This window comes from Psychromonas arctica (assembly GCF_036697365.1).
Classification (GTDB): domain Bacteria; phylum Pseudomonadota; class Gammaproteobacteria; order Enterobacterales; family Psychromonadaceae; genus Psychromonas; species Psychromonas arctica_A.
In genome coordinates this window covers 1-57,671 of record NZ_JBAHZA010000010.1, presented here as the reverse complement: position 1 = coordinate 57,671, position 57,671 = coordinate 1, and the positions used below count along the sequence as shown (strand labels likewise).

Here is a 57,671-nt window from a genome sequence, read left to right as displayed (position 1 = left end):
GGAAGAATAAATCGATTGTGTTTCATCTGTAATTACCTTATTCATTTTAATAAATTGGTCATATTGTAGTATTTAAAGAAATTAACATATCAACGACCTTAGTGATGAGCGTGAGCGCAAATTTTGGTTATCCAACTTATCTTTTTTAACGGTTTATGACCTAGCGCATTATCTTAAAAACTTGTTGTTATTGCGTAATCAGTTATGCTCAAAACTCTTTAAGATATTCATAAAGGAAAGATTATGCGAATTACCGCTAATTTCGATTCAGGGAACATCGAAGTCATTAATTTGGAAGATAAAAAAGATGTTCAACTCGCTATTCGCCCAGATGTTGGTAACGAGTTTTTTCAATGGTTTAACTTTCGTGTAGAAGGAGAAGTAGGCGAGCAATATGTGATGAATATTGTTAATGCTGGTGAGGCTTCTTATTTAGAAGGTTGGGAAAATTATCAAGCTGTGGCTTCTTATGATCGCCAACATTGGTTCCGCTTACCCACTTTCTACAAAGATGGAAAGTTAAGTATTGTGGTTAATATGGACTGTGAAAGCATACAAATTGCTTATTTCGCACCTTATAGTTACGAACGCCATCAAGATTTATTAGCCGCAGTACAAATGCATCCACTTGTTAGTTTGTCTCACTTGGGAGAAACCCTAGATCAGCGTGATTTAACATTGGTTAAAGTAGGTGATGATGATCCTAACAAGCGTAATATTTGGATCACTGCTCGTCAGCATCCTGGTGAAACCATGGCAGAATGGTTAGTGGATGGCTTATTGCACAGTTTATTAGACAGTGATAATGCAACGGCTAAATTATTATTAGATAAAGCGAATTTTTACATTGTGCCAAATATGAACCCTGATGGTAGTGTTCGTGGACATCTTCGTACTAATGCTGCTGGGGTTAATTTAAACCGCGAATGGCTCAATCCAAGCTTAGAGAAAAGCCCTGAAGTATTCCATGTTATAAATAAAATGAAAGAGACAGGTGTTGATCTATTTTATGATGTACATGGTGATGAAGCTTTACCTTTTGTATTTTTAGCTGGTTCACAGGGTACACCAAGTTACAGCGATAGACTTGCTAAGCTACGTGATAGATTCTCTGAAGTATTCAAGTTGGCGAGTGCAGATTTTCAATCTGAATTTGGCTATGAAATTGATGCGCCAGGCGAAGCCAATATGACGGTCGCAACAAACTGGGTAGCTGAAGAGTTTGATTGTTTAGCCAATACATTAGAGATGCCTTTTAAAGATAATGATAATGTACCTGATCCAACGATGGGATGGTCTCCAGAGCGTTCTATTAAGCTCGGTGAAGCGTCTTTAGTGGCAATGTTAGCAGTGGTAGATGATTTGCGTTAATCATCTATTTTAGAAACGAGTAACTTAAATTTTTAAGTTACTCGTTTAATGTTAGTTAGATGCTATTCAGTTAATACTTTTAGCATTTGGTATTCATGGCTGTCTATATCCTCAGCGCGGCACACACTCAATAGGTCGTCAATAAAGTGAATTAATGCACGTTCTTCCATCTCTTTAATAGTGCTTTGAATGACAGGTAGCAATCCTTGATAGTTACTAGCAGCACCAAAATCCCCAAAAATAATATTGCCTTTTTCATCAAACAAGGTGTTGTGAGCATATAAATCGCCATGACAAACTTGATTGTCGTGTAAGTATTCAAAGACGGTTTGCATCTGTTCAATTATTTTCTTAATAGTGGAAATCGGTAACTCAAAACCTGACTCAAAGGTGTCGCGAGTACAAGTATCAAAGTTAGGTGGTAAACCTAGATTTTTAAAGTGTAGTGGGATCAGTTCCATCACTAAAGCGAGTTGGTCTGGCTGAGCAACCTGAGCGATAGGTTTAACTAAGTTACGATGAGTTCCCACCCTTAGACATGCATCTAGTTCATCTTCAGGATAACCATCACTGGTAACTTCGCCCTTAAATACTTTAACCGCTATATTTTCAGGGAAGTGTTTTTCTGGATTACCTGTGGCACTCCATTTAGCTTTATAGATAACACCTGAAGCACCTTGTCCAAGCACTTCCTGTAATTCATATTGTGTTGCATCAATCTCAGGTATTTTGTGATCACTTTTCTCATTATCGCAAAATGGGTTACCGGAAAAAGCAAACCAAGCGAGTTTAGGTAAATTGAGCACCTGTATTGGAAATGCTAATAATTGATTAGCCGAAATTCTTAATAGCTCTAGGTTTATCAGTTGATCAGTACTTTTAGGTAAACGCTTTAGTTGGTTGCCGGCTAAAGCTAGTTTCTGCAAGCGTGTTCGATAGCCCAATGTTTCAGGTAACTGAGATATTTTGTTATCGGTTAAAATTAACCAACGCAATTGCTGCGGTAGCGATTCACTGCTGACCGTAGTAATTTGGTTTGATTTAAAACCAACCATTTCTAAATTACGACAATCACCTAAAACATCAGGTAATTCAGTAAAACGGTTATTAGAAGCAAAAATAATTTTTAAATGACTAAGTTGCGCTATCTCTTTCGGCAAACTACTGAGTTGATTGTTTGATAAATCAAGTATTTCTAATGTATCGGCTAACGTTAAAATTTCCATTGGAAACTCCGTTAGTGATTCAACTAATTGTAAACGTTTGATTCCAAGTAGTTTTCCTGACTTTAATTGTGCAAGCGTATGCAAAATAGGCTTCCTAATAACGGTGGGGTTGAATAAGTAAGCACATAATATAATAAATATTAGCTAAGTGCTCGCATCAAGATTAGGTGAAGCCAGTTAAAATGCGGGACTAGCATGGGTAAGAGGTAAAGGGGTAAGAGATAATTTAACGTATTTATATTTTAGCTATAGCGAACATGATCCCGTACATAATTGGTTGGTGGAGAATATAAATAGCCAAGGAGTGTTGTCCTAACCGAGCTAAACTATTGGTTAACTTATTATTTTTTATTTTTAGGTTAAATAATGACTTATGCATTAGATAAATACCAATCAATACCGATGCAATCCACGGGACAAAACTGACTAGATCAATTGTTTTTGTAGGGATATGGAGATGGTGAACAGACCATTCCCAGAGTGGTCGCATACTAATCCATCCTAGTTGATAGGTAATCAAGCAAGTAATGCCAATGATTAGTGCTGTATTTGGAAAACGCGAAAAGAGTGCAGCAATGGGAAGTGCTATTGCGATGAAGTGGATAATGCCGAAGTAGACCCATGCATTAGGGTACATAAATACACTTCCTACCGTAATTAACCAAGCGACAACAATTAATTTTAGCGTTGATTTGGTTAATTTAAGCCAGCGGATTTGTTGTGAATAGACGAGGTAACTGCTCATGCCGACGGCGAGTAAAAAGCCGCTAACAATGATTCTTCTAAATATACGCCATTCTAGTTGTGTATTGGTGTTGATATCCCACCAGTCAAATACTGCGAGGTTATAACAAAAGTGGAAGATAACCATTAATACAATGGCGCTCCCACGTAATAGGTCCACTTCAAAGATACGTTCTTTTAACTTTAGATGTGGAGTATTTTGTTGTTGTATAACCATTTTACGCTTTCTTATTGTGTATTAATTAGTGAATACATAATATAGCAAATAAGTTGCCAATACCCACATCATACAGGCAATTACAAAGTCAATAATCTGCTGACTTTTTGGTTTAGATAAAATAGGTGCGAGCTTTTGACCTAATAGAGATAATCCGAAAAACCAGATAAATGAAGCACTTACCCCACCAAGAACAAACCATGGACGTTGATCTGCTGTTAAGTTCGCGGCAAAACCACCTAAAATGACCACAGTATCAATATACACATGGGGATTAAGAATAGTAAAAGCGCAACACGCTAATAGAATCGCTTTAAAGTTACGGTTTTTATGGTCACTATTAAGCCTATTTTCACCTTGTGCAGCACTGTTGAAAGAGAGAAAGCCGTAGTAATACATAAAAGCAGCGCCCAGAATCCCAATGCCTGTCAATAACCAAGGATTAGCACTAAATACTTTCGCACCTCCCCATACACCAGCAGACATAAATACGGCATCGGCAATTGAGCAAAAACCGGCTACAAATAGGTGATATTGGCGACGAATACCTTGATTAAGTACAAACGCATTTTGCATACCAATTGGCATGATTAAAGTTGCCATTAAAGTGAGGCCGGTAAAGTAGGTTGTGAACATATTATTCCAGTTGGTGATTATTAATTATGGCTACTATAGTGACTTTCTTAGTGTTAGTGTATCTAATAAATTTAATGTTTAATTAGTTTTTCTAATGACTGTGATAAATGGAGAGATAGTTGATGGATTTAAGCCAAATAGATTATAAATTATTGAAAGCATTGGATGCAGTTGTCATGGAGCAAAGCTTCGAGCGTGCTGCTCAACGACTATTTATTACTCAATCTGCTATTTCTCAACGTATTAAAACATTAGAAAAACAATTTGGTGAACCATTATTAATTCGCTCTACACCACCTCAATCTTCGGAGTTAGGCCGCGTTTTATTAGGGCATTATCAACGTGTATTGCAATTGGAGATGGAACTAAATCAGCAGCTTGAGTTACAAACTAATCAAGTTCAAACTTTACCATTAGCAGTGAATGCAGATAGCTTAGCGAGTTGGTTGATTAATGCGTTAAGTCCCATCATTCAGCAAAAAAATGTACAACTTAATCTATTTGTTCAAGATGAATCAACGACTTGGGAGCGTATGCGTAGCGGTGAAGCATTAGCATGTTTAACCAGTAAAGCGAAAGCAATCAGCGGCAGTGACAGTTATTTTCTTGGCTATATGGAATATGTATGTGTAGCTAGCCCTGACTTTATCCAGCGTTTTTTTAAAAATGGTGTCAATAGAGAGAGTTTGCAGCATGCCCCCGCAATGTCCTTTGATCAACACGATGATATGCACTTTGCATTTATGAGGGAACACTTTCAATTACAGATGGGGCATTACCCCTGTCATACTGTTCGTTCTTCGGAAGCATTTATAGATTTAACATTGGCCAGCGGTGCTTATAGCTTCAATACTACTTTTGGTGTCGAGCAACACCTTAAGAGTGGGGCTCTGGTGGATCTATTACCTGAGCAACGAGTACGAGTGCCACTGTATTGGCATTGTTGGCAGTTAGGCGGAGAGTTGATGAAACAACTAACTGAACAGATAATTCAATATTCACATCAGGTGCTTAATCAACAGCACTAACTTGAAAGCGATATTAGTGCTTTATAGGCTTATGATAGTTCGATAGGTTTATCGAGTGTTACTTTCCAAACATCATCGCTCTTAGCTATGCATATATCGGCTAAACTATGTTTTCTTAACTCGTCCAGAAAAGCCTGCATCGCTTTATGAAAAATAGGTTTGACCAAACAAACGCTGTTTAAGCGACAAGGTGGATCTTGGCAGTTAACTGGCGACAAAGTCGTTTCCATTACTTCGATGACGTTACCTAAATTGATTGTATTAGCCGGCTTTGCCAGTTTTATTCCACCACTTTTTCCTCGTACTGTTTGAATAAACCCTGCCTTACCTAAATGATGAATTACTTTTGTTAGGTGATTAAAGGAGATCCCAAATAGTTCTGCAATATCTGTTGCTTTAGATAATGGCGCCTGATCAACTTGCGTATTTAAGTAAATTAATACACGAATGGCGTAATCCGTATGTTTAGTGAGTTGCAATAGATAACCTTTTAACCATGATTAGTATTTGTTGTTTTACTTTATTTTAGTCGTTTAATTTTAATTATGCATTTTAATTGCATCTTTTAAAATAAGTATTTAATATGCATTTTAAATTTAAATATGTATTTTATATGCAACTTAATGAGGTGGCACATGTTAACAGATAATGAAATTAAAATAATTAAAGCGAGTACACCTGCTCTGGCTGAGTATGGCGAGCAGATCACTGGACGTTTTTATCAAATATTGCTGGCTAAAAACCCTGAATTAAAAAATATCTTTAACATGACCAACCAGAAATCGGGCAATCAAAAACAAGCATTAGCGATGGCTGTTTATGCCTTCTCAAAATATGTTGATAATTTGTCAGTAATCTTAGGTGACGTAGAGCGTATTGCTCAAAAACATGCCAGCCTAGGCATTAAAGCTGAGCATTATCCACTAGTAGGAAGTGCATTATTAGAAGCTATTGAAGAGATACTAAATCCTGGTGAAGAAGTCATCGCTGCGTGGGCAAGTGGCTATGGCATATTAGCGAATGTATTTATTGAAAGAGAAAAGGCATTGTACGAAGAGAATGCTCAGAAAGCTGGTGGATGGTCTGATACGCGTGATTTCATTATTGTAAAAATGCATCAAGAGACACCTTTGATCACCTCTTTTTATTTGCAACCTAGTGATCAGGGAGTAGTCTCTGAATACACCGCAGGTCAGTATATTAGTATTTATTTACAACCTGAAGGACAGGCGTATCAGCAGATTAGACAATATAGTTTATCTGGTGCATTTGATAAAAAAGGTTACCGTATTTCTGTTAAAAAAGAGTTGAACGATCAAGGCGAAGGGTTAGTTTCTAATTATTTACATAGTCAATTTAAGGTGGGTGATACCGTTAAAGTAACACCGCCATGTGGTGAGTTTGTATTGCAAAAAACCGATAATCCAGTTGTGCTGATTAGTGGCGGTGTAGGTATTACACCGATGCAAGCGATGCTAGAAACGTTAACTCAACAAACTGAATCGCGTGAAGTACATTTTATCCATGGCGCTCAAGATCGCCAACATCATGCATTTAAAAATGAGCTTGATTTGTTAGTAGAAAAGCAAAAAGTTGATGCTCATTGTTTTTATCAGCAAGTCGATACTCTGTCGTCCGGTGAATACCAAGGTTTGATTGATATTCAAAAAATACACAACTTACTGCCTGCTGGCGCAGAGTATTATATTTGTGGACCGGTAGTGATGATGAAAGCGATTTATCAACAATTAAAAGACTTGAAAGTGAGTGATGAGCAAATTCATTATGAAGTGTTTGGACCTAACAAAAGTCTAGCTTAAGCACTTAGCATATGCCGTTTAACTGTTACTTAATGCGTTAAGCGGCTTAAAGTGTTTTTTGAACGAAGATGTTTGGTGAGCTGATCATTTGATCTACTAAGCTAGCAATCTATTACCTTGTTAATCCATTACCTTATTAAGCTATTACCGTAATAATCTATCAACTTAGTAACTTAACTTGTTTAATTTCCTACCTTTGTAACGTGGTTATCTTTTAAATTGCCGCTTTAACCTTTAACCTTTAACCTTTAACCTTTAACCTTTAACCTTTAACCTTTAACCTTTAACCTTTAATCTTTAACCTTTCAAATTGCACCTTTAATCTTTTTAAGCTCGTGGCGAAGAGCTTGTAAACGTTCTGAATGAACTTCTGGTAGGTGGGTGTTGTTTAATAATGCAGTGGTATTTTGAAACTTCACTATTAAATCACCTTTACTTTTAGGATTCTGTTGCAACATATGAATAAATACTTGTGAGCGATTCAGAATAGCGCCAGAATTTAAAGGCTCTAGTAATAAAGCTTGATCGAAACGTTCTAATGCCTCTTCATATTCACCATTAGTGAAGTGCTCGATACCTGCCTTATTGTGTGCTTTAAAAATATCCATACGTTGTTGTAACGCTTTACCAGTATGTTTTTTAATATTAATTTTAGTCGTTGGATCAATAATATGGCGTTGTTCTAATTCAGCAAGTAGTGGCGTTGCTTCTTCAAATTCACCGATATCCAATAAAGAAAGTGAGCTTTCAATTAAAAAGGTGGTGTCGAAATCCGTTATCTCACTGGTTATATTTTTTAAAGTATTAAAAATACGGCGTTTTGCTTTGAGTGGTTCATTTAACGTAAATAATACGTTGGCTTGGTAAATTTCATCGAAACCATTAAAGTTAAATTCTTTATTTTTACCTTCTTCAAAGCGGCTTTGATATAAGGTTGAAGAAACTCGCTTTAAGATCTGCCGACGCTCATTTAAGTCATGTTCTTGTTTGGCCAGATTAAGAATACTGCGTAAATAGTTCGCAAGATGACATGGATCTGGGTAGAACGAGTTACGGCTGAGAAATAAAATAGATGAGTAACTGTTTACCATTACTAAGTATTCTTCCATCTCATTGGCAAGTAAGGCGACTTCTTGATGGCGCTCGATGCTGTGATGGGTCGCATTTGCAGCTTGGCTTAAAATAGTTAACGCATTACTCAGTTGACCGTCTTGCTTATAGGAGCGAGCTAACCAACGATAAGCCTCCATCTGCAAAGGTGAGCTTTCTATTAAACGTGTTAACACTTCAATCGATTCTTTATACTTTTCTTGTAAAAAAAGAGATCTACCTAAACTAATGCAAGGTCTAACTAAAGGTCTGAGTTCAACCAATGGTTTTAAAATGCGGTCTGCACTCGTAAACTCTTTTGTTTCAATATAGATTTCAGCCAATAAATTTTTACATAAGTTACGGTTTTCTGATGAGGCTTGAATCTTATCTTTACAAAGAGAGATTGCTAATGGGTAATCTTTATCTGAAATCGCTTTATAGATATCTTGAAGTATGGATTTTCGTTTTGTGGCTGCTGTCAGTCGTGTACTTAGTTGTACAGGAGAGAAGGGTTTCATTAGATAATCATCAGGAGACTTTTCCATTGCAGTTAGCACCATGCGCTTGTTGCTGTCGCCAGTGATGATAAAACAAATTGCGTGGTCTGGAATTAACTTATTTTGTTTTAGGTAATCTAAAAGTTGTACACCATTCTTACCTGCGCCTAAATTGTAATCAAACAAGTAAATATCGAATTTAATGAGGCTGGCAACTTTGACTGCTTGCTCGGTTGTTTCAACAAAGGTCATATCTTTAGCACCTTGGTTGATCAGCATCGTCTTCATCATTACATGAAATGGTTTTTGATCATCTACTATTAATATTTTTTTATTATTATAACGATACATAGTTAATACCAATCTAATTCACATTCTGCTTTGTTGATAATACCAAGTACATTAATGGGTAAAAATAAGTAAAGGAGTGTAGGCGGTATTTGTCAAGATATAGCCCTTTTTACATTATGTTTGAATAATTTAAAAGGGATTAGAAGCAGAAAGTGGCGTCTCTGCATAGAATGAAGATGAAATGGTGGAGGGAGGTGGATTCGAACCACCGAAGCTTTCGCGACAGATTTACAATCTGTTCCCTTTGGCCACTCGGGAACCCCTCCGTTATTTCGAGGAGCATAATATCAGAAAATAATTACATGTGAAGATTAAATTCAAAAAAACATTAAATAAAATCAGCTTGTTGCCGATAAAAATAGGAGTGAACATAAAAAAGCAGCAGGAACGCATCTTTCAGTATGAATATTGAACAACTTAAACAGCAAGCGGTGATAAATGAATGGCAGTTAGGGCAGCAGTTGAATACTGCTGTGCATACTGGCGCCCGTGATAAGTTTAATTTATTGCTCAGTTTCTTATCTGATGATGCACGTGACTTTGCGCAATTTGATGTTAAAGCTAACCCTGAGGCTGCGACTAAAAATGAAGATTTACGCGCATATTTTGAGTTGCCAGCAAGCCAACCATTATTAAATGCAGGCCCATCGACCAAATTATTAGCTGAATTAAATGAAGATTTACATCAGGCGAAACTAGCAGATATTCGTCTTAAGCAGTTATTAAGTAATGAAGCTGTACTTTCTAGAAATAAGCAGAGCACTTTACCGCTAGATATCATTGATAATTTACCCCTGCATAAAAAGCTACGAGTAAATACAGGGGAAGAGTTTAAAACGAATGAGCCTGGCTTAGAAAATCAACATTTACCAGGCATTGATGCAAGCCTATTGGATGAATATAAGCATCTAGATTTAGATAATAATCCTTTGAAAATAACTCGTCCAAGATATTGATATGAGTAATACTTTATGACGATTTTACGCCCCGCCTATTAATTAATCCTAGATTATTGAGTAAAGTGACTGAAGGACCTGACAAAACATCCTTGGTTGAACTTCACTTATTGTATGCTGTCATATTCGCAACTTAACTAACATTAGGCTAATACAATCCATTGTTTTTTTATATTGTAAAATAGAAGAAAGTAGCGGAAGTAGTAGGGATTAGTTTTGTTTGTATATATCAAAATAGGAAAGTATTTATGAGAAACAAAATGCCTAAAAGTGCTGTGAAAAAAGTAGCTATGTTTACTGCTGTAGTATCGTTAACGTCAGCTTTGTCTGCTTGTGTTGGTAGTAATGCAGTTACTGATAAAGTAATGCAGTTTAACTTAGAGGTAGTGGACAATCGCTACGCTCGTGGTGGTGTTAATATCTTATTATTACCTGTTTATGCATTAACATTAGCGGTTGATGTCGTTGTCTTTAACTCTTTAGAATTCTGGACAGGAAAAAATCCACTTAACGGTAGCCCACATATTTTCGACTCTGAGGTGAAAACGCAATACCAAATAAACGATGGGTTAGATCCATCATTAAGGAAAGCGCCGCTAAAACCATTAACTAATAAAACAAGCGACGAAAAATCAGTTTACTCTGTGCAAGTAAATCCTGTGAATGAAAATACTATTGATTACGATATTGTTTACACCAACGGTGAAAAAGCAGTGCTACGTGGAGAGAAAGTTGGAGAAGATGTTACGTTCTCATTAAACGGAGAAGTGGTTACAACTGCGTCAATGAATCAATTATCTGAATATATGTCTGAGCAACAACCGCAATCTTAATAACTTAGCTTAGTCTGAAGCTTAGCTTTGTTGATTATCGAATATAAAAAAACCTTAACAAATGTTAAGGTTTTTTTGTTTTACAGCGTTAATTATTTAACTATTTAAATACTACGGTACGATTCGCGTAAACAAACACTTTATCATCTAATACTTGCTGCAAGGCACGACTTAATACTGATTTCTCAACGTCTCGGCCTGCTTTGGCTAATAACTCTGCACTATAAGCGTGGTCTATATGTGCTACATCTTGGGTAATAATTGGACCTTCATCTAGGTCATTATTAACAAAGTGAGCGGTTGCACCGATAATTTTTACACCACGGTCAAAAGCTTGTTGATAGGGTTTTGCCCCAATAAACGCCGGTAAGAACGAGTGATGAATATTGATTAAGCGATTAGCATAAGTTTCTACAAACTTAGGCGTTAAAATACGCATGTACTTCGCTAAAATAACGTAATCAGGCGTATAAGGAGCAATCGTTTCTAATACTTTTTCTTCGTGCTCTTCGCGTGTTAAACCTTCATGACTTACTGTGTGGTAAGGGATGTTAAATTTAGTCACCAGATCTTCTAATACATCATAGTTACCAATAACTGCTGCAATTTCAACATCGATGCCACCATAAGTGCTTTTCATTAAAATATCGCCGATACAGTGTGCTTCTTTAGTTACAAGAATAACGATACGTTTACGTTGTGTTGAGTTGATCAATGAACGTGATGAACCTGCTGGTAGGCTGTAATCTAAGTCTGCTAACAATGTTTCATCGTTAAAAAAGCCTTCAATCTCAGTGCGCATAAAAAAGCGGTTGTATTGATGGTCAACAAACTCATTATTTTTAACAATATTTAATTGGTGTTTTTGACAGATATTAGTAATTTGTGCAATCAAGCCCTTCGAGTCAGGGCAAGTTGTTAATAGTGTTTTCTTTTGCATTATTTTCTCTATTGATTAAAACATGTCGCGCAGAACTGTATTCGCTTAATTATGATGCGTTTAGCCACAACACTTTTTATATTTTTTACCGCTACCACATGGGCAACTATCATTGCGCTGTATCTTACCTGATTTTTGTTCAGGATAAAAAGCTCCATCACAATAAAACCATTGGGCTTGCTGTTTTACAAAGTTTGAGAGTTCATGGTGGCAACGTAATTGACCTTCGGAATGATACCAAGCTTTAAATTCTACAAAGCCTTTATCGATATCGGTTTCAGTACTCACTATTTCCAGGTTTTTCCAATCCAATGATTGCTCTGATAATTGTGCGACGGTTAAGTCACCACGATAGTCAGGGTGATAAGTGGAAAATAAATATTCACCTAGTTGTAAGCAAAATGCACTATAACGAGAACGCATTAGTTGCTCACAGGTACTCGCAGTTTGCTGACCGTCATGCAATGGTTGGCAGCAATCCTGATAGGCTTTACCGCTTTTACATAAACATCCATTCATTTTCTTTGCCCCATAAAAAAAGCGCTCATTGAGCGCTTTAATTGTTTCAGTTTAAGCTGAAATTATTTTTGCGCGTAAGCATCATTATGTATGCCAGCAGCACGGCCAGATGGGTCCGCATTGTTTTGGAAACTTGCGTCCCAAGCTAATGCTTCAACTGTTGAACATGCAACAGATTTACCATGTGGAACACACTCTGCCGCACTGTCTAGTGGGAAGTGCTCTTCAAAGATACTACGGTAGAAGTAAGCTTCTTTTGTATCTGGTGTATTGATAGGGAACTTGAACTCAGCTGTTGCTAGCTGTTGATCTGTCACTAAAGTTTCAACGTGCTCTTTTAGTGTATCAATCCAGTTGTAACCAACACCATCAGAGAATTGCTCTTTTTGACGCCATAGTACTTCTGGTAATAATTGCCCATCAAATGCTTCACGTAGAATATTTTTCTCGATGCGGCCATCTTTGATCATTTTAAGTTCTGGGTTAGTACGCATTGCTACGTCCATGAACTCTTTATCTAAGAATGGTACACGTGCTTCAACACCCCAAGCTGACATCGATTTATTAGCACGTAAACAGTCAAACATGTGTAGTTTGCTTAGTTTACGGTTTAACTCTTCATGGAACTCTTGAGAGTTTGGCGCTTTGTGGAAGTATAAGTAACCACCGAAGATTTCATCAGCACCTTCACCTGACAGTACCATTTTGATACCCATCGCTTTAATCTTACGTGCCATTAGGTACATAGGAGTCGATGCACGGATAGTTGTTACATCGTAAGTTTCTAGGTGGTAGATAACTTCTTTAAGTGCATCAATACCATTTTGAACGGTAAAGATAATAGGGTGGTGAACGGTACCTAATTCGTCAGCTACTTTTTGTGCTGCTGCCAAATCTGGTGAACCTTCTAGGCCAACAGAGAAAGAGTGCAGTTGTGGCCACCATGCGCCACTCTCGTCGTTATCTTCAACACGTTGTTTAGCAAATTTCTGTGTAATTGCAGAGATAACTGAAGAATCTAAACCACCAGACAATAATACACCGTAAGGTACATCACACATTAGTTGGCGTTTAACCGCTTCTTCTAATGCTTGGCCGATTTCTGCAGCGCTACCGCCGTTATCTTTAACTGCATCATATTCCATCCAATCACGAACGTAATATTTAGTTAATTCACCAACTTCACTGTCTAAGTAATGCCCTGGTGGGAACTCAGATACTTTAGAACAGATAGGCGTTAATGCTTTCATTTCTGACGCCACGTAGTAGTTACCGTGCTCATCCCAACCTTGGTATAGTGGAATGATACCCATATGGTCACGACCAATTAGGTATTTGTCTTTTTCTTGATCGTATAAACAGAAAGCAAAGATACCGTTTAGGTCATCTAGGAATGCATTGCCTTTCTCTTCGTATAAACCAAGGATAACTTCACAGTCAGACTTAGTTTTGAATTGGTAACCACAAGTTAGCTCTGCCGCTAGTTCTTTATGATTGTAGATTTCGCCATTAACAGCAAGGATGTGTGTATTATTTTGATTGTATAAAGGCTGTGCACCATTATTCACGTCTACGATAGAAAGACGTTCATGAACAAGGATCGCTTTATCAGAAGAATAAACGCCAGACCAGTCTGGGCCGCGATGACGAAGCAGTTTTGACATTTCAATTGCTTGTTGGCGCAATGCGATAGGATCGCTTTTAATGTCGAGCACACCAAAAATAGAACACATAGGGTTACCTTTTATTATGTAAACGAATAATAAGGTTATTCGTTACTTCTTGAATTACTTTTAAGCACCACTTTATCAAGAGAAGTGCTTCGTGATCAATCTAGATCAACATACTGAGAGAGTTGATTTTTGCAGAATAAACATCAAAAGTCACACGAAATCAGTACAATTTACTAACAAAAAACATCGATAGCGGGATATTTCTTATTATAAGTCCAGTTTATGAGGACTTTTTTCTAAAATTGTTTGGAAATCTGTCCAAACATGTCGTGCGAATCCAGCACCAGCTTCTTCATACATGTTAAACACTAAATTCACACCTAATGCATTTAATTCTTCTTCATCAGTTTTATAATGTGCTAATGCTGCGACTTTAAAGCTACAGTTTTCAATATTATTTAATTGCTCGGCAGCATAGCGATTACCATTATGATCAGGCATTGCTAATAGAATTAATTTAATTTTATCTGTGAGTTGTAGTTTATTCCAAAAATCTGAATCTAATGCATCGCCAGTGATCACGCGTCGTCCAACTTCTCGGTGTTGTAGCGTAGTGAGATGGTTGTAATCAATACCCATTACTTTTTCACCATAAGTGGTTTTCAGCGCATCGTATGCACCGACGCCAATCCGTCCCATTCCCATCACTAAAATTTGTGCGTCACCAACACGTACTGGGCGATCATCTAAATGTAAACGTGTTGCTTGATAGCGTTTTAAAGCCAAACGGTAACGGTCATATATAGCATCTGCATACTTATTTAATAAAGCGGCGATAATAAAACTCAGTGAAACGGCAATTGCAGTGATAATTAACCAGTCACGACTTAACCAGCCTTTGTAAGTTGCTAGAGAAGCCACGATTAATCCAAATTCACTGTAGTTTGCTAAACTAAAAGCAGCAAATAGTGAAGTGCGCGAACGTAGTTTAAATTTACTGAGGGTTAAGAAGTACAGCACAATTTTTCCGGCTAATAAGACTGATAGCACTAGAGCAATCATTAAGTGGTCAAATTGCGGTAAGCCTCCAAAACCTATGTTTAAGAAGAAACAGACCAGGAACAGTTCTTTTAAATTGAATAATGAACGAGCCATCTCTTTTGCACTCGGGTGTCCAGCTAATAACATACCGGCAATCAGCGCACCTAAATCCGCCTTCATACCTAGACTTTCAAATAAACCTGCACCAACAATTAAAGCTAATACAAAGCCGTATAAAACCAGTAACTCTCCGTGGCCAGCTTTATCTAATATCTTATAAAGTAGTGGTCTAATTAATGGCAGTGCAAGCAAACCGATCGCCCAGATAGAAGGAACTTTACCAACTGAAATGGTTAAAAACAGGACAGCAAAAATATCTTGCATGATTAAGATACCAATGGCGATTCGCCCATAAAGTGAATTTGCTTCACTTTTTTCTTCTAAAATCTTAACCGCAAATACAGTACTAGAAAAGCTTAAGGCAAAACCGATAAGGACTAACCCATAGATATCTAGTTCAGAAAATAACGAAACCCCTAACTGTTTAATAATAAATAATATTGCCGTGTAAAATAGAATACTGGCGACAATATGAATACTGGCTCCCGCCCATACTTCAGACTTTAACAGGGTACGAATATTTAATTTTAAGCCGATGGAAAAGAGTAACAAGGTTACCCCTAAATTAGCTAAAGTAACTAATGCATCGGATGACTCAAAACCCATGAAGTTAAGAGTAAAGCCGGCTAACAAGAAACCTACCATTGGCGGTAAACCTGTTAAATTAATGATCATGCCAAAACTGAAGGCCATACCAATGAAGAGTAATATTGTGCTGTCCATGAATTCACTTATTTATATAATTGGGGGATTGATTTTGAAAACGTTATGCCGCGCTATTTTATAGTATTGCGTTTATATTTACTTATTAATTTAGTTCGAGAGGGATTCCTATAGTTAAATGATTGGTAGTCTTTGCCTTTTTGAAAATAAGGCATTAATACTGATAAGTAGTAAACGAAAAGATAATGAACGTATTGCTTACGCTCATTATCTGATATTCAATTATTATAGGCTTTTAATCGAGTATTCGTTTTGTGGTTGAGTAAGCAATTCATATTCAACAAAAGTGGTGGTATCAGGCCAGTGTCGGAATACATTGATAACAATATTATCATCTAACAGCCAATGAAAGCTGGCTTCTCCCTCTGAAGTATCACCTGTAGAGTGAGTTGGTTGACCGTATTTTTTCATTATTTCATTTTTAACTTTTACAATTAATTCAGGCTTATTTCTACCAATATAAGTATAAGTTGCTTTAACAAAGTCAGTTTTGTCAGTGTATTGTATGTTTAGCTCACTAGTCCCTTTAATAGATGCTCCAGTGAAATAAGTGTCCGATAAAGATTGGTTATCTTCTGAGATGACTTTAATAGATTGCTGTTTTATCTTTTTTCTTAATAACTCTCGATTAGCGCAGCTGATCAACTCTCCGAACATTTTGGTAGTAGCCTCTTTCAAACAGAGTTCATGATCAATTAAGTGCTGAAGTCGCTCTTTTGCCCATGTTTGCGATGACTTTTTATAAAGTGTTATTGCAGTCTCTTTATCTTGGTTAATAAAAAGGCCCATTTCATAAAAATAAGCTAATTTTGCATGCGCTAGTGGATAGTTTAGCTCAGAAGCATATTGATAATTTTTTACCGCTTTTTGTAGGTTAGCGCTTATGTTGTGTTGATAATCTATTGTTCCATTTTCATAAATTTGACCCAGTATGTAATATGCTTCTGCATTACCTCTTCTAGATGCTTGGGTATACCAGTCAATCGCTCGTCTTATACTTTTCTCCGTCCCTTTACCAAACTCTGATAAACGCCCTAGTTGGAATTGAGCATTAGTGTTACCTTGTAATGCTGCGCGTCGGTACCAACTCATTGCTTTAGCATTATCTACTTCCCCAACTTCTCCAGATTCAAAAATAGTACCTAACTTAAAGGCAGCTTGAGAGTAATTATTGTTTGCTGACTTTGAATAGAGTTGTATCGCTTTCGAGTAGTCTTGTTTTTTTCCTAATCCATGTTCATACATATAAGCTAGTTGGTATTGTGCTAATGCATTATTTTGGTTGGCTGCAGCTTGATACCATTGCACGGCTTTTTCATAATTAATTTCTAATGCTTCACCGGATTGGTAAATTTTACCTAAGTCTATTTGTGCATTTACATGCCCTTGTTGTGCTGCTTTTTCATACCAATAAATGCTTCTATCGTTATCTTTGCGAGTGCCAATACCATATTGATAATAATTACCCACTTGGAACTGTGAAATTGGATCGCCTTGTTTTGCGGCTAACAGATAGTAATCTAAAGCTATCTCACTATTTTGCTCTACACCAGAGCCTTTTTCGTAAAGTGTACCGAGTACATATTGTGCGGCTTCATATTCTTGTTGTGCAGACTTTTTGTACCAATAAACGGCTTTTTTAAGGTCTTCTTTCACACCCTGTCCACTTTCATACATCCAACCAATAGTGTATTGCGCTGGCGCATCACCTTTCTTTGCTAGTGGTAACCAAATTTTTACTGCTTTTTTATAGTTGCCTGAATGAGCAGCCTCATAACCTTCAGAAAATTTTACTTGAGCTGCTACTTGTCCCGACAAAAGGGGAAGGGCAACCGTCAAAATAACTAATGGGGAAAATATTTTCATAGTATAAACACTAAATTCCATGTGACAAAAATATGATGTAATTGATTATGCCATTAGATTACGATTAAAACAGGTATATATTTCTTATATTTAAATATAAATTTATTTTATGAAAGTGATCTACTTGGTGTTTTTTAAATATTACTTGATGAGGGTTTGATTTTATTGGCTAATATCTATGCGTGTTAAGATAGGGACTTGATTGTAATGTCTTTTTTGCTTTTACTGCAACACAGTAATACCTCACCATCTTTCAGGTAAGCCATTGGGAAAGTGGTGTATGAAACATCACCAGAAACAAGCTGTGAGCGACAGGCGCCACAATGCCCATCTCGGCAATGAAACTCAACAGACACTGCTTGCTTTTCTAAGTTTTCAAGCAGTGTCGCCTCTTCATCTAACGTATATTGTTTGCCATTATAAGTGAGTTTAGAGGACATATTGTTGGCCATTCTTATAGTTCAAAGCTACTTAAGTCTTCACTATCAACAGTACTGTTGATTTGACCTACTAGATAAGAGCTGATTTCAGCTTCTTGTGGTGCTACTTGAACATTGTCACTGACTAACCAGTGGTTAATCCATGGAATTGGATTAGTCTTAACTACAAAAGGTGCTTCATAGCCAATCGCTTGCATACGCTGGTTCGCAATATATTCAACATACTGGCATAAAATTTCTTCGTTAAGACCGATCATTGAACCATCTTTGAATAGGTATTGTGCCCATTCTTTTTCTTGTTCTGCAGCTTTTAAGAAAATATCACGACCTTCAGCGAAGCATTCGATAGCAATTTCAGCCATCTCAGGATCATCTTTACCGTCAGCCCAAAGATTCAGCATTTGCTGAGTTGAGTTAAGGTGTAATGCTTCATCACGAGCAATTAGCTTGATAATCTTTGCATTACCTTCTAATAAGTCACGCTCTGCAAAGGCAAATGAACAAGCGAATGACACATAAAAGCGAATTGCTTCTAATGCATTTATAGAACAAACACATAGGTACAATTTCTTTTTAATATCACGTAATGTTAATTTTTCTGTTTCACCTTCGATATTAACGTAAGGTACTTCGTTTTGCTCTAAACCATGTAGCTGCATAAACTGCACTGCATGGATTAAACCGTCGTAATAAAACGAGATATCAGTAGCACGCTTTTGAATTTCATCGTTATTTACAATATCTTCAAACACTTCGTTTGGATCTGTAAATAAGTTACGAAGAATATGTGTGTAACTACGGCTATGAATTGTTTCAGAAAAAGACCAAGTTTCGATCCAAGTTTCTAATTCAGGTAACGAAACAATAGGCAGTAATGCCATATTAGGACTACGGCCTTGAATTGAATCTAAAAGCGTTTGGTACTTCAAATTTGAAATGAAGATATGCTGTTCGTGATCTGGTAAATTTAAAAAATCAATGCGATCACGGCTTACGTCAATCTCTTCTGGACGCCAGAAGAACGACAACTGTTTTTCAATTAATTTTTCAAATACTTCAAATTTTTGTTGGTCATAACGAGCCACGTTAACCGGGTTACCAAAGAACATAGGTTCTTTCATTGCATCGTTGGAAAGGGTAGAGAAAGTTGTGTAAGCCATGTGACTCTCCGTGGTAAATTATTGATGGGTATACTATACGGATGAGCCTGTATTTTCTATCACTTTAAAGAGAAAAATATTAGTTAAATTATTTCTTCCGTTTAAAAGGCATCACTAATAATCCCCACAAATGCGCATTGTCTTTAGCATCTGGAAATTCTGTGATGCCAATATCAATCTCTAGGTCTGGTTTTGTGGCTTGGGCAGAATAGCTACCAAATAAACGATCCCACCAAATCACACTAAAGCCATAGTTGGAATTACTCTCTTTGAATAGCTGACTGTGATGAATACGATGTAGAATTTGAGTCATTAAAACTAATCGTGTTACCGCTTCTACTTTTGCAGGTAAACGAATATTAGCGTGATTGAATATGGCAAAGCCATTGAGTAATACTTCAAATAAAATTACTGCAAAGGCGGGAATCCCTAATACAAAAATAGCAACGCCTTTAATGACTAAACTCGCAATGATCTCTAAGGGGTGAAAGCGTAACCCGGTGCTACTATCTACATGTGTATCGGCGTGATGCACTTTGTGTAGTTGCCACAATAAAGGTATTTTGTGGAATAGTCTGTGTTGCCAATAAATAAGCATATCTAAAAATAACAAACTAAGGGTTACGACTAACCATCCTGGAAGCTCAATCAGGTTAAATAACCCTATTTTTTGTTCAGTGAAGAATAAAGCTAAGCTCATTAATCCTAATGGGAATATTAACCTCGCTGATAAACCTGATATAAATACGATGCCAAAGTTACCTATTAAACGCATTCTCTTAGAAGGCGCATTAGACTTAGTAGGTAACTGGCGCGCAGGAAATAATCTTTCTACAGTAAACATCACTGCTAAAATGCTAATAAAAATGATTAACCTGAGCTGGGCATCATCAACCATACTTATTCCTTATTTTCTACTTGATGTGATTTTAATGTTTTATAACCACCATGAATGCGTGTAAACACTGTCATCGCACCTAATAAAGCAAACAGATAAGCTAGAGCTGGGAAGTATTGTGGCCAAATACAAAATGCTACAAAAAAGGCGATGGTTTCTGTGCCTTCTGTTAATCCATTAATGAAATAAAAACTCTTGTTTGCAAATTGAGGACGATCTAGATTCAGCTTTTCAGCTGGGATGGCAAAAGCTAAGAAAGTAGAGCCGGTACCAATAAATACCGCTAATAATACCGCAGCAGGTAAAGCATTAAATTCAGGATCTGCCATTGCAAAGCCCAGAGGTATTGCTGCGTAAAATAAGAAGTCCACGCAAATATCTAAAAAACCACCTGCACTGGTACTGTTATCTTGATAACGCGCTAAAGCGCCATCCAAACCATCTAAAATGCGATTAATCACGATCATTACTAATGCAGCTGTCCACATTTTATTCGCCAATAACGGTACCGCAATGATACCGATAAAAAAACCTACTAGCGTGACTTGATCGGGTGTAACACCTCGTTTATCTAATGTTTTTACCACTGGCATTAACAGTGGTTTGATAACTGGTGTGATAAATCTATCTAACATCGATTTCCCGTTTGCTACGATTAAATTAATTTGTCTAAGGTGATTACTTTACCCTGTGCCGCAATTGCATCACTCTCATCATGCGTCACCATCACAGCTGGTAGACTGTGACGTCGAATTTCATCAAAAACAAGCTGACGTGTTTCTTGACGAAGTTGACTATCCAATTTGCTAAAAGGTTCATCGAGTAAAATAGCTTTAGGTTTACTCAACAAAACACGGAGTAGCGCAACACGTGCTTGTTGGCCACCAGATAAGCTATGAGGACAGCGTTTTTCCATCCCCGTTAGACCAACCTGTTTTAATGCGTCGCTTATTTCATCAAGCCTATCCTGTTTGTTACCTTTAGGCATGGCAAACGCAATATTACCCTCTACTGTGAGGTGTGGGAATAGAAGTGGGTCTTGATATAACAATCCAATATGGCGTTGATGGCTAGATATGTTTGAGACATCAGCACCATTTAAGTAGAGTTTACCTGTGGCATCAAAGCTACTCGGTAACATGCCTACTAACCAATTCAATAAGGTAGATTTACCACTGCCCGATGGCCCCATAATAGTGAGTACTTGTCCGCCAATAATCTCTTCATCTAGCGACAGAAGCACTTTATCCTGCTGCTTTAATTGTAATTTTTCGATAACCAGTGACGGTATTGTTATTGATTTCATATACGTTCCTATACACGTGCACGTGAGAAAATTTTCGGTGTTAACCAAGCTAAAATAAAGAATAAAGCAGGCAGTAACATTTGCATTAATGCATAAACTGCACTGGTGCGTCGACTTGCTCCATTGGCTAAGGTAACGGCTTCGGTAGTGATGGTATTAATCCGGCCTGCACCTGCTAATAATGTCGGTAAATATTGGCTAAAACTAATTGCCAGACCTAATGCACTAGCGATTAAAATGGGTGAAATTAATAAAGGTAATTTAAGTTGCCAGAATATCTTAGACGGAGAAGCGCCTAAACTCGCAGCTACAGAACTAAAGCGGGGATCCAATCGACGGTAACTATTCGCTAAGGATAAAAAGACATAAGGCAAAACAAATAGAAGATGAGTGAATACCACATTTAAGTAGGTATGTTGGCTATTCACTTGCTCAAACATCCATACCAGCCCGAATAAGAAAGCAATACTTGGTATTAATAACGGCAGATAGATAATTAATCCACTCACTGCTGAAATCGTTTTATTACTTTGTTGCTCAGACTCTAATGCTAATAACGTTAATACAATAGCAAGTAAGGTACTGCTAAAGGCTATTAATAAGGTATTAAATAAAGGTGTTTGCATTTGGGTTAATGCAGATTGCCAATGCATTGTCATAAACTGATCAGGTAACAGGTTAGGGTAGGACCAGAAACCTGCAAAAGACCAAAAAACCATGCCTAGGAGAGCTAAAGCAATAGTGCTTACCATAATGAAGGTAATAACATCAGTAAAGCGTTTGATGATCATACCACCATGTTCACGCGCTCCATTGGTTAGCCAAGAGGCACTGCATTTCTTTACTAATAACTCAATTCCCCACCAAGTTAATAGCAGTGAAAGAGTCACAAGAATTTGTACAATCGCGCCCGATGAAGCTTTAATACGTAAGCTCAAATCTACATCACTGAACCATTGCATAATCGCAACAGCTAGTGTCGGTGGAGTATTTGGACCCAGAATCAATGGGATCTCTACACTCGCACTTGAATAAGCGAGTACGGCTAAAATAGGTAAACGCATGTAACCGTATAAACTAGGTAGGATGACTTTAAAGAATCCTGTCATAGGGCAGTAACCTAAACTTGAAGCTACCTTATGTTGTTGCTTAAGGACTTTACCTATTTCTGGTTGAGCAAGCACGCCTAGTGCAATTAATAATAAAAATGGTAGCTCTTTTAAAGCTAATCCTAAAATAATGCTTAAACCGTAGGGGTCATGCGGAAATAACCAATCAGGTGGAGTTTCCCAACCTGATAACCACGGTGAGAAAAGCCGTGATAAAAAACCTGAAGGAGCAATTAAAAAGCCAATGGCAATCGCTGCTGCAGCATGTGGAATAACTAAAATAGGGCCCAATAAACGTTGGATGCGTTTTAACCAAGGACTATTGAAATAACTAGCAAGAATTAATATGGTAATAAGAAAGGCTAGTAGGGTACTGACTAAACTGGTGCTGTAACTCAGCAACAACATGCGTTCGATACCGGGTGTTGCAAATAGCTCAGTAAAGCCAAACAATCCAAACTCAGTGGCTCCTAATGCAGGAAACCAACCAAAAGCGGGTAATAATACACCTAAGAGTCCACCTAATACCGGCACAACAAGTAACGCTATCATTACCGTCGGGCTAGTGCGAACAACGCGTGTAAAAAATGTATTAGCAACAATCATTATTGTACTCCATAACGGGCAAGCCATTGCGTAGTGATCACGGCTGACCAGCTAGGGTGTAATTCACTTAACAAGCGAGTGTTATCAACATTGATGATATTTGCACTTAAGTGTTTTTTCTCAGTGGTATCGAAGTAAGCGAGCTGTGTTGGTGTGAGTTGAGATAAATCTAATACACTACTATCACCCCATACTGACGTTTGTTGCTTTTTAGCTTGTGCTTCTGGGCTAAGTAAGAAGTTAGCAACAAGTTTAGCACTGTCTAAATGTGGTGAATTGTAGGGAATAGCAACAAAGTGGATATTACTTAAACTACCATCTAGCATGCGGTAACTGCGAGTACTGTCAGGTAGATCATAGCGTGCAATAGCTGAAGGAATTTCTGCTGCAGAGAAAGTAAAAGAAACTTGTAGTTCTCCATCTCCACTTAATCGACGTAAAGCCAGACCATTAGACACAAAGTGATGGCCTTGACGCCAAAGGTTAGGGTGTAACTCATCTAAAAAAGCCCATAATGCTGGCAATATCTGAGCTTCACTTTCTGCAGTGGCTGCTTGATAAAGTTTATTTTTGATATTATCAGGTTGATCTTCATTTAAAATAATTAGGGCATATTTTAAAAAGCTCATTCCTAAAAATTCAGGTGGTTTAGGGTAAGTGAATCGACCAGGGTGTTGTTTTGTCCAGCTTAGTAATTCTGCTAATGTTTGTGGAGGTTGTTCCACTTTTAGACTGTCATAATAGAAGGTTAAGGCTGCTTGCCCCCAAGGTGCTTCCATTCCTTCGGTTGGTACACCAAAGTCACGCGTCATAGCTGGATTGTTTTCTGGGTTGGTGAGAGCAAAGTTGGGAAGTTTGCCTGCCCAGTCTAAGGCTAATAATTTATGTTTGGCCATAGAAGCAAAATTAGCTCCGTTAATCCAAACTAAATCAACTTGACCGTTGCGGTGGTTGCTGGCTGATTTTTCAGCGAGAACTCGACTTACCGCTTCACTCGTGTCGGTGAGTTTAACGTGGTGTAGATCAATGTCGTATTGCTGCTTTACTTGTTTAGCAACCCATTGAATATAATTATTTATTTGCTGGTCACCACCCCAAGCATGAAAGTAGACACTCTGTTGAGTGCCTCGCATTTCAATATTTTCCCACATCGCCGCAGTATTGGACTGCGACTCCGAGGCAAATAAGGCTTGTTGGGGTAATAATAGAAGTAATAAATAACAAAGTGCTTTATAAAAGCCAGCAAAACTATGCTGGCAAATTTTATTAACGACTTGCATTAAGATTCCAATCATAATCTAAATATTTAACTTTAAACTTTTGATTTTTAAGTGTCGACTGCTGCGCTTCAGTTAATTGCAGTGCATCAACATATAAGTTTATAAAGCCCTGGATAGATTTCGTTCCTCGAAATCCCGTTTCAAAATCTTCGTCATACCATTTAAAAATAGATGACAGGTAGATATTGTTACCTTTGATATAATTGCGGCTTGAATCTGTTAAAAAACGCTCCGTTTGTTGCGTTAATTGTTGCTCCAATTTATCCGCTGTATAAGCCTCTTCACGTAGTGCAGGGCATCCAATACTTGCACAGTTTACTGCAAAATGGATACGTGGGTCGTTATAACGACCACTACCGCGAATCAAACCATGTTCAATATCGTTTAGGCTCAACGTTTTACCCAGTAATGGAACAAACTCTTTATCCCATGGTGAGTTAAATAAGCTACCTAAATCTTTAATTGAATCTAGGTCAGGGTATTTAGTTAAGATAAATTCAACTGTCCATGCATTATAAGCATTAATCAAGAAAGCTAACTGCTTTTCTTTTGACCATCCATCAAACTCTGTTCGTGTGGTTTCAGCTAATGTATCTAAGTAAGTTTGTAATGTATCTTCTTGTTGCTTAAAGCCTGCATAATCAACAGCAGTACTATGGCCTTGATTGATTGGCGTAATATGCTGTGCCAATAAATTTGTCCAAGTGCCGTGTAAATTGCTACTGGTTTCTGCATAAGCAGTGCTAAGCATCGAACCACTTAATATTGCTGCCCCTAAAGTGAAGCGCACTAGGGCGCTTACCTTATTTGTTGTATGTTGGATTGCTGATTTCATTAGCCGCGTCTCCATGTATGGTATTTCTCTAACCAATTTAGGACAGTTTGTGGCGCATGATTTCGTTTCCATTCACCAGCTGCGTATTTATTACCTTCAGCCCATGTTGGGTAACTGTGGATCGTGCCTAATATTTTGTTTAGACCTAAGCCGTGTTTCATCGCTAATACAAACTCAGCAATTAAATCACCAGCATGTTCAGAAACAATTGTTACGCCTAGGATTTTATCTTTACCTTTTGGTGTAATGACTTTGATGAAACCTTTGGTTGCACTGTCTGTGATCGCTCGGTCTAGTTCTTCAAAATCAAAGCGAGTGATTTCGTAATCAATGCCTTTTTGTTTTGCTTCATCTTCGTTAATACCAACACGTGCTACTTCTGGGTCGATAAAGGTCGTCCATGGAATTACTCGGTAATCCACTTTAAATTTCTTTAAGTTACCAAACAAACCATTCACTGCAGCGTACCAACCTTGATGGGCAGCGACATGTGTGAATTGGTAAGGACCAACAATATCACCAGCAGCAAAAATGTTAGGGTAAAGAGTTTCTAAGTACTCGTTGGTAACGATAGTACGGTTAGTTTCGATACCTAGCTCTTCTAAGCCGTAACCAGTTAAACGTGCGCTACGACCTACTGCACATAATAGTTGGTCATATTCAATTTCAATCTCTTCTTCGTTGTGTTTAACAATGATAAATTTCTTACCATCTTTTGTTTCACAGCGTAATGCTTGATGTGACGTTAAGATGTTTACACCGCTTTCTTTTAGTGATTCTGTTGCGAATTCAGATACTTCAAGATCTTCTTTGATCATGATGCGCTCTGCCATCTCAATTTGTGTAACGTTCGATCCTAAGCGAGCGAAGCTTTGTGCTAATTCCGAACCGATTGGACCACCACCTAATACCACTAGTTTCTCTGGTGGAGTATCTAATTTAGCGAATTCAGTCCATAACGTATCACTAGTAACATAACCTGTTTCTTCGATACCTGGTAGTGGTGGAACAAATGGGCGAGCCCCAGTTGCGATAACAATAGTACGCGTCGTTAATTTCTTTTTAGTGCCATCTTCGTAGCTAATTTCTACTGTCCAAGGGTCAAGAATTTTTGCATAACCTTTTTCTACTTCTACACCTAAATCAGTGTAACGTTCAACGCTGTCATGCGGTGCTACGTCAGCAACAACTTGATGTACGCGCTCCATTACTTTCTTGAATGAAAATTGTGGCGTTGTATCTTCTAAACCGTAATGGTGTGCATTTCTAATTTGCTCTGCAATTTTTGCACTTTTGATGATTGCTTTACTTGGTACACAACCATAGTTTAGACAGTCACCACCCATTTCACCGGCTTCAACCAAAGTCACTTTAGCTTTAACAGCTGCTGCGATGTAACTTGTTACTAGACCACCTGCGCCGGCGCCAATAACAACCATGTTACGGTCAAACTTAGCTGGTTTAGTCCAGTTTTTGTAGACTTGACGTTTTTTAATCATATTAACAATACCTTTTGCAATAAGTGGGAATATACCGAGTAAAACAAATGAAACGATTAGGCCAAAAGACAAGATACCTGACAGGCTATCGATTTTAGCTAATTGTGTACCTGCATTAACGAAGATAAATGTACCGGCTAACATACCAACTTGGCTTACCCAGTAGAATGTCCAAGACTTAAGTGCAGTTACACCCATTAATAGGTTGATGAGGAAGAATGGGAAAATGGGTACTAAACGTAAAGTGAATAAGTAAAATGCACCTTCTTTTTTAATTCCTTCATCAATAGCGGCTAAGCGCTCTGGAAAACGTTGTTTCAGTGAATCACGTAATAAGTAGCGTGAAACTAAGAACGAACATAACGCACCAATACTAGAAGCAAATGAAGCAATCACTAAGCCTTCAAATAAACCAAATAGAGCACCTGCAGCTAAGGTTAAAATAGCGGCACCTGGAAGTGCTAATGCGGTGACTAATATATATAAAACTAAGAAACCACCAATCACTAAGACTGGAGATTGTTCACGTAATGAGGTGAACTGATCCATTGAACCTTTTAACCCTTCAAGGGTGAGCAATTGGTGTAGGTTGAAGTGGAAAAACAACCCTATTAATCCGATTGCTAGTATCAAGAGTACGATCTTTTTTAACATAATTTATTAGCCTTTATATAAATGCGCATTAATGCTTTATGTGTGGTCCTTGCTAAGCATCAACAGCGGGTTGTTGTCCGTTATTAGTATGTGTGAGCAATAATTTATGGCGTCATTATTTAAAGCTCCCATACCAAGACCCGAGAAGATTTAATTTAATTGCCTAATTATTCAAATAATTACAATTAATTTTAAAATAGGTGATAAATTTTGTTTATTTATCCTGTATTTAATTGGAGGTATATTTAGTTTAGGTGGAGTTATGGATATTGCAAAAAAATAAATAATTTTTTGATAGGTAACAAAAAAGGATGCCATAAGGCATCCTTTTGATTTTTCAATAATTATTGAAGCTGTTTAGATTAGATTTTACAAGCGCCGCCTGCACAACCATCATCTTCGATGACTTTCTCATCATCTGCACCATCACGAGTGTTATGGTAGTAAAGCGTTTTTAATCCCATCTTGTAAGCCATTAATAGGTCTTTAAGTAAGATTGTCATCGGTACTTTACCGTCATCAAAACGTTTTGGATCATAGTTTGTATTTGCTGAGATAGCTTGGTCAACAAACTTTTGCATGATACCTACTAGCTCTAAATAGCCTTTGTTATCTGGAATACTCCATAATAACTCATATTGATCTTTGTATTTATCAAACTCAGGTACAACCTGTTTCAAAATACCATCTTTACTTGCTTTAACACTAATGAAACCACGTGGAGGCTCAATACCGTTAGTTGCATTAGAAATTTGGCTTGATGTTTCTGAAGGCATCAACGCTGATAATGTTGAATTACGTAAACCATGTTTAACGATGTCTGCACGCAATTCTTCCCAATCTAAGTGGTAGCCTTCATCACAAATAGCATCTATCGATTTTTTGTAGTTATCTAATGGCAAAATACCTTGAGAATAACGAGTTTCATTAAACTTCTCACACGCACCACGTTCTTTAGCTAACTTGTTCGATGCTTTCAATAGGTAATATTGAATTGCTTCAAATGCTTTATGCGTTAAATTATTTGCACTACCGTCTGAGTATTTCGCTCCATTTTTCGCTAAGTAATAAGCGTAGTTGATTACACCTATACCTAGAGTACGGCGGCTCAAGCTACTTTGTTCAGCCGCAAGAATTGGATAATCTTGGTAATCTAATAGATTATCCAGTGCTCTTACTGCTAATTCTGATAACTCTTCAATTTCATCTAGTGACTCAATTGCGCCTAAGTTAATTGCTGATAAAGTACAAAGTGCAATTTCACCTTCTTCATCTTTAATATGTGTTAATGGTTTAGTTGGTAATGCAATCTCTAAACATAAGTTACTTTGGCGTACTGGTGCAACTTTACTGTCAAATGGACTGTGTGTATTACAGTGGTCCACATTTTGAATATAAATACGGCCTGTACTTGCACGCTCTTGCATTAGTAAAGAGAATAACTGTACTGCAGAAATTGAGCTCTTACGAATTGATTCATCAGCTTCGTATAAGTGGTATAAACGCTCAAACTCATCTTGATCCTCAAAGAAAGCATCGTATAACCCTGGTGTATCAGAAGGGCTGAATAGCGTGATCTCTTTTTTGTCGATTAAGCGTTGGTAGAATAAACGACCAAGTTGTACACCGTAATCAAGGTGGCGAACACGGTTTGACTCAATACCACGGTTATTTTTTAGTACCAATAACGACTCAACTTCTAAATGCCATATAGGGTAGAAGACTGTTGCAGCACCACCACGAACACCACCTTGAGAACAAGATTTAACAGCGGTTTGGAAGTGCTTGTAAAATGGGATACAACCTGTGTGGTAAGCTTCACCACCTCGAATGTTACTACCCATCGCACGAATACGGCCCGCATTAATACCAATACCAGCACGTTGTGATACATATTTAACAATGGCACTAGATGTCGCATTGATAGAGTCTAAGCTGTCACCAGTTTCGATTAATACACATGAACTAAATTGACGAGTTGGTGTACGCACACCAGACATAATTGGTGTTGGTAATGAGATTTTAAATTGCGATGTCGCATCATAAAAACGCTTAATATAATCTAAACGTGTTTCTTTATCGTAATCAGAGAATAAACATGCCGCTACCATTAGGTATAAGAACTGCGCGCTTTCGTAGATTTCACCACTTACACGGTTCTGTACTAGATATTTACCTTCAAGCTGTTTTACCGCAGCGTAAGAGAAGTTTAAATCACGAGAATGGTCAATAAATTGGTCCATCTCTTCAAACTCTTGCTTAGTGTAATCTTCTAATAAATGCTCATCATATTTACCTTTAGAAACCATCTTGCTGACATGTTCAAATACGCTTGGTGGAGTAAAGCGTTGGTAAGCACGTTTACGTAAATGAAATACTGCTAAATGTGCCGCAAGGTATTGGTAATCAGGAGATTCTTCTGAGATTAAATCTGCAGCTGCTTTTATGATTGTTTCATGGATATCATCAGTACGAATTCCATCATAGAATTGGATGTGAGAATTTAACTCTACCTGTGAAACGGAAACATTGTTTAAACCTTCTGCAGCCCATGTAATGACGCGATGGATTTTATCAAGATCAATGGGTTCTTTTTTCCCATTACGCTTGGTGACAGACAGGTTTTTATTCATTTTTAGAGACCTTAGCTTGATGTTAGTAGAATAAACTGTTCGCTTAATAAGCGCTTGTTTGTTCTAGTGTGTGTAGTTCAAATAAAACACAAGATGTAGTGTTGCTTTAAAAGAAGAGACACAAGATAAAGCTTTCTGAGAATTTTTCAAGGGATAAGTTTTGTTAAATTAGTGGATAAAATTGTGGACAAATGAAGATGATTTAAGTTGGTTAGTAGTCACTAACAAAAGGTTTCAAGTCAGCTCTGTTTTATACGAATTGCAATCATTATTTTAGCTTTTTTTTCCTATTAAAAAAACTTCAGAGCTAAATTGCTTTTTTATAAACTTAGAACTTGTTCATATTTTTCTTATCTTTTTCCATCGTTTTTTTTGTTATTTTTAGCGCTTAATTATAGGCATTAACTATCTACCAAAATGTAGGTGTCACGGCGTTTAATTTCACCTAAATATACCTATTTTTAATAGGTATTAATCGCCTTCGGTCTAATTGGTTTTTGGATAGCATAAATGGTCAAAAAATGTCGCTATTAATTAATAAATCGCTTTTTAAATAGGCGATATAATAGTTAAAAATAGGGCATATTCGAGCGAGACTATTCGCTTTGTTTTTTTTATTTTCTGATTAAAAATTATTTGATCCTGATAATGGCTTTCCAAGATGAATAAACTCACTCATTTAGTGCATAAAAGTTGTTGAACTGGCGATAACTCCGTTGGACGAACTAAACGTGCCACTTCGTTTCCATCCTGTAATAAAATCAACGTTGGCCATAACTTAACTATAAAAGCACGCCCCAGTCGCTTACCTTTTCCATCAAAGACTTTGATATGTCTTAACGCGCTATATTCAGAATGTTCAGAGAATGCTGTTTTAACTAATTCACTACCCAGTTGGCAATGTGGACACCAAGGTGCGCCAAACTCAAGCAATGTTAGACCCTGTAATCCGGACACTTCGCTAGAAGTGATGGTTTCTTCTTGATATTCAGGTTGAAAGCCAAGTTGCGTTGTTCCCATATTTTTATCCTTTAATTATATCGCTGTCATCTATCTTGGGTTAATTCGTTTAACTAGTTTGTTGTTTGGTTTCCAATATAAACCAATGATCTGTTTTATGAAAACTATCAGCGTTTGTTGTACTTGTGAGTTTTTATAAGCAAATTTTCGCTTTCATTAAGATTATTACTTTTGTATTAAATATTTTCATGTTTATTTGAATATTTATCATTTTTATTCATGTTTGGTTTGACGTATAAATTACTTGCTGCTGTTTAATGCTAAGCAATATTACTGTGAATTTTTCATTTAGTGTCATCGATACTAATAGGCGTATTGGCTAGTAAATCTTAATAAACAAGGAGTGTGTAGTTTTTATGATAGACAATTGGAGCTAAAAGATGAGTACAGATTTTACATTTACGATTAACAGCACAGATTTAAATGAGCATTATCAACCTGCAGACAATACTCGAGCGACGACCAATTTTGCTAATTTGGCTCGAGGACAAAATAGACAACAAAATTTACGTAATGCATTAAAGATGATCGATAATCGCTTTAATATATTGGCTCATTGGGATAATCCTCAAGGTAATCGTTACTCTATCGAACTTGAAATCATCTCTGTTGAAATGAATATTCAGAATAGTACGCAAACTTTTCCCTCTATTGAAATGTTAAAAACCAATATTGTTGATCATCAAACCGGCCAACGCATTGATGGTATTGTTGGTAATAACTTTTCATCTTATATACGCGACTACGATTTTAGTATTTTGTTGTCAGCGCATAATAAAGATAAACCTTCATTCTCGGTGCCAGAAGATTTTGGCGACCTGCATGGGCAACTATTTCAGTCTTTTTTAAACTCTTCTGCTTATAAAGCTCAATTTATCAAAACACCGGTTATTTGTTTAAGTGTAGCGGAAACGAAAACCTATCAACGAACAGGCAACCAGCATCCAATATTAGGCATTGAATATCAGCCGAATGCTTCCTCTTTGACAGAACAATACTTTAGAAAAATGGGCTTAAAGGTACGTTACTTCATGCCTGATAATGTCGCTGCTCCATTGGCTTTCTACTTTATGGGAGATTTATTGAATGATTATACGAATCTGGAGTTAATCAGCACCATTAGTACCATGGAAACTTTTCAAAAGATTTACCGACCTGAAATTTATAATGCTAACACCGTCGCTGGTGATATCTATCAGCCAGATTTACAGCATGTCGATTATTCATTAACACATATTTTATATGACAGAGATGAGCGCAGTCGATTAGGTATAGAACAAGGTAAATTTGCTGAGCAGCACTTTATCAAGCCACATAAAACATTATTTGAAAAATTGAACACGGAACAACCGTGTTTAGCTTAATGATTTAGTTATACCAATTGCATTAAATAAGTGATCTAAATTTTACGCAGGAAAAATGACTTAGTTTAAGGCGTAACTTAAGTTAAATAGTTGTTCTATTTACGAAAGTTACAACGAAGAAATAAGTTATTTTAACAAGCAAAATAGATCAGTTACTTAGTGTGATTGGTATTAATAACAATAAAAGAATAAACATAAAATACCGTATATAGGATGAATATTGATGAAAGTATTATTACCCACTTCTACTGCTGGCAGCTTGCCAAAACCGTCTTGGCTTGCAGAGTCTGAAACATTATGGTCCCCGTGGAAATTACAAGAAAAAACATTAGTCGACGGTAAAAAAGATGCTTTATGTTTATCGTTACATCAGCAACAACTTGCAGGTATCGATATCGTCAGTGATGGTGAACAAACCCGTCAGCATTTTGTGACTACCTTTATTGAGCACTTAAACGGTGTAGATTTTGTGAACCGTAAAGTCGTAAAAATTCGTGACCGATATGATGCTAGTGTTCCTACGGTAATTGGACCTGTTAGTCGACAAAAGTCAGTATTTGTTGAAGATGCTAAATTTTTACGTCAACAAACGGATCAACCTATTAAATGGGCCTTGCCAGGGCCAATGACTATGATCGACACACTGTATGATGATCACTATAAAAGTCGTAAAGAGTTGGCTTGGCAGTTCGCTGTGATCCTTAATGAAGAAGCAAAAGAATTAGAGGCGGCAGGTGTTGATATTATTCAATTTGATGAGCCGGCTTTTAATGTATTTTTTGATGAGGTAAATGAGTGGGGAATTGCATGTTTAGAAAGGGCGGTAGAAGGCCTTAAATGCGAAACAGCAGTCCACATTTGTTACGGATATGGCATTAAAGCCAATACCGACTGGAAGAAAACATTAGGTAATGAATGGCGTCAATACGAAGCTGTTTTTCCTAAATTGCAAGCATCTAATATTGATATCATCTCATTAGAGTGCCACAACTCCCATGTGCCAATGGAGTTATTAGAACTTATTCGCGGTAAAAAAGTGATGGTAGGGGCGATTGATGTCGCAACTAATACGATTGAAACGCCAGAAGAAGTTGCCGATACGTTGAGAGAAGCGCTTAAATATGTAGATGCCGATAAATTATACCCTTGTACTAACTGTGGTATGGCACCTTTATCACGTGAAGTTGCACATGCTAAATTAAATGCACTTAGTGCTGGCGCGGCAATCATTCGTCAAGAGCTGAATGCCTAGTCTATTGATGAAAAAGTAAAATGGATGGGGCAGTCAATTGCCCCAAAAAGTTAATTCTCAATAATTGGTTTAAGGTAGCCCGCACCAAGTTGTCGCATTTGACGTTCAACCCAAACCACGCGTTGGCTAAGTTTAGCGGTTAAATTACGTGGATCACGGGTACGTGGGCTAGGCAATAATACCGCTAACTGTGCTGCTTGATGAGCACTAAGTTGTGTTGCTGACCTACCAAAGTAATGTTGGCTAGCGGCTTCAACGCCATAAATACCTTTCCCGAACTCTGCAATGTTCAAATATACTTCCAAAATACGTTTTTTACCCCAAGCGGCTTCAAGACTGATCGCTAAACCTGCCTCTAATCCTTTACGAATAAAGCTTCTGCCTGACCAAAGAAAAATATTTTTTGCTGTTTGTTGGGTGATCGTACTTGCGCCACGCAACCCATCTCCGTCATCATATTGCTCAAGTGCATCAACAATCGCTGCAAAGTCGACACCATAGTGGATAGGAAAACGTTGATCTTCAGAAGCAACAACAGCCAGCGACATAGATGACGGGAGTTTATCAATACTAATCCACTTCTGTGTAACTGGGTAAGGACTTTGTAGCATAAAAGCTGAGGTTGGTAATGGCACAAAGCGAAACAGTAATAGGGTAAGTGTCATTAACAATAATAAACGCCACAGCACATACCAGATCTTACCTAATACACTTGATTTTTTCTTCTTGGCCATGAGATATCTCTATTTGGGTTTACGAAACGATTACATTGAGCAACGCGCATAAAGTGTTTGTTCCTATTTTCCGTTAGATCATTGATAGGAGACAGCCCAATAGCATGCCATATTTTTAATATTTTATCTCTTTTTCAGAAAGAAGGGTTATCTGCGGAAAGTATATGAAGGTAAATGTGAATGATTTTCCTGCTGACCCTTATTAAAATATAAAGGTCAGCAGGAAGGGGGATGGAGCTTTTAAATGGTTAGCGAGGTGATATTAAGCGCACATAGCTTGGTCAACTTGGTAATCCACTTGCTTGTCTTTCTTACCCCATGCTTTTTCATGGAAGAAGTAAGCAAAAGAGTTAATTGTTGGTTCAATAGTAGCCATTAATCCACCGATGAATGCATCACCAGTTAAAGCGTAAGTAACAGCAAACGCTACGTTAAAGTGAATAATGGCAAAGCTGATTGTTTTGACTTTGGTCATCGACTCACGCTTTTTAAGGAAAGGCAGGTGCTGCCAAACTTTCTCGTGGAAGTAGAAGGCCACGGTATTAATTGATGGTTCGATAATCGCAATCAAACTGCCTAATAAAAAGTCGCCTGTTAAAGCAAAAGCAACTAAGGTTGCGATGCTGAAATGGATGCCTGCAAAAGTAATTGTTTTAGCCATTGTGTTGTCCTCGTAAAGTATGTCTCTGTTATGTGCAGCTATTATTGATACTTATTATCATTAAGTAAAATGGATAGTTTCTATACAATTGATAGGTTTTAAGTGTTGTTATTGGTTTTTTTGATAGGTTTTGTTGTTTTAAGGTGCGTGAACAAGATTGGTTGAACAGCATAAAGTAAGTGAACAAGGTGGTGGAGCCGTCGCTTTTCGCTCTGTATCCATACGCTATAGATATTGGTAATTGAAAAAGAGGATATTAAGATAAAGTTAGATTAATTGATGCAATGATTTAACTATCTAATTTTATATAATGTTTTGCTTTCATCATCCAGAGCTCAGGTTAACAGGTTCAAGTATAAATTATACTTGAACCTGTTAATAACTTATTGAATTGGGGCCTCAGCAGGGCTTAATTCTATTTTATAAAAAGTCGCTTGTGCGTAATCTCCATTGGCTTTGTCTACAGCCCAATCGCCTGTACCAGGGCAATTTGTGTACCATATTCCCGGCGCATCTTTACTGCTGCATTGGTTATATGCCCCAGCTTTAAAGTAAAACCAATCTTTTTGGTATCCATCAGAGTTATCTAACTTGTCTTCTTTACCATAAGCATCAATATTATTAGATAAATCAATTTTATAGTTAACCTCCGGCTGGTTTTTAGTGGTAAAAGTGAGGTACATAATATTGTTGTAAACATTAATGACATAACTAAACTCTTCGCCTAATGAGATACCTGTATCTGCTGGATCGGTTGGATTTTCCCAGGTGTTTCCCCAAACCGGGTAAGCGACATCAGTACGGTTCGGATCTTTTCTTGGTAAGTTCTTCTCATAGGTCCAAAAAACTGAGCCTGTAGTATGGTTTGGCCATTTTTTGTAATAAATTTTAATAGGTTCATTACCCCAACCAAATTGGTCGTCCGTGTCATATAACAAGTAGGAGTCTTTTCCTGCATGTATTTGCCCAACCACCATAGAGTATGCGGGTGGTTTGTTAGGGTGACCTGCATGTAATGATACGGCATCGACTTTTAATGTGGCTTGTAACTTACCGCCTACATCAGCAAACTCTTTTGCATCAGGGTTTGCGGCAAGTGCAAAATTGTTACTTTGATCTTTTGGACCACCTCCAGATTCGCCATTCATCATTTGTCTAAGTTCGCTACGCGTATTGGTTGATCCACCTGTTGTTGGGGCTTTGTTTGGTGAAGCAAATACCACTCCGCCTTCGCTACTCGCGTAGAAAAAGTCAGTGTTATAAAATGTCTTAATATCACTGACGCTAACTTCTCTCGCTTTACCGCTATTAGCTTCTAGGGGTAATGTGATTTTCCAATAACTTAAATCAATAATATCTGCTGGCCATATACCATTTTCAGGAGGGGGAAGGGCACAACCAGAGAGCAATATAGAGAGGCTGACACTGCTCAATACATATTTTAAAGGGGGATAACGCGTCATAGAAACATTCCTGAATTAAGGTAAGTATTAGATAAATCCAGTGTAACCTTAACGCCTTTTATATTTGTAATACAATTATGTAATTGTGATGTGAACCTTCTGATAAGTTAATGATATAAGCTCATTGTTGATGAGCCTCACTAAACAAGCTATAAGCGAAAAGGTAATGACACTAAAGGGCCGTTTTTAGCTGCCCTCAGGGAGCAACCTTAGAATACCTTTACCATCAATGCCTAAATAAATATAACCGTCGTTACCTTGCATAATATTTCTTACTCTGCCGATGCCCGCTAATAATTTAGTTTGTTTCACCACGGTTTTATTATTGATGTCTAGCAAAACTAAGTGGCCATATTTCATGCCACCAAGTAATACTTTACCTTGCCATTGCGGATACTTGTTACTATCAACATAGGCCATGCCGGAGGGGGCTATAGAGGGATCCCAATATAGTTTAGGCTGTTCCATTCCTTGTTTTTCAGTAATGTCTGTGTAGTTCGTACCAATATAATTAGTGCCATAGCCGATAATAGGCCAACCGTAATTTTTACCCGCTTCAATTAAATTAACTTCATCTCCACCTCTTGGTCCATGTTCATGTGACCAGAGCTGAGTATTATTAGCAAGTGTCATTAAGCCTTGTGGATTACGATGCCCGTATGAGTAAATCGCTTTTTTAGCGTCAGCTTGTTGATAAAAAGGGTTGGAGATAGGAATACTGCCATCAAGGTTTAAGCGATAAATTTTACCGCCATCCAATGATAAGTTTTGTGGATTTTTATCGCGCTGTCCACGATCTCCAATCGAAAAGTAAACAAACTGATCCGTGACAGCAATACGACTGCCGTAGTGTTGGCCTTTATTGGAATCACCTTCACCAAGATATAACTGTTTTTGGTCAACTAACTGATGATTATCAATATCTAACTTCGCTCTCATTAACGCTGTATTGCTGGCAGTTTTATTGTTATGGGTATATTGAGCCGCATAGGTAAAGTAAATAAGTTGGTTTTCTTCAAAATCAGGATGCAAAGCAATATCAAGTAAGCCTCCTTGCCCATTGCTATCAATGCTTGGTAAACCAGTTATCTCTTTTGAAGGTTTATTTTCGCTTAATAACCATAACGTACCAGAGCGTTCCGTAGCTAAAACCTGCCCGTCAGGTAATTGAACCATTCCCCATGGTATAACAATATCAGGCCAAACTACCTCTGTTTGATAAGCCGTATTATCTTCCAACATAGGCTGCGAGTGTTCCGCTTGTACTGTATTAACTAAAAAGCTGAGGTGGATGAGCAGTAGTTTTTGCCAGCATGTCATAGTCTTTCCTTAGCATATTAGAATAGGTAGTTGATTTTTTGACCAGTTCATTATGCGAAGATAGGGCTAATTATGCAAGATGGCGTTTAGTAAGCTTTTATTATTTAAAGTAGCGTCTATATCCGAGGAATCTCTGTTAATTATCAATCTCATACTTACTTGTGAAGTTTTACCAATCTTTATATTTTTAATGCAATCAAATCTCTTTTGGCAGGGTCTTTTAAATACCGTAACGATGTAAAGCGATTAAAAACCGTTAAAGCTCGATAAGCACATGAATGGAATTTTAAATTGTTTAGCAATGAGAGAGGAAATAATGAAGAAACTAATCACAACTAGTTTGTTGGCAGTCGCCATGTTTAGCCAACAAACATTAGCTGAAACCTTTAATAGTGGAGTCGGTAAGGTCGCTTTAGTTGAGCTTTTTAGCTCTGAAGGTTGTAGTTCTTGTCCGCCAGCGGAGAAAAAGCTGAGTCAACTAGTCGATGATCCACAACTATTTAAAACCTTTGTACCCGTCGCGTTTCACGTTGATTATTGGGATAGATTAGGCTGGGCTGACCGCTTTGCAACACCTGAGTACACCGCTAGACAGTATAGTTTATCATCAAGCGGTCATCAGCGTAGTGTGTACACGCCGAACTTTATTATTTCAGGTGAAGAGTGGAAAGGCTTTTTCAGAGGCCATTCTATTCAAGGTGCAGTAGAAGCATTTTCAAAAAGCGAGGTGGGTAACTTACAGATAGACTATCAAGCTTTAGCTTCGCAGCATCAAGTCAAAGCGGTATTTTCACCTGGTGAAAGGTTTGTCGCAGATACAAGTAAACCCTTGATTTTATCTGTAGCACCATTGGGCATGGGATTAGAAAGTAATGTAAGGCGCGGTGAAAACCGTAATAAACAACTTAAACATGAGTTTGTTGCTTTGGATTGGCAAAAAATCGCGATGACCTTTGAAAATAATCAGTGGGTAGCGACGCTAAATTTATCTAAAGATGCACATCAAGAGCAAGCACAGGCAATTAGTGCTTGGGTTAGTAATGAAAGTAGCTTAGCGCCTATTCAAGCGGTAGGTGGCTTCATTCAATAATTAGCGACCAACAATTACCCATCAACAATTACCTACCAATAATATTTATAATAAAAGCTAATTACCGCGTAAGTGATTAGCTTTTATTGTTTTAAAGTAACCTGATACCGATTAACTAGTTCATAATAAGTACAGAAGTCTCCAGCATATCGCGGTAAGATATTAGGTATACACTTTTATCTTGAACAACCTTGGTATCCATCATTATGACAAACCAACAGCCTCAGAAAAAATCATCGACACCATCTACCATCTCTAGCTTTAGCGAACTCGCTAATTTAGCGAATTATTCTTTGATGGCGTCGCTTAATTGCGACCCAGATGCCACAGAGGATGGAGTTGATCATGATGAACGACAAGTTTTCTCAGGCCATTATGTGCCAGTCAAACCAACGCCGATTAAAGATCCAGAATATATTGCGCACAGTAAACGCTTTTTCGCTGAGCTAGGATTCGCCGATAGTCTGGCAAAGTCAGATGGTTTCATGCGATTGTTCTCTGGTGATATATCTCAAGTACCCGAGCCAATGCGCCAAGTAGGGTGGGCGACAGGTTATGCGCTTTCCATATATGGTGTTGAGTTTATTCATCAATGTCCGTTCCAAACAGGTAATGGATATGGCGATGGTCGTGCTATTTCAGTACTTGAAGCTGTGATTAACGGCCAACGTTGGGAAATGCAGTTAAAAGGTGGTGGTCGTACTCCATATTGCCGTGGTGCAGATGGCCGAGCGGTATTACGCTCAAGTGTTCGTGAGTTCTTAGCGCAGGATCATATGCATGCGTTGGGCGTGGCTACTTCACGCTCTTTGAGTTTGTACGTTTCAAAAACTGAAACCGTACAACGTGGGTGGTATGCAGAAGGTTCTCGTTCAGAAAATCCAGATATGATGGTCACTGAGCCCGTTGCTATTTCGACACGTGTTGCACCGTCATTCCTACGTGTTGGACAAATCGAACTATTCGCACGCCGAACTCGTGAAGATGGCCAGTATTATGAGCAGCCCGATGAGTTACTTCATGCACTCGATGAACTTGAAAAGATAGTACTGCATTTGATTGATCGTGAATATGCGGAAGTGATTGATAAAACACTGAGTACACCTGAAAAAATAATATTGTTAGCACGTGCGTTCCGAGATCGCCTGACCTCATTAATTGCAGATTGGATACGTGTTGGTTTCTGCCAAGGTAATTTCAACAGTGATAATTGTGCGGCTGGTGGCTTTACATTGGATTATGGCCCTTTTGGTTTTAGTGACCTGTTTAATCCTCATTATCAACCTTGGACGGGTGGTGGCAATCACTTCTCGTTTATGAATCAACCCAAGGCTGCCCAAAGTAACTTTGAAATGTTTTGTTCTGCATTAAAGCCGCTATTGGCGACAGAACAAGACGCATCAACTGAGCTTGATAATATTCAAAATGAGTTTTCAGCGGTGATGGAATCAAAAATGCAAGCTATGTGGGCTGCCAAGCTTGGGTTTAGCTCACTGGATAAACCAGAGCATATGGCTGTATTGCGCGAGTTACAGATGATTATGATGCAAACACCTATTGATTATACGATCTTTTTTAGAGAGCTATCGTCAATTCCCGATGATATTCAACCACTCAAGAAAAGCTTTTACACTAATTTAATGCCCAAAAATGCGCAACAGAAAGCTGAAAGTCAGCAAGTAGAAACACGCTGGGGAGAATGGTTTGATAAATGGAAAGCACTACTTATCAGCGATTGCGATGTAAGTACAGATAGAAGCATTGAACAAGTTTCTAAACAGATGAAGCAAGTTAACCCTAAATACATTTTACGTGAATGGTTATTAAAACCTGCTTATCAGCAAGCAAGACTTGGCGATTACAGCTTAATTGAAGAGTTGCAGGAAGTGATGGCGAACCCATACGAAGAGCAGTCACAGGCAGTAGAAGATAAATTTTATCAGTTGAAGCCGCTTGAGTTCTTTAATGTGGGTGGGATATCCCATCTCAGTTGTTCGTCGTGATGTGTTAATTCAAAAAATAATTCAAAATCATTGGTCACTGTTCAAAGTTTGGTAGCCCATTGTTAATGGGCAATGCCAGCTTAATATTCAGTTATTCAGCAAGATATTAGTGTAATGGTATTCGTAAAATTTATGTGACCACCGCTGTTATGAACAAAAGAGCGGCGAATAGAAGGGTATTCGCAAAAACTGCGCTGGCATAACTTGCTTCACCTTTACGATACCAATTACCGAAAATAAATGGCTTGTTAACTTTCATTTTTAGTTCAGAAATACTCATGTTTTTATTGAATTTTTGGTGGTGTCCAAATACAAAAATTCGTTTAAATAAAATGAAAGAAATCAGATTAAGTCCGATTACTAATATCGGTATCATTAAAACTAACGTAATAAAGTCCATTTATCCCCCATAGCTTACAACAATCATTTTATTCTTACCTTTTAGCCTAGTGACAAAGCTATAACCAGCACAATAGGCAGCGTGATAATACTGAATAAATTGCTGAATAAGACCATAGACGCGACCTTTTCGGGCGCGATATTAAACCTTTCTGCAAACATATAGTTCATTACTGCTGGTGGCAACATAGTGAATAAAAGCATCATTTGTAAATGCAGAGTTGGTAATGGAATAAACAGATAAATGGCGATAAAAGCCATTGCACCTGTGACAAACGATAATACCGTGCAAATAACCCCAACCTTTAATCCATTAAGTCGGATATTACACATCTGAGAACCCAATGATAACAACATAATCGGGATAGAAGCGCCACCGAGTAAATGGGTGGCATCATAAAGCGGCTTCCATATTCCTATCCCACTCAGGTTTAATATCAACGCTAAAAGTGCAGCTAAAAATACAGGCATAGTCGCCATTTTTTTAATAGGATTACCATCACTTAATAAAGCGATACCGATACTAATATGCGCACAAGATGAAATGACAAACAGCAGCACAGCCGGAGCAAGTGCTGTATTACCAAAAGTATAAGTAAATAAAGGAATGGCTAAATTCCCACTATTACGGAACATATTCGAGGGGACCCAAACTTTAAAATTTAGGTTAAAAATTTTACAGATGGGAATCATTAATAGACCCGGCAATAACACAGCAACAACTGAAGCAGTGAGCAAAGGAATTTGCTCCATTTCAATTGGCATTACCGCTAAAGAGGAGAATACAAGGGCTGGAACAAGTACATCCATATTGATGCGATTAATAGGTTTGAAATCAGGCTTTAACCAACGACCAATCAAAAAACCAACAAGTGCTAAAGCAAAAACAGGAAAAAGTATTCCAACAACTTGTGTAAACATAATCATCCTTATGTTCTAAATAGAGGCTTACCCTGAATTTAATAATGCGTATAACCACGCTTTAAACATATTTAATAACATAAACTATTTATATCAACAATATAATGCGGATTGTTATTGTATTGTTTGGGATTGTTGATGTCTTTTGAGGAGCAGGAGTGAATAACTTTTACGATTTATCTCGTCGGATATTGCTTTAATTGTTCTATCGGAAAAAGGCTAAATATAACCCAATATTATTGGATTATATTTAGCCTATATTTGTTGTTATTTTTTTAGTTTATAAGCAACAACATAATCGCCAATTGTTGTTCCAATAGAGCCATGCCCACCTGCAACTTGGACAACCATTTGTTCTCCCTGACTATTTAGATAAGTCATAGGAGTGGCTTGTCCGCCTGCTGGTAATCGTGCTTTCCACAACTCTTTACCATCGACTAGGTTGTAAGCTCGTAAATAATTATCAACGCTAGCAGCCATGAACACGACACCGCTATCAGTAATAATCGGGCCGCCAATACCGGGAACACCCATCTCGATTGGCAATTTAAGCGGAGTCATATCTTCAATCGTGCCATTTTTATGCTGCCAAGCTGTTTCACCTTTATTAAGGTTTACACCAGCAACATATCCCCAAGGTGGTTGTTGGCAGGGAATGCCTAACGGAGAAAGGAATGGTTTTAAATCTACAGCATAATCAGCCCCTTCATTTGAGTTAACGCCCTGTTCTCCTTTATTTGAACCACTTAAATCAGCGCCTTCTTTTGGTATTAACGTGGAAGTAAAAGCAAGGTATAAAGGCATACCAAATAATTGCTGACGTTTAGGATCGACTGCAATACTACCCCAATTGAAAACCCCAAAATTACCAGGGTATATAATTGATCCCTGTTCTGATGGTGGAGTGTAACGGCCCTCATAGCGTAATTGTTTAAAATTGATTCTGCATATTAACTGGTCGAGTGGCGTTGCTCCCCACATATCCGATTCTGTTAATTTTTCAGGCTTAAAGGATAAAGCAGAAGTCGGTTGAGTTTTAGCCGTATGCTCTCCAACAATCGCACCTAGTGGAGCAGCTTCTTCGGTGATTGGAAATATAGGTTCACCTGTTGCTCTATTAAGCACATAAATATCACCTTGCTTGGTTGGAATAACCAAGGCGGGTTGTTTTCCTGTATCGGTTTCTAAATCCAATAAAGAGGGTTGTGCAGGTGTATCCATATCCCACAGGTCATGGTGAACAAACTGCTGTACCCAAGCGACTTGACCTGTTTTAAGGCTTAATGCCACCACTGATGTTGCATATTTTTCTTCAGCAGGTGAACGATAAACACCTAATTGATCAGGCGTTCGATTACCCATAGGGAAATAAGCTAGCCCTAGCTTTTCATCTGCACTGGCCACTGACCAACTATTCGGTGAGCTCGTTGCATACACTTCATCTTCGTCAATTGGCGCTGTTTTATTTGGCTTGCCTGAATCCCAATTCCATACTAACTCTCCGGTTTTTACGTCATAAGCTCGGATTACACCAGAAGGGGAGTTAATATCGTAATTATCATTAACTGAACCCGCGACGATCACAACACCGCCTGCAACTAATGGAGGCGAGGTTGAGTAATAATAACCAGATTGCCTAAATGGCATATTATGCATTAAATCTAACTCTCCATTTTCTGCAAAGTTAGCACAGCGCGCTCCAGTCACAGGATCAACAGCGATAAGGCGAGCATCTGATGTCGGTAAAAATAATTGTGCATCACACTGTAATGAGTCTAGGTTTTCAGAGGGTGTTGAAACTATTTGAACTGGTGGAAGTTGTTCACTATCACTAGGCGGTAAATAAGAAACTCCACGACAAGTTTGATGCTGACGCTGACTGTCAGCGGGTACTTTAGCGTCATAAACCCATTGCTCTTCACCGGTATCGGCATTTAAAGCAATAAGCCAGTTATGAGGAGTACAAAGGTAAAGCGCATTACCTATTTTAAGTGGGGTTGCTTCATAAGTGGTTTCCCCTACATCTTTAGGTCCTTTTTTATCACCCGTTTGATATTGCCAAGCCAATTGTAATCGTTCAACATTCTCTGGTGTTATGTTCGCTAAAGGAGAAAATCGCTGCCCTAAATTACTTCTACCATAGGCATTCCAATCACTTTCATTTACATCACTTGTAAAGGGGGCACTAACCACTCTCGGTAATTCACCTTTTACGGTTGACGGAGATGTGACCATTAAGGGAGAAAGTGTCGTTGCACCGGCTGCTATCCAAGCTGGCAATAAAAATATCCAACCTTTACGATGTTTGAAAAAAGCAATAAAGAGAAGGGGGATTGCTAGGATGAGGAAAAGTCCCATTCTGGTTGCCAAGGGCCACCAACTCAGACCTGACTCAAGAACCGACCAAATTAATGTCGCCATTAAAAGGATAGCGTAGACAAGGTTTGCTAATGCATTTCTGTTACGCAGTAATAATGAAACGGCGATAAATACAACACCTGCAAAGCAATAATATAAGCTGCCACCTAAGGCTATTAACCATGCACCGCCAACTAATAAAGCTAAACCTATAATAAAAAATAATACTGATAAAATGATCATAAACACTATCCTTATCTTTTGTGACCTCTAAAGCATACTGAACAATGGGCTTTATCTCGGTCCCTCACTCCACCGTGGTAATACAAAAAAGGCCAATTGAATTGGCCTTTGGTTTGATTATTTAATAAGAGTTAAGAAGGGTGAGACCTATTAGAATGACTTATTAAACTCTTTTTCTGCTTCATCTTTTTCCATGCCGTACTTCTCTTGCATTTTACCTTGGAAGACTTCTAGGTTACCGTCAATCTCTTGTAAGTCGTCATCTGTTAACTTACCCCATTTCTCTTTGATAGTACCTGATACTTGTTTCCACTGACCTTTCATAATGTCGTTATTCATAATTTAGCTCCTTAGCTAGTCTAGATAAATGCAATATAGTGATTGCGTCAATGTTCTCAGTAAGAAGCGTTACAAGTTGTGTGCCAAAAAATAAAGCACTGATTTATAATGATATTTATTATTAACCAAAGTAAACGGTATTTTTACCCTGTAACTATTACAGGGCTAATTGAAAGCTTTTCATGCAACTTATAATCGAAAGAAGAGGAACCACTAAAATGGCTTTTACTTTTGCTTCTTCTAGTCTATAAATTTCCTCTCAACGGCTTGGGTAATGGATAGTGGTATAATACCCATTCACATTGATGTATTTGATATGTGGAACACATGATGTAACTATTACAAAAAGTAGAATAGTAGGAGAGGAATATGACAGTCATCTGGATCTTGGTTGCGTTATTTGGGGCGGTTGCCTTGATGGTGATATTGGGTGAGCGTTATGCCAAACCTATCGATGCTAAACAACAAGCTAAATACAGTAAAATTTTACCTATCTTAGTATTTGCCATGCTATTCGTCGCATTAATAAAACAAGTGTTTGAATCCGGTTATCTTTAATACTTTGTTCTGAATGGTAACCTAGCCTTAATTTATTTAGAGATCTCCAGTTTTATCTCCACGGTATTATATTTATTGTTAGTACTGGGTCCTATCGGCAAGTTATTTTTCCCTTTCACAAAGAAATCCAGACCTCCAAAAAGTAAAGAAAAGGCACTTGTATCGTTTTTTGATCTATACCTTTGAGACAAAGCAGTAGCAGTCACCTTAATACACCGCTCATACCTGACATCTATGTGAATAAGTTCGCTAGCAACGGTTCCTTATCTTAATTGGCTAAGGCCAGTGATTGATTTAAACAAACTTAATGGGGAAGAGTGGGTCTAGACATAATGAGTAAGATTTTATTGAATTTTTTTGCTAGTGCTTACTCTAAACATGCAGGTATTCAAAACTTATTTTGAGCAATGAGAGTATGTAATTTCTTCATAGTAAATTATAAAAAGTACATATGAAAACAATAGATTGTACATTTTTAGAACGGAAAATAGCCTTTTTACAGGGATAAATATTGGCACATATTTTGTAAAACTTAAGTAACTTAAATAGTTTTAATATCTTGAAGAGCAACTCTACTAACAAAGTAATTCAGTATGAGTATTAAATAATAAAACACTTATGGAGCATACAATGAAAAAGTCAATTTTAGCATACGCATTAATTTCAACTGGTTTTTTAAGCACTGCAACATTGGTGCATGCAGAAGCATATAACCCAGATTCCGATGCGGCAGGTGTTTATGTAGGTGGTAATTATGGCTATTTACGAGTGGATGGGGATGACGAATTTGATGATGATAAAGACGCTTATCAAGTATTCTTGGGTTACTCTTTGAATGAATATGTTGCTGTTGAGGGGAGTTATGTAGATTTTGGTGATTATGGAAACTCTGTTGCAAGTGCAGAAACCGATGGATATACCCTTGGGTTAAAATTAGGTTTACCAGTAACTAACAATATCGAAATTTATGCTAAAGGTGGTCAGCTCTGGTATGAAACGGATTACTCTGTGCTGGGAGTTGATGGAAACGAAGAGGACACTGGGTTATTTGCCGGGGTAGGGGTGAGTTACCACTTAGATAAAAACTGGGCAGTTAAAGTCGATTATACCGTCTATGATAATGACTTAGATGTTGATAGCGCAGACAGCGATTCTGACTTTTCAACTGATATGAAATACGCATCAGTAGGCCTTGAATACAAATTTTAAATTCCAAGAATTAAGTTAATAAAATACGAAAAGGCAAATCATGTTGATTTGCCTTTTTTGGTATATGTCGTTTATTAAATTACGCTAGTTTATGTAGATTTCCGCTTTTATAAAACGATGCTGTCGAATAATTCGATCCTTGCCTGAGCTTACTAAAGGCTATGTCAGGGTTCTGCAATAAATCCTTATTTAATAAGCCATTATTTAATAAACCTTTATTTAATAAGCAATGTTTACAGCAGCACTAACAGATTTTGCATTCTCAATGGCTTGTTCAATATTGTCACCACGAGCAATCGCGACACCTAAACGGCGACCACCGTTAATATTGGGTTTTGCAAACAAACGTATCTGCGAACCTGCTACTTTGCCTAGCGCAGTGGCGACACCTTCAAACTGGATATCTTGTGATGTGCCATTACCTAAAATAACACTCGAAGCTGAAGGGCCGTATTGCGTAATGTTACCAATAGGGAAACCTAAAATAGCGCGCACATGCAAAGCGAACTCAGATAAGTCCTGTGAAATCAATGTCACCAAGCCTGTATCGTGTGGGCGAGGCGAGACTTCGCTAAAGTAAACTTCATCACCTTTTACAAAAAATTCCATCCCAAATAAACCAAACCCACCTAATTCAGTAACTACCTTTGTCGCAATGGTTTGGGCTTTTTGTAATGCTGTTTCAGACATTGCTTGTGGCTGCCATGATTCACGGTAATCACCGTCTTCTTGACGGTGCCCAATAGGGGCGCAAAAGTGTATTCCATCAACCGCGCTAACCGTTAATAAAGTGATTTCGTAATCAAATGGAACAAAGCCTTCGATAATGATGCGACCTTCGCCAGTACGGCCACCTTCTTGAGAGTAAGTCCAAGAGTTATCTAAATCTGCATCCGTTTTTACCACGCTTTGACCTTTACCTGAACTGCTCATTACAGGCTTAATCACACAAGGCTGGCCAATCTCTTTAACGGCTTGTAAATACTCTTCTTTAGTATCGGCAAAAATGTAAGGTGAAGTTTTCACGCTTAACGTTTCAGCGGCTAAACGACGAATGCCTTCTCTATCCATGGTCAATTTTGCAGCACGCGCAGTCGGGACAACATTAAAACCTTGTTGCTCTAACTCCAACAAAGTATCAGTCGCAATCGCTTCTACTTCAGGAATAATGAAATCAGGATTTTCTAAGCGAATGATTTCTTCTAAGCGTTTTCCATCTAGCATGCTGACAACATGTGAACGATGCGCAATTTGCATTGCTGGCGCGTTTGCATAGCTATCAGCAGCAATCACTTCGATGCCAAAACGTTGTAGCTCGATAGCCACTTCTTTGCCTAATTCGCCTGAGCCTAATAGTAATGCCTTAGTTGCACTTGCCGAGGTTGCCGTACCTAAAATTGGATGTGTCATGTAATTCACTCTTATGTGGATGAAAAGATGAGATATTAAGTTTTGAATTCTACCAGAAAAAGAGTTTAGCTAGCATTGATTAATAGTAAGAAAGGGCCGTTTTCATCATACGGAATTCATTATTCTGTATTTTCCCCAACTATATCCACTGGCTTTCCCATCGACTAGAAAAGCAGAATAGCTTTTATTCTTGTCGTGTTTAGGTAAGCACTCTTTTTAATTCAAAGGCTAGAGGATCATATTTTTAACTAGACGTTTAAATGAATGGCATGATTAATATAAAATTATGATATTTTATTGCCTTATCAGATTGTTAACTGAAATTAATAAGCCTCAAGGATTAAAAGTGAAAGTAACGTGCCCACATTGCCAAGAAAAAATGAGCCCGAAAGATATTAAAAGCATCAATAAAAATAGTATCTACGTGGAAAAGCAGTGTCCATCTTGTGACGGTTGGTTTAGCTTAAATAAGCGGTTAACGAAAATAAAAACACTTGGGATGACATTATTACTAATAACCAGTCTATTAAACATTTTTGGTATTAAAAGTGAGTACAGCATTGTATTTTCAAGTATCGGTTTAGTAGGTGTTTTGGTCGCCTTACTCATTACTTTTATAGGTAAAAATGAAAAAGTGGATAAGCCAAGTCAATAAGAGAAAAGAAACTAATCCTGAGTTGCTAGCTACTTTCGTTTAGTAAAGGTGGTTGATTAATAAAAATTCAATGATGGGAGTGGGCGTAGCCATATAAAGTAATTTTTTATTGTAAATATTTGATATTGATAATTTAAACATGCGGGAGCCCAGCTTTTTTTAACTAATAGATCTATTTTTATAATGGTGGGTAAAATGCATCACATAAGTGAAAAAGAAATAATTACAGCTATAAAAACCAAGCAGTACTCTACTCTTACTTTTTTAGAGGAGTATCGAAATTCTTCTGAAAATAAATGGTATTTAGGCTTTTATTATTTTATTCAAGATCTTAAACAAGAAAATACCCAAACTACCTACAATGAAATTATTTCAAAATATGGAAATGAGTCAGCTGCATACTGCTACTTGGGTGATACTGCTAGTATAATTTATAACGAAATACTCAATGAGCACATCCCAACTTGTTTTTATAAAAAATCAGTAGAATTGGATAATGGTAATATTGACGGGCATTGGGGGTTATATAATAAAGATCATAATATGAGTTCTTGGCTTTATGTGTTGGAATTTCGCTACAAAAGATGTGAATACGATAATGTCATACATATAATTAACACTTCTTTTATTACTTTTCAAAATACAAAAAGCTTATCAACTGAACAATGGATGCTTATAAAAAAAATAGTTATGGATGACAAGGTTACATGTGAATCAAATTTACTTATATTGGCTTGTTTCCACCTTGATGAAATTGAGGAAGGCTTAACTATTATTAATTCAATGGATAAAATTAGTTACGGTATTATAGAGCCATATGCAGAGAAAGGCTTGGTTGATAAAGAGAAGGTAATATCTAATATTTACCCATTTCAAGTATCTGATTTTTGTACCGATGATTACAAAAGCATTTATCAAAAGCATCTTAAAGAAAACTTGATGACAAGAGAAACAATTATCAAATTTGCATTTCAGGCTAAAGAATTTCATGATGTAATTACTCATTATGACGAAGCACCTGAAAACGATATATTACTCAGGCATAGTTTCAGTGCTCGTATTTATTATTTATTAGCTAAATTAGAATTAGATGATGAATTAGACGAAGAGATAATGCAGTTTATTCACAAAAAAAGTGATTATGTCGAAGGTGAAAACAACTCTCTTTATAAAATATTACAATTTAAATTAAAAACTAAAGAGTTAAAGGTGCGTTTTAAAAGTGGACAATCATTACAATGCTTAATAGATTCTTTTGAAACTTATAATCAAGCTAAAAATCTTATTGATAGCTTAGAGTTAATGGTGTGTTTCCAATATTCAACGCTAAAAGAAGAGCTTAAGGCTATTAAAGAGCAGTGGAATAAAGCTTATTATCAGAATGAATTTGAGAAAAAGAAGAATAAAAAGCTTGGCTCAACTTTATTGGATAAAGATTTACTCGGTTTTTATAATTTAGGAATAAAAGCTGAAGAATACGATTACGTAATAGATAATATTGTTGCCTGCCACAAAAAAATGTACCTTCGATGAACTCACATAATATTCTTGGTATTTGCTATGAAAAAAAAGATCAATTATCTTTAGCATTTGAGCAATACAAATATGCTTTAAATTTAATGCTCTTATCTAAAGAAAAAGATCATGTAATAATTGGAAATTATATTTCTGCTGGAACAAAATTATCTGATATAGATATTTCAGAAGAAGATTTTGTAAAACTAAAACAAATATTCAATATTGCGATAACCAACCAATTTCAATGGAATACATTTACAGCAGATGGAATGAAGCGCCTATTCAAATATTCTTATTTTAATATGAACACTCTTGATGCTTTAACAAACCAATACTTTTACTTATCAAGCAGAGAGCAATTAAATGACCCAATAGAACTACCTATGTTAAATAAAGTAGGTGAAGGGCAGCTTATTGACTCAAACTATCGAACATTTTCTCTATCTCTCAATATTAACTCCATGCTGATGTGGTCTCATTATGCTGAAGAGCATCAAGGGATAATGATTGAATATTGGTTTGGTGGTGAACTTCCAGAGGGCGTTGGAATAGAGAAAATTTCCTACACTGAAGAATTAAAACGAAATGCAGAACAAGATTTATTTATATTCAATCAATTTTTACTAACTAAAAATAAGGGATGGGAGTATGAGCGTGAAGTTAGATTATTTTCAAACCATATGAATAAAATATATTTTGAAAAATTTGACTATCCAAATCATGATAGAAATAGAATTAATGCAGAGATAGTTTGTATTACTTTAGGCTATAAATTCCCAGATAATAAAAGAGAGCTTATTAAAAAGCTTATTACTCGAATAAACGAGAATAAAAGAAACTTTGAGCAAAAAATATCACTCAAAGAAGCTTATATTAGTGATGATGATAAGTTTTCAATAAAGTACCGCCAAGTTAATCTTTAATCTTAAGAGGTAACTTTTTTGGAGTGGTTTAAGGGGCGCATTTCCGAAAAGTTACGTTTAAAATGCATTTGTTGGTTAGATAACAAAATAGTACTGGATAGGGCAGAAAACAAAGCTGGAAATATCAACTAGCTTCGATGAGAGGACTACTCATATAAATCAAAATTTGTACATATCCAAATGAAGTATTGGGCACCTAAACCTTTTATAAACAAATTCAATGTATTATTTGGAGTCGAAAGTGGTTCCAAAGTACGGGATATCCAATCGTTGATGAATCAGTTAATTAGTAAAGCCTTACCCATCGCGCCACGACATTTCCACCGTCAAGCTTTCCTAGATAATTATTACACTTTAAAAATACCAAATAGGATGTTTGGGTGAGGTGAGGCTAGTACATGGATGCACGTTCGAAACGGTACGTTTCAATGCGTTAGTAAGTTGGATTAGAAAGCGATCCTGTGCCTGTTCTCTTCTTTGCTTTATCTACTGGTATAGAGAAAGTAAAGCCGCAGACATCGTTGGAAAATGTTAATTAAGGTTAAAAAAGATTCGACGAGCGAAGACGAGAAATAGCACTTTGGGTAAATTACAAAGCCTATATATTTTGATGAGAACAGTGATAATGATGTAACATAGGCAGGAGAAAATAGTGAAAAATAATTCTAGTATTAAGATCTATATTTGTTGTTTTTAGAATTTTTAAGTTTTACAAACAATATATTAGTAATTCTTAATATATTTATTTTACATTCTTTGGTTGTTGTATATAAAATATAAAATATTATAAATAAAGGATTGTATAATCATGCCTGGACCTTTTTTTAATGAATTACCGCAAAATCATCCAAGTATTAAAAGAGAAAAGCTAAGGTCTAGCCTAGAAAGCGACTTTAATAAACATCAGACAGATATTTTTGTACTTACTCAAGATGAGTTTTTTAAACTTTGGGTCGCTGCGGAGATAGCTCGGGGGAAATCCCTGTCTGCAATTAAGGAACATTTATCTGAGATCACAGGGTTATCTATTGCTCAAGTTTCATTAGCTAGCGCAGCTACTTATGGTTCTGCTATTAAAGATAGTACTTCATTTTTAGCTATTGCAAATGACTTTAGACGTTCAGGAAACCTTCTTGGTAAATATGAATTAAGTGTTCGTAATGGTAAAAAATATATTTCTTTTAAAGGCAACCATAAACTCAGAAATATTTTGAAAGGTACTCGGTATCTTGCTAGTAATACAAAGGTTATAAGCGTTGGTATTGGTAAAGAAGCTTTGAAACAAGGTGCTAAAAGTGGTTTTTATGTTTCTATATTCTTTTCTATAACTTTAAATAGTATTAATTGGTTATTTGAAGAGGATTATCGTTGGACAAACTGGTTAGCAACAACAACTACTGATATTGTTAAAGCATTAGTAGGTGCCTTAGCTGGTATTTTTGCAGGTTTGATACTTACTAGTGCTACAGTTGCTGTTGTAGCAATTGGTTTGGGGATTCTTATCGGAGTTGCAGTAAGTTTAGTATTAAACTCTATTGATGAAAGGTTAAAAATTACTAAATCATTAATTAAATATCTGGAAGAAAAAGAAGACAAGTTAATGAATCAGATTACAACACGTATTCGAGAGGAACTCTATAGAGTTTACATCGTAACAACTGAAACAATTGTTAAGTCTATAAAAATTAAAGTAAAAAGGGAACTTAGTAACCTTATTAGTGAGCTTGTTAATCCATGGTAAAGTCTTTCAAACAACGATTAAATAATTTGGATACAACTTTTATATTTGCAGTATTATTTACAGCAATTATAAGTATTGTTACTACTTGGTTGATGGTTTCTTATTTATTTAATGAGATTGTCCAAGGTATTCTATATCCATATAGTGATTATCCTGTCATTGTTTCATCCACTGCTGATATTTTAATTATCCCTGGTTTTATCGCTATGTGGTTGGCTGTATTTATCGGTATTGCAGATATTCTGTTGAAGTTATTTGAAAATACATTTTATGAAAAATTAAAATCTAAATTAGGGTATGCAGTAGGTATCGTATTAATTATTTCAATTATAGCATTTGTGACTAATTACTTTACTTGGCAAGTCGCGGCGCACTCTAATGGCTACACTCAATGCGATAGTGGGAGTAAGCTTTTGATGGGAAGTAAAATATCTTCTGCTTGGAGTAAAGAAGAGTATTTATGTAACGATTATAATGTAGATAAACTGTTATCGACAGGTACTCATGATCAAGTTGTTGAGGTGGCTAGATACTTAAAAAGTAATTAGTACTTACATTTATTAAATATTCGGTGCATTAAGAGGGCGTTTTTTATCCAGACAAAAACGTTCGAGTGCGTTTTTATTTGATTACTTCCTTGTGGTCGTGCAAAAGCTAAGAGGGCCCATTTACAATGATGTAGTGATGGCATTCTTTTAATAATGTTAAAAAATGGTTTATATCTCGATCTAAACTGCTTTCTGGTAAGTAGAGATGATAACCATATGCTTTGGCGAGTTGTTCCGTACGATGCAACCATCCTGCGATTGGGCCTTTATATATCACTTCATTTAACGTGAATGGTTCAAAATTAATCAGATCTTCTTCAGCACTAATTTCTTTATTAATGATCGCTAAAACGATTAGTTCTTGTTGTTCGTGAATTAACTTGTTGGCAAGCCTTGGGGATATGTTTTTGGCGAGATGTTCTAAATTATTCAGTTTGATACCTAGGTAAGGTAACTGTGTATTCTGTCCTCTGACGTCCGCTTTAACTTCTCCAAAGCGTATAATATCTTGCCATGGTAATGTCCATTTTCCATTAAGGTGACAATATTCAATCATTTTAGGTGTGATAAAAAAGCTGGTTTCAGGCTCCAAATATTTAAGGAGCCCAATAAATGCAATCATTAAGCTGATACATATGAGCAAAATCAATTGAATTTTAATGGCTTGCCAAAGAAATAAACTGATAATCCAAAAAATAAAAATCAAAGTGCATCCAAGGCATATCAGCGTTAGTGCATTACGTTTTGAATTGGGGTGAACTTTAATAACTCTATTAACGGTATCTTCCAAATTTAACCTTCCTTGAAAATTTGGTTTCTTGAATAAACAGCTTTTATTAGCAACGAATAATATGTTTTTGAGAATAAACCAGGGGCAATTGGTCTTTCAAGTTTATTTTTACCTCGTTCCTTCGGTCCTCTGTGGGAATGCAACTTTACCTAGAGTGATAAGTGCAAATTCTGCCTTTGCTCGTCCAGTCATTCACGCTTTTATTTGCAGTGTTTTTGCCCTGTCGGTGACATACTTTTTCTTACCATAAAAATAAAGTAAGCAAAGAGACTGGCTCCCAATTCGTTTTTAAACTATTCCTTTGGGTAAGAGTAATGACCTCCTTTTTAACGCACCGCTCAGACTCGACATCCATGCCTCTCCTTGCTAAAGGCAATCATTAATTCAGGAAAACTTAACGAGAGGAAGGGGTGTAGTCATCTTGAGTAAGGTTTTATTGTAACTATTTGATATTATTAATTTCAATGTTTGGGTGTCCAGCACTTTTCCGCACTTTTCCGCACTTTTCAATTGTAATAAGAAGGCTTTGGTTGCAGCCAAAGCTTGGGCCTCACTTTACCCGAACTTGGTGTAATAAATTATTTAAGTTGTGGATTTATTATCCATACAAGATGTTATAATGTTTGTTTTTCGATTGACATACTAAGTCTATAATGTTAAATTTTTCAATGGTTTACAGGCAGATTTTTTTATTGCGTTTCGCAATAAGTGGAAATAATGTCAGGCTTAAATGCTCCTATAAACGACACGTTTGAATAATATGGCTGCGCCGAGCTAAAGAGTGCCTGTAAACCACTTCCATCCTCAAGGTATCATCTATGTCACACTTAAGTCTGCTTTTGAATTGCACAACCCGTCAAGATTTATCAAAGTTGTTGGGTATTGAATTAAAACACCTTACGTATTTAATTTATGGTTTAAGTGATTCAGAGAAGTATTCTAAATTTTCAATTCCTAAAAAAACAGGCGGTACAAGATCCATAACATCTCCAATCGATGAGATAAAAGATCTACAAAAGAAACTTTCCACATTATTACAATCTTGTTTACAAGAAATTGAAAATAGGTCGAAAAAGAAATCACCATCACACGGATTTAAGAAAGATTGCTCTATAATTTCAAATGCCAAATCTCATACAAGAAAAAGGTATGTAATTAATTTAGATTTAGAGAATTTTTTTACCGCATTCAATTTTGGTCGAGTTAGAGGTTTTTTCCTTGTAAACGAGCACTTCAAATTAAGTAAAGAAGTAGCTACGACAATCGCACAAATAGCATGCTTTCAAGGGCATTTACCACAAGGAGCCCCTTGTTCACCTGTAATTACAAATCTTATATGTAATATTTTAGATGTAAGACTCTCAAAGCTAGCCAAGTTGAATAAATGTAAATATAGCCGGTATGCTGATGACCTAACATTTTCTTCTCGCAGTAAAACAATATCCAAAGAACTTGTTATCTGTGATGGGCATAATTGGAAGGTTACAGGAAAGCTTAAGAAAGAAATCAGTAGAGCAGGCTTTAAGATAAACCTCCAAAAAACTCGAGTTCAATATAAAAATTCAAGGCAAGATGTAACTGGTCTTGTTGTTAATGAGAAGCTTTCTATACCATCTAAATATTGGAGGGTGGTAAGAGCTATGGTAAACAATTTACTTAGCAGCGGTTATTTTACAGTATCGAAAAAAGTTATTACTAAAGGTGTTGTTCAGGAAGTAGAGAGTAAAGGGAAGATTAAACAACTAAATGGGATGTTATCTTATATAGACTCTGTGGATCTCCACAATTCGCAGAAGTCTAATGAATTTAGAGATCTGAATCAAAGAGAGAAGACTTATCGAAATTTTTTATATTTCACTAAATTTTATTGTAATACTAAGCCCATAATAATATGTGAGGGGAAAACTGATCATGTTTATTTAAAAAGTGCTCTAAAAAGTTTAAATGAGCAATATCCTAATTTAATTGAAAAGACTGAAGATGGTTTGCAATCTAAGGTGGCATTTTATAAGTATTCAGATTTAGAAATAAGATTGTTGGGCATCACTGGTGGATCAGATCTGTTAAGAGCTTTTATATCAAACTACCCTAAGATTATAAAAAAATTCAAAGCTAAGCCATCAAAACAGCCCGTTATTATTCTTATAGACAATGATCGTGGAGCAAGAGAAATATATAGCCAAATAAAATCAATTACTCAATCAAAGAGTAGTATTGACGGTAGTCAAGACTTCTATAAGCTCTATGACAATTTTTATGTAATTGCAACTCCATGTAAACAAGGAAAAATGTCAAGGATAGAGGATTTTTTTCCTAAAACGTTATTAAAGCGAGAATATAATAAAAAGAAATTTGAGCCAGATGAAAAAAAATTCGATAAATCAAAACATTATAGTAAAGCAATATTTGCAGATAAAATTGTTGCGCCTAATTACAAAGTCATAGATTTTTCGAGCTTTACAAAAATATTTTACAGGATAGAACTTGCTATCAAGGATAGTGCCACATTATAACAAGGTATTTAAACGTAATTAAAACAGTGGGTTATGTTTCGTGCCTCAACATTGTTACCCACTATTTTAATCCGCTTAATGAGGCGCTGAGGCTGTAGATTTTCTCCGGAAAGAACGTTTTTACGTTCTTTTTTCATAATCTTTAATTGTACAAAAAACAACCTTGATTGAGCAGTCCCTCTGTGATCTAATAGTTATTATTCGTTCAGAGTTAAATGTGATGGCACTCTTATAAAGTAAAGAGGCAAACCTGACTTATCTTGCCAAAGTAAATTCATTCCGATTGATTTCGCACAGCAAATTATCCCCGGTACTTTTGAATACGCACTTTCTCATATCGTCGACAAACACCTTGATTTAAGTACTTTTGATAAATGGTACAGCAACGATAAAAATGGCGCGGCTGCTTATCCTCCTTCAGTTATGCTTAAAATAATCTTGTTTGGTTATTCACGAGGCTTGGTCAGCAGTCGTCGCATTGCAAATGCATGTGAAACCAATATTACCTTCATGAGTTTATCGGGTGACGTACAACCACATTACACTTCAATTGCCAGTTTTGTCGC

General features: G+C 36.9%; 50 protein-coding genes and 1 tRNA gene (1 of these 51 running past the window's edge). 18 read left to right on the top strand and 33 right to left on the bottom strand.

Features of this window, described 5'->3' with window-relative positions:
- Positions 1-26, bottom strand: partial view of a polysaccharide lyase family 7 protein gene (locus V5290_RS12105; RefSeq protein ID WP_333385989.1) — the 5' portion only. 835 nt of this gene lie to the left of the window's left edge; the window shows 26 of its 861 coding nt (coding positions 1-26); its start codon is at positions 24-26; its stop codon lies beyond the left edge, outside the window.
- Between the two features lie 217 nt (positions 27-243).
- Here V5290_RS12105 and V5290_RS12100 point away from each other — a divergent pair, with 217 nt between their 5' ends.
- A complete protein-coding gene (locus V5290_RS12100; RefSeq protein ID WP_333385986.1) occupies positions 244-1,371 on the top strand; it encodes a M14 family metallopeptidase in 1,128 nt (375 codons plus the stop codon).
- Between the two features lie 62 nt (positions 1,372-1,433).
- Here V5290_RS12100 and V5290_RS12095 read toward each other — a convergent pair whose 3' ends face one another.
- The 3 genes from V5290_RS12095 to V5290_RS12085 all read right to left on the bottom strand — a co-directional run bounded on the left by V5290_RS12095 (position 1,434) and on the right by V5290_RS12085 (position 4,194).
- On the bottom strand, positions 1,434-2,681 hold the full coding sequence (locus V5290_RS12095) for a leucine-rich repeat-containing protein kinase family protein (protein WP_333385984.1): 1,248 nt from the start codon (positions 2,679-2,681) through the stop codon (positions 1,434-1,436).
- A 151-nt stretch (positions 2,682-2,832) separates the two neighbouring features.
- Positions 2,833-3,558: a heparan-alpha-glucosaminide N-acetyltransferase gene (locus V5290_RS12090; protein ID WP_333385980.1), complete on the bottom strand. Its 726-nt coding sequence runs from the start codon at positions 3,556-3,558 to the stop codon at positions 2,833-2,835.
- A gap of 21 nt (positions 3,559-3,579) precedes the next feature.
- Positions 3,580-4,194, bottom strand: a complete 615-nt coding sequence (locus V5290_RS12085) for a LysE/ArgO family amino acid transporter (RefSeq protein ID WP_333385978.1) — start codon at positions 4,192-4,194, stop codon at positions 3,580-3,582.
- A 122-nt stretch (positions 4,195-4,316) separates the two neighbouring features.
- On the opposite strand from V5290_RS12085, the gene V5290_RS12080 reads away from it, so the two are divergent.
- Entirely contained in the window at positions 4,317-5,222 is a 906-nt protein-coding gene (locus V5290_RS12080; RefSeq protein WP_333385975.1) for a LysR family transcriptional regulator ArgP, read from the top strand.
- Positions 5,223-5,251: 29 nt separating this feature from the next.
- On the opposite strand, the gene V5290_RS12075 is transcribed toward V5290_RS12080, so the two are convergent.
- Complete coding sequence (locus V5290_RS12075; protein WP_333385972.1) at positions 5,252-5,701, bottom strand: Rrf2 family transcriptional regulator; 450 nt, start codon at positions 5,699-5,701, stop codon at positions 5,252-5,254.
- 156 nt (positions 5,702-5,857) lie between these two features.
- Between V5290_RS12075 and hmpA the strand changes: the two genes are divergently transcribed.
- A complete protein-coding gene (gene hmpA / locus V5290_RS12070) occupies positions 5,858-7,042 on the top strand; it encodes an NO-inducible flavohemoprotein (protein WP_333385969.1) in 1,185 nt (394 codons plus the stop codon).
- Between the two features lie 305 nt (positions 7,043-7,347).
- Here the strand turns inward: hmpA and V5290_RS12065 are convergent, their stop codons facing one another.
- A complete protein-coding gene (locus V5290_RS12065) occupies positions 7,348-8,982 on the bottom strand; it encodes a response regulator (protein ID WP_333385968.1) in 1,635 nt (544 codons plus the stop codon).
- 182 nt (positions 8,983-9,164) lie between these two features.
- A tRNA-Tyr gene (locus V5290_RS12060) sits at positions 9,165-9,248 on the bottom strand.
- Between the two features lie 135 nt (positions 9,249-9,383).
- Here V5290_RS12060 and V5290_RS12055 point away from each other — a divergent pair.
- Together V5290_RS12055 and V5290_RS12050 are read left to right on the top strand one after the other, a co-directional pair.
- Positions 9,384-9,938 carry a VC2046/SO_2500 family protein gene (locus V5290_RS12055; RefSeq protein ID WP_333385964.1) on the top strand — a complete coding sequence of 185 codons (555 nt, stop codon included), beginning with the start codon at positions 9,384-9,386 and terminating at the stop codon, positions 9,936-9,938.
- 248 nt (positions 9,939-10,186) lie between these two features.
- Complete coding sequence (locus V5290_RS12050) at positions 10,187-10,771, top strand: DUF3332 family protein (protein ID WP_333385961.1); 585 nt, start codon at positions 10,187-10,189, stop codon at positions 10,769-10,771.
- Positions 10,772-10,871: 100 nt separating this feature from the next.
- On the opposite strand, the gene purU is transcribed toward V5290_RS12050, so the two are convergent.
- The 16 genes from purU to V5290_RS11970 all read right to left on the bottom strand — a co-directional run bounded on the left by purU (position 10,872) and on the right by V5290_RS11970 (position 31,093).
- A complete protein-coding gene (purU, locus tag V5290_RS12045) occupies positions 10,872-11,711 on the bottom strand; it encodes a formyltetrahydrofolate deformylase (RefSeq protein WP_333385959.1) in 840 nt (279 codons plus the stop codon).
- A gap of 60 nt (positions 11,712-11,771) precedes the next feature.
- The gene (locus V5290_RS12040) at positions 11,772-12,230 is read right to left on the bottom strand and encodes a YchJ family protein (protein WP_333385956.1); all 459 of its coding nucleotides are present in this window, start codon (positions 12,228-12,230) and stop codon (positions 11,772-11,774) included.
- Positions 12,231-12,292: 62 nt separating this feature from the next.
- Complete coding sequence (gene asnB / locus V5290_RS12035; protein WP_333385953.1) at positions 12,293-13,963, bottom strand: asparagine synthase B; 1,671 nt, start codon at positions 13,961-13,963, stop codon at positions 12,293-12,295.
- A gap of 207 nt (positions 13,964-14,170) precedes the next feature.
- The gene (locus tag V5290_RS12030; RefSeq protein ID WP_333385950.1) at positions 14,171-15,787 is read right to left on the bottom strand and encodes a cation:proton antiporter; all 1,617 of its coding nucleotides are present in this window, start codon (positions 15,785-15,787) and stop codon (positions 14,171-14,173) included.
- Between the two features lie 225 nt (positions 15,788-16,012).
- Positions 16,013-17,653, bottom strand: a complete 1,641-nt coding sequence (locus tag V5290_RS12025; RefSeq protein ID WP_333385946.1) for a hypothetical protein — start codon at positions 17,651-17,653, stop codon at positions 16,013-16,015.
- 185 nt (positions 17,654-17,838) lie between these two features.
- The gene (yfaE, locus tag V5290_RS12020; RefSeq protein ID WP_333385943.1) at positions 17,839-18,093 is read right to left on the bottom strand and encodes a class I ribonucleotide reductase maintenance protein YfaE; all 255 of its coding nucleotides are present in this window, start codon (positions 18,091-18,093) and stop codon (positions 17,839-17,841) included.
- A 14-nt stretch (positions 18,094-18,107) separates the two neighbouring features.
- The gene (nrdB, locus tag V5290_RS12015; RefSeq protein WP_333385940.1) at positions 18,108-19,253 is read right to left on the bottom strand and encodes a class Ia ribonucleoside-diphosphate reductase subunit beta; all 1,146 of its coding nucleotides are present in this window, start codon (positions 19,251-19,253) and stop codon (positions 18,108-18,110) included.
- A gap of 88 nt (positions 19,254-19,341) precedes the next feature.
- Positions 19,342-20,151: a sterol desaturase family protein gene (locus V5290_RS12010; RefSeq protein WP_333385937.1), complete on the bottom strand. Its 810-nt coding sequence runs from the start codon at positions 20,149-20,151 to the stop codon at positions 19,342-19,344.
- A 2-nt stretch (positions 20,152-20,153) separates the two neighbouring features.
- Positions 20,154-20,786 carry a CDP-alcohol phosphatidyltransferase family protein gene (locus V5290_RS12005; protein ID WP_333385934.1) on the bottom strand — a complete coding sequence of 211 codons (633 nt, stop codon included), beginning with the start codon at positions 20,784-20,786 and terminating at the stop codon, positions 20,154-20,156.
- A 20-nt stretch (positions 20,787-20,806) separates the two neighbouring features.
- Positions 20,807-21,457: an ATP-binding cassette domain-containing protein gene (locus V5290_RS12000; RefSeq protein ID WP_333385931.1), complete on the bottom strand. Its 651-nt coding sequence runs from the start codon at positions 21,455-21,457 to the stop codon at positions 20,807-20,809.
- A gap of 8 nt (positions 21,458-21,465) precedes the next feature.
- Positions 21,466-23,172, bottom strand: a complete 1,707-nt coding sequence (locus V5290_RS11995) for an ABC transporter permease (RefSeq protein ID WP_333385928.1) — start codon at positions 23,170-23,172, stop codon at positions 21,466-21,468.
- Positions 23,172-24,452: an ABC transporter substrate-binding protein gene (locus V5290_RS11990; protein ID WP_333385924.1), complete on the bottom strand. Its 1,281-nt coding sequence runs from the start codon at positions 24,450-24,452 to the stop codon at positions 23,172-23,174. The genes V5290_RS11995 and V5290_RS11990 overlap by 1 nt, the downstream gene beginning before the upstream one ends.
- Complete coding sequence (locus V5290_RS11985; protein ID WP_333385921.1) at positions 24,439-25,287, bottom strand: DUF547 domain-containing protein; 849 nt, start codon at positions 25,285-25,287, stop codon at positions 24,439-24,441. The genes V5290_RS11990 and V5290_RS11985 overlap by 14 nt, the downstream gene beginning before the upstream one ends.
- A complete protein-coding gene (locus V5290_RS11980; protein ID WP_333385918.1) occupies positions 25,287-27,440 on the bottom strand; it encodes an FAD-dependent oxidoreductase in 2,154 nt (717 codons plus the stop codon). Before V5290_RS11980 ends, V5290_RS11985 begins: the two co-directional genes overlap by 1 nt.
- A gap of 362 nt (positions 27,441-27,802) precedes the next feature.
- Positions 27,803-30,073, bottom strand: a complete 2,271-nt coding sequence (gene nrdA / locus V5290_RS11975) for a class 1a ribonucleoside-diphosphate reductase subunit alpha (RefSeq protein ID WP_333385915.1) — start codon at positions 30,071-30,073, stop codon at positions 27,803-27,805.
- Between the two features lie 675 nt (positions 30,074-30,748).
- The gene (locus V5290_RS11970) at positions 30,749-31,093 is read right to left on the bottom strand and encodes a thioredoxin family protein (protein ID WP_333385913.1); all 345 of its coding nucleotides are present in this window, start codon (positions 31,091-31,093) and stop codon (positions 30,749-30,751) included.
- 380 nt (positions 31,094-31,473) lie between these two features.
- Between V5290_RS11970 and V5290_RS11965 the strand changes: the two genes are divergently transcribed.
- Positions 31,474-32,457 (top strand): DUF1852 domain-containing protein, encoded by a 984-nt coding sequence (locus V5290_RS11965; RefSeq protein WP_333385911.1) that lies wholly within the window; start codon positions 31,474-31,476, stop codon positions 32,455-32,457.
- Between the two features lie 223 nt (positions 32,458-32,680).
- The gene (locus V5290_RS11960) at positions 32,681-33,709 is read left to right on the top strand and encodes a methionine synthase (protein WP_333385909.1); all 1,029 of its coding nucleotides are present in this window, start codon (positions 32,681-32,683) and stop codon (positions 33,707-33,709) included.
- Between the two features lie 50 nt (positions 33,710-33,759).
- Here V5290_RS11960 and mtgA read toward each other — a convergent pair whose 3' ends face one another.
- The 4 genes from mtgA to V5290_RS11935 all read right to left on the bottom strand — a co-directional run bounded on the left by mtgA (position 33,760) and on the right by V5290_RS11935 (position 37,887).
- Positions 33,760-34,443 carry a monofunctional biosynthetic peptidoglycan transglycosylase gene (mtgA, locus tag V5290_RS11955; RefSeq protein ID WP_333385907.1) on the bottom strand — a complete coding sequence of 228 codons (684 nt, stop codon included), beginning with the start codon at positions 34,441-34,443 and terminating at the stop codon, positions 33,760-33,762.
- 262 nt (positions 34,444-34,705) lie between these two features.
- A complete protein-coding gene (locus tag V5290_RS17555; RefSeq protein WP_416351614.1) occupies positions 34,706-35,104 on the bottom strand; it encodes a DUF2061 domain-containing protein in 399 nt (132 codons plus the stop codon).
- Between the two features lie 383 nt (positions 35,105-35,487).
- Positions 35,488-36,567 carry a polysaccharide lyase family 7 protein gene (locus V5290_RS11940; RefSeq protein ID WP_333385904.1) on the bottom strand — a complete coding sequence of 360 codons (1,080 nt, stop codon included), beginning with the start codon at positions 36,565-36,567 and terminating at the stop codon, positions 35,488-35,490.
- Between the two features lie 186 nt (positions 36,568-36,753).
- The gene (locus V5290_RS11935) at positions 36,754-37,887 is read right to left on the bottom strand and encodes a PQQ-dependent sugar dehydrogenase (RefSeq protein WP_333385901.1); all 1,134 of its coding nucleotides are present in this window, start codon (positions 37,885-37,887) and stop codon (positions 36,754-36,756) included.
- A gap of 316 nt (positions 37,888-38,203) precedes the next feature.
- Between V5290_RS11935 and V5290_RS11930 the strand changes: the two genes are divergently transcribed.
- Together V5290_RS11930 and V5290_RS11925 are read left to right on the top strand one after the other, a co-directional pair.
- Positions 38,204-38,977: a DUF1223 domain-containing protein gene (locus V5290_RS11930; protein ID WP_333385898.1), complete on the top strand. Its 774-nt coding sequence runs from the start codon at positions 38,204-38,206 to the stop codon at positions 38,975-38,977.
- A 206-nt stretch (positions 38,978-39,183) separates the two neighbouring features.
- A complete protein-coding gene (locus V5290_RS11925) occupies positions 39,184-40,980 on the top strand; it encodes a protein adenylyltransferase SelO (RefSeq protein WP_333385896.1) in 1,797 nt (598 codons plus the stop codon).
- Between the two features lie 130 nt (positions 40,981-41,110).
- On the opposite strand, the gene V5290_RS11920 is transcribed toward V5290_RS11925, so the two are convergent.
- From V5290_RS11920 to V5290_RS11905, 4 genes are all read right to left on the bottom strand, one after another.
- Positions 41,111-41,380, bottom strand: a complete 270-nt coding sequence (locus tag V5290_RS11920) for a hypothetical protein (protein ID WP_333385893.1) — start codon at positions 41,378-41,380, stop codon at positions 41,111-41,113.
- A gap of 41 nt (positions 41,381-41,421) precedes the next feature.
- Positions 41,422-42,300 (bottom strand): AEC family transporter, encoded by an 879-nt coding sequence (locus tag V5290_RS11915; RefSeq protein ID WP_333385890.1) that lies wholly within the window; start codon positions 42,298-42,300, stop codon positions 41,422-41,424.
- 267 nt (positions 42,301-42,567) lie between these two features.
- On the bottom strand, positions 42,568-44,901 hold the full coding sequence (locus V5290_RS11910; RefSeq protein ID WP_333385887.1) for a glucose/quinate/shikimate family membrane-bound PQQ-dependent dehydrogenase: 2,334 nt from the start codon (positions 44,899-44,901) through the stop codon (positions 42,568-42,570).
- A gap of 150 nt (positions 44,902-45,051) precedes the next feature.
- Complete coding sequence (locus tag V5290_RS11905; RefSeq protein WP_333385884.1) at positions 45,052-45,240, bottom strand: CsbD family protein; 189 nt, start codon at positions 45,238-45,240, stop codon at positions 45,052-45,054.
- 369 nt (positions 45,241-45,609) lie between these two features.
- Here V5290_RS11905 and V5290_RS11900 point away from each other — a divergent pair, with 369 nt between their 5' ends.
- Both V5290_RS11900 and V5290_RS11895 read left to right on the top strand, forming a co-directional pair.
- A complete protein-coding gene (locus V5290_RS11900; RefSeq protein WP_333385881.1) occupies positions 45,610-45,798 on the top strand; it encodes a hypothetical protein in 189 nt (62 codons plus the stop codon).
- 630 nt (positions 45,799-46,428) lie between these two features.
- Positions 46,429-47,007: a porin family protein gene (locus V5290_RS11895; protein WP_333385878.1), complete on the top strand. Its 579-nt coding sequence runs from the start codon at positions 46,429-46,431 to the stop codon at positions 47,005-47,007.
- 219 nt (positions 47,008-47,226) lie between these two features.
- Here V5290_RS11895 and purT read toward each other — a convergent pair whose 3' ends face one another.
- Positions 47,227-48,417 (bottom strand): formate-dependent phosphoribosylglycinamide formyltransferase, encoded by a 1,191-nt coding sequence (gene purT, locus V5290_RS11890; protein ID WP_333385875.1) that lies wholly within the window; start codon positions 48,415-48,417, stop codon positions 47,227-47,229.
- Between the two features lie 346 nt (positions 48,418-48,763).
- Between purT and V5290_RS11885 the strand changes: the two genes are divergently transcribed.
- From V5290_RS11885 to V5290_RS11865, 5 genes are all read left to right on the top strand, one after another.
- Positions 48,764-49,072 (top strand): hypothetical protein, encoded by a 309-nt coding sequence (locus V5290_RS11885; protein WP_333385873.1) that lies wholly within the window; start codon positions 48,764-48,766, stop codon positions 49,070-49,072.
- A 195-nt stretch (positions 49,073-49,267) separates the two neighbouring features.
- Positions 49,268-50,605 carry a hypothetical protein gene (locus V5290_RS11880; RefSeq protein WP_333385870.1) on the top strand — a complete coding sequence of 446 codons (1,338 nt, stop codon included), beginning with the start codon at positions 49,268-49,270 and terminating at the stop codon, positions 50,603-50,605.
- Complete coding sequence (locus V5290_RS11875) at positions 50,602-51,513, top strand: DUF2971 domain-containing protein (protein ID WP_333385868.1); 912 nt, start codon at positions 50,602-50,604, stop codon at positions 51,511-51,513. The genes V5290_RS11880 and V5290_RS11875 overlap by 4 nt, the downstream gene beginning before the upstream one ends.
- Before the next feature lie 808 nt (positions 51,514-52,321).
- Positions 52,322-53,254, top strand: coding sequence for a hypothetical protein (locus V5290_RS11870; protein ID WP_333385865.1), 933 nt, complete (start codon positions 52,322-52,324; stop codon positions 53,252-53,254).
- Positions 53,248-53,802, top strand: coding sequence for a hypothetical protein (locus V5290_RS11865; RefSeq protein WP_333385862.1), 555 nt, complete (start codon positions 53,248-53,250; stop codon positions 53,800-53,802). The genes V5290_RS11870 and V5290_RS11865 overlap by 7 nt, the downstream gene beginning before the upstream one ends.
- Positions 53,803-53,908: 106 nt before the next feature.
- On the opposite strand, the gene V5290_RS11860 is transcribed toward V5290_RS11865, so the two are convergent.
- A complete protein-coding gene (locus V5290_RS11860) occupies positions 53,909-54,424 on the bottom strand; it encodes a DUF2982 domain-containing protein (RefSeq protein WP_333385859.1) in 516 nt (171 codons plus the stop codon).
- Between the two features lie 986 nt (positions 54,425-55,410).
- Here V5290_RS11860 and V5290_RS11855 point away from each other — a divergent pair.
- Entirely contained in the window at positions 55,411-57,105 is a 1,695-nt protein-coding gene (locus V5290_RS11855; RefSeq protein WP_333385856.1) for a retron Ec67 family RNA-directed DNA polymerase/endonuclease, read from the top strand.
- A gap of 276 nt (positions 57,106-57,381) precedes the next feature.
- Positions 57,382-57,671 (top strand): transposase (locus V5290_RS11850; RefSeq protein WP_333386198.1); only part of this gene is annotated, 290 nt, incomplete at its 3' end.

Coding starts and splice junctions, on each gene's coding strand:
- V5290_RS12100 (WP_333385986.1), top strand. CDS start 244: ATGCGAATTACCGCTAATTTCGATTCAGGGAACATCGAAGTCATTAAT.
- V5290_RS12090 (WP_333385980.1), bottom strand. CDS start 3,558: ATGGTTATACAACAACAAAATACTCCACATCTAAAGTTAAAAGAACGT.
- V5290_RS12085 (WP_333385978.1), bottom strand. CDS start 4,194: ATGTTCACAACCTACTTTACCGGCCTCACTTTAATGGCAACTTTAATC.
- V5290_RS12080 (WP_333385975.1), top strand. CDS start 4,317: ATGGATTTAAGCCAAATAGATTATAAATTATTGAAAGCATTGGATGCA.
- hmpA (WP_333385969.1), top strand. CDS start 5,858: ATGTTAACAGATAATGAAATTAAAATAATTAAAGCGAGTACACCTGCT.
- V5290_RS12065 (WP_333385968.1), bottom strand. CDS start 8,982: ATGTATCGTTATAATAATAAAAAAATATTAATAGTAGATGATCAAAAA.
- V5290_RS12055 (WP_333385964.1), top strand. CDS start 9,384: ATGAATATTGAACAACTTAAACAGCAAGCGGTGATAAATGAATGGCAG.
- V5290_RS12050 (WP_333385961.1), top strand. CDS start 10,187: ATGAGAAACAAAATGCCTAAAAGTGCTGTGAAAAAAGTAGCTATGTTT.
- purU (WP_333385959.1), bottom strand. CDS start 11,711: ATGCAAAAGAAAACACTATTAACAACTTGCCCTGACTCGAAGGGCTTG.
- V5290_RS12040 (WP_333385956.1), bottom strand. CDS start 12,230: ATGAATGGATGTTTATGTAAAAGCGGTAAAGCCTATCAGGATTGCTGC.
- asnB (WP_333385953.1), bottom strand. CDS start 13,963: ATGTGTTCTATTTTTGGTGTGCTCGACATTAAAAGCGATCCTATCGCA.
- V5290_RS12030 (WP_333385950.1), bottom strand. CDS start 15,787: ATGGACAGCACAATATTACTCTTCATTGGTATGGCCTTCAGTTTTGGC.
- V5290_RS12025 (WP_333385946.1), bottom strand. CDS start 17,653: ATGAAAATATTTTCCCCATTAGTTATTTTGACGGTTGCCCTTCCCCTT.
- yfaE (WP_333385943.1), bottom strand. CDS start 18,093: ATGTCCTCTAAACTCACTTATAATGGCAAACAATATACGTTAGATGAA.
- nrdB (WP_333385940.1), bottom strand. CDS start 19,253: ATGGCTTACACAACTTTCTCTACCCTTTCCAACGATGCAATGAAAGAA.
- V5290_RS12010 (WP_333385937.1), bottom strand. CDS start 20,151: ATGGTTGATGATGCCCAGCTCAGGTTAATCATTTTTATTAGCATTTTA.
- V5290_RS12005 (WP_333385934.1), bottom strand. CDS start 20,786: ATGTTAGATAGATTTATCACACCAGTTATCAAACCACTGTTAATGCCA.
- V5290_RS12000 (WP_333385931.1), bottom strand. CDS start 21,457: ATGAAATCAATAACAATACCGTCACTGGTTATCGAAAAATTACAATTA.
- V5290_RS11995 (WP_333385928.1), bottom strand. CDS start 23,172: ATGATTGTTGCTAATACATTTTTTACACGCGTTGTTCGCACTAGCCCG.
- V5290_RS11990 (WP_333385924.1), bottom strand. CDS start 24,452: ATGCAAGTCGTTAATAAAATTTGCCAGCATAGTTTTGCTGGCTTTTAT.
- V5290_RS11985 (WP_333385921.1), bottom strand. CDS start 25,287: ATGAAATCAGCAATCCAACATACAACAAATAAGGTAAGCGCCCTAGTG.
- V5290_RS11980 (WP_333385918.1), bottom strand. CDS start 27,440: ATGTTAAAAAAGATCGTACTCTTGATACTAGCAATCGGATTAATAGGG.
- nrdA (WP_333385915.1), bottom strand. CDS start 30,073: ATGAATAAAAACCTGTCTGTCACCAAGCGTAATGGGAAAAAAGAACCC.
- V5290_RS11970 (WP_333385913.1), bottom strand. CDS start 31,093: ATGGGAACAACGCAACTTGGCTTTCAACCTGAATATCAAGAAGAAACC.
- V5290_RS11965 (WP_333385911.1), top strand. CDS start 31,474: ATGAGTACAGATTTTACATTTACGATTAACAGCACAGATTTAAATGAG.
- V5290_RS11960 (WP_333385909.1), top strand. CDS start 32,681: ATGAAAGTATTATTACCCACTTCTACTGCTGGCAGCTTGCCAAAACCG.
- mtgA (WP_333385907.1), bottom strand. CDS start 34,443: ATGGCCAAGAAGAAAAAATCAAGTGTATTAGGTAAGATCTGGTATGTG.
- V5290_RS17555 (WP_416351614.1), bottom strand. CDS start 35,104: ATGGCTAAAACAATTACTTTTGCAGGCATCCATTTCAGCATCGCAACC.
- V5290_RS11940 (WP_333385904.1), bottom strand. CDS start 36,567: ATGACGCGTTATCCCCCTTTAAAATATGTATTGAGCAGTGTCAGCCTC.
- V5290_RS11935 (WP_333385901.1), bottom strand. CDS start 37,887: ATGACATGCTGGCAAAAACTACTGCTCATCCACCTCAGCTTTTTAGTT.
- V5290_RS11930 (WP_333385898.1), top strand. CDS start 38,204: ATGAAGAAACTAATCACAACTAGTTTGTTGGCAGTCGCCATGTTTAGC.
- V5290_RS11925 (WP_333385896.1), top strand. CDS start 39,184: ATGACAAACCAACAGCCTCAGAAAAAATCATCGACACCATCTACCATC.
- V5290_RS11920 (WP_333385893.1), bottom strand. CDS start 41,380: ATGGACTTTATTACGTTAGTTTTAATGATACCGATATTAGTAATCGGA.
- V5290_RS11915 (WP_333385890.1), bottom strand. CDS start 42,300: ATGTTTACACAAGTTGTTGGAATACTTTTTCCTGTTTTTGCTTTAGCA.
- V5290_RS11910 (WP_333385887.1), bottom strand. CDS start 44,901: ATGATCATTTTATCAGTATTATTTTTTATTATAGGTTTAGCTTTATTA.
- V5290_RS11905 (WP_333385884.1), bottom strand. CDS start 45,240: ATGAATAACGACATTATGAAAGGTCAGTGGAAACAAGTATCAGGTACT.
- V5290_RS11900 (WP_333385881.1), top strand. CDS start 45,610: ATGACAGTCATCTGGATCTTGGTTGCGTTATTTGGGGCGGTTGCCTTG.
- V5290_RS11895 (WP_333385878.1), top strand. CDS start 46,429: ATGAAAAAGTCAATTTTAGCATACGCATTAATTTCAACTGGTTTTTTA.
- purT (WP_333385875.1), bottom strand. CDS start 48,417: ATGACACATCCAATTTTAGGTACGGCAACCTCGGCAAGTGCAACTAAG.
- V5290_RS11880 (WP_333385870.1), top strand. CDS start 49,268: ATGCATCACATAAGTGAAAAAGAAATAATTACAGCTATAAAAACCAAG.
- V5290_RS11875 (WP_333385868.1), top strand. CDS start 50,602: ATGAACTCACATAATATTCTTGGTATTTGCTATGAAAAAAAAGATCAA.
- V5290_RS11870 (WP_333385865.1), top strand. CDS start 52,322: ATGCCTGGACCTTTTTTTAATGAATTACCGCAAAATCATCCAAGTATT.
- V5290_RS11865 (WP_333385862.1), top strand. CDS start 53,248: ATGGTAAAGTCTTTCAAACAACGATTAAATAATTTGGATACAACTTTT.
- V5290_RS11860 (WP_333385859.1), bottom strand. CDS start 54,424: ATGATTGCATTTATTGGGCTCCTTAAATATTTGGAGCCTGAAACCAGC.
- V5290_RS11855 (WP_333385856.1), top strand. CDS start 55,411: ATGTCACACTTAAGTCTGCTTTTGAATTGCACAACCCGTCAAGATTTA.